The sequence below is a fragment of the Flavobacteriales bacterium genome, assembly GCA_016124845.1.
Taxonomy (GTDB): Bacteria; Bacteroidota; Bacteroidia; order UBA10329; family UBA10329; genus UBA10329.
Genome location: WGMW01000035.1, coordinates 1 through 57,671 on the forward strand (window position 1 = coordinate 1; position 57,671 = coordinate 57,671).

Annotated in this window: 51 protein-coding genes (1 of these 51 running past the window's edge); 18 read left to right on the forward strand and 33 right to left on the reverse strand. The window is 48.4% G+C overall.

The features are described 5' to 3' along the window. From GC178_13105 to GC178_13115, 3 genes are all read right to left on the reverse strand, one after another. On the reverse strand, positions 1-569 hold a 569-nt coding region (locus GC178_13105; protein MBI1288502.1), incomplete at its 3' end, for a PKD domain-containing protein. Between the two features lie 72 nt (positions 570-641). Then, positions 642-1,328: a hypothetical protein gene (locus tag GC178_13110; protein MBI1288503.1), complete on the reverse strand. Its 687-nt coding sequence runs from the start codon at positions 1,326-1,328 to the stop codon at positions 642-644. A 33-nt stretch (positions 1,329-1,361) separates the two neighbouring features. Then, entirely contained in the window at positions 1,362-2,048 is a 687-nt protein-coding gene (locus GC178_13115; protein ID MBI1288504.1) for a hypothetical protein, read from the reverse strand. 118 nt (positions 2,049-2,166) lie between these two features. On the opposite strand from GC178_13115, the gene GC178_13120 reads away from it, so the two are divergent. After that, on the forward strand, positions 2,167-3,963 hold the full coding sequence (locus tag GC178_13120) for a tetratricopeptide repeat protein (protein ID MBI1288505.1): 1,797 nt from the start codon (positions 2,167-2,169) through the stop codon (positions 3,961-3,963). Between the two features lie 3 nt (positions 3,964-3,966). Here GC178_13120 and GC178_13125 read toward each other — a convergent pair whose 3' ends face one another. From GC178_13125 to GC178_13170, 10 genes are all read right to left on the reverse strand, one after another. Further along, a complete protein-coding gene (locus GC178_13125) occupies positions 3,967-6,330 on the reverse strand; it encodes a TonB-dependent receptor (GenBank protein ID MBI1288506.1) in 2,364 nt (787 codons plus the stop codon). A gap of 75 nt (positions 6,331-6,405) precedes the next feature. Then, the gene (locus tag GC178_13130; GenBank protein MBI1288507.1) at positions 6,406-6,969 is read right to left on the reverse strand and encodes a type 1 periplasmic binding fold superfamily protein; all 564 of its coding nucleotides are present in this window, start codon (positions 6,967-6,969) and stop codon (positions 6,406-6,408) included. 80 nt (positions 6,970-7,049) lie between these two features. Next, complete coding sequence (locus tag GC178_13135) at positions 7,050-7,454, reverse strand: hypothetical protein (protein ID MBI1288508.1); 405 nt, start codon at positions 7,452-7,454, stop codon at positions 7,050-7,052. A gap of 33 nt (positions 7,455-7,487) precedes the next feature. Then, a complete protein-coding gene (locus GC178_13140) occupies positions 7,488-8,174 on the reverse strand; it encodes a DUF3943 domain-containing protein (protein ID MBI1288509.1) in 687 nt (228 codons plus the stop codon). 193 nt (positions 8,175-8,367) lie between these two features. Continuing rightward, positions 8,368-10,032: a T9SS type A sorting domain-containing protein gene (locus GC178_13145; protein ID MBI1288510.1), complete on the reverse strand. Its 1,665-nt coding sequence runs from the start codon at positions 10,030-10,032 to the stop codon at positions 8,368-8,370. Between the two features lie 119 nt (positions 10,033-10,151). Continuing rightward, positions 10,152-10,532 (reverse strand): hypothetical protein, encoded by a 381-nt coding sequence (locus GC178_13150; protein ID MBI1288511.1) that lies wholly within the window; start codon positions 10,530-10,532, stop codon positions 10,152-10,154. A gap of 86 nt (positions 10,533-10,618) precedes the next feature. After that, positions 10,619-11,362 carry a hypothetical protein gene (locus GC178_13155; protein MBI1288512.1) on the reverse strand — a complete coding sequence of 248 codons (744 nt, stop codon included), beginning with the start codon at positions 11,360-11,362 and terminating at the stop codon, positions 10,619-10,621. A gap of 6 nt (positions 11,363-11,368) precedes the next feature. Further along, positions 11,369-12,220, reverse strand: a complete 852-nt coding sequence (locus GC178_13160) for a transglutaminase domain-containing protein (GenBank protein ID MBI1288513.1) — start codon at positions 12,218-12,220, stop codon at positions 11,369-11,371. 3 nt (positions 12,221-12,223) lie between these two features. After that, on the reverse strand, positions 12,224-12,454 hold the full coding sequence (locus GC178_13165) for a DUF350 domain-containing protein (GenBank protein MBI1288514.1): 231 nt from the start codon (positions 12,452-12,454) through the stop codon (positions 12,224-12,226). A 29-nt stretch (positions 12,455-12,483) separates the two neighbouring features. Beyond that, the gene (locus tag GC178_13170; protein MBI1288515.1) at positions 12,484-13,137 is read right to left on the reverse strand and encodes a DUF1361 domain-containing protein; all 654 of its coding nucleotides are present in this window, start codon (positions 13,135-13,137) and stop codon (positions 12,484-12,486) included. A gap of 231 nt (positions 13,138-13,368) precedes the next feature. Here GC178_13170 and GC178_13175 point away from each other — a divergent pair, with 231 nt between their 5' ends. The 3 genes from GC178_13175 (at position 13,369) to GC178_13185 (ending at position 17,591) form a co-directional block, all read left to right on the forward strand. Continuing rightward, positions 13,369-13,980, forward strand: coding sequence for a hypothetical protein (locus tag GC178_13175; protein ID MBI1288516.1), 612 nt, complete (start codon positions 13,369-13,371; stop codon positions 13,978-13,980). A 430-nt stretch (positions 13,981-14,410) separates the two neighbouring features. After that, a complete protein-coding gene (locus GC178_13180) occupies positions 14,411-15,043 on the forward strand; it encodes a hypothetical protein (protein ID MBI1288517.1) in 633 nt (210 codons plus the stop codon). 139 nt (positions 15,044-15,182) lie between these two features. Beyond that, positions 15,183-17,591 (forward strand): T9SS type A sorting domain-containing protein, encoded by a 2,409-nt coding sequence (locus tag GC178_13185; protein ID MBI1288518.1) that lies wholly within the window; start codon positions 15,183-15,185, stop codon positions 17,589-17,591. 2 nt (positions 17,592-17,593) lie between these two features. On the opposite strand, the gene GC178_13190 is transcribed toward GC178_13185, so the two are convergent. Both GC178_13190 and GC178_13195 read right to left on the reverse strand, forming a co-directional pair. Continuing rightward, positions 17,594-18,862, reverse strand: coding sequence for an NAD(P)-binding protein (locus GC178_13190; protein MBI1288519.1), 1,269 nt, complete (start codon positions 18,860-18,862; stop codon positions 17,594-17,596). Positions 18,863-18,865: 3 nt separating this feature from the next. Beyond that, complete coding sequence (locus GC178_13195) at positions 18,866-19,069, reverse strand: (4Fe-4S)-binding protein (GenBank protein ID MBI1288520.1); 204 nt, start codon at positions 19,067-19,069, stop codon at positions 18,866-18,868. 429 nt (positions 19,070-19,498) lie between these two features. Here GC178_13195 and purT point away from each other — a divergent pair, with 429 nt between their 5' ends. Together purT and GC178_13205 are read left to right on the forward strand one after the other, a co-directional pair. Then, entirely contained in the window at positions 19,499-20,671 is a 1,173-nt protein-coding gene (gene purT, locus GC178_13200) for a formate-dependent phosphoribosylglycinamide formyltransferase (protein ID MBI1288521.1), read from the forward strand. Positions 20,672-20,676: 5 nt separating this feature from the next. Beyond that, entirely contained in the window at positions 20,677-21,468 is a 792-nt protein-coding gene (locus GC178_13205; protein ID MBI1288522.1) for a methyltransferase domain-containing protein, read from the forward strand. A 74-nt stretch (positions 21,469-21,542) separates the two neighbouring features. Here GC178_13205 and GC178_13210 read toward each other — a convergent pair whose 3' ends face one another. Together GC178_13210 and GC178_13215 are read right to left on the reverse strand one after the other, a co-directional pair. Then, entirely contained in the window at positions 21,543-22,631 is a 1,089-nt protein-coding gene (locus GC178_13210) for a GNAT family N-acetyltransferase (protein MBI1288523.1), read from the reverse strand. After that, positions 22,600-23,451 (reverse strand): DUF3473 domain-containing protein, encoded by an 852-nt coding sequence (locus GC178_13215; GenBank protein ID MBI1288524.1) that lies wholly within the window; start codon positions 23,449-23,451, stop codon positions 22,600-22,602. Before GC178_13215 ends, GC178_13210 begins: the two co-directional genes overlap by 32 nt. 190 nt (positions 23,452-23,641) lie before the next feature. Here GC178_13215 and GC178_13220 point away from each other — a divergent pair, with 190 nt between their 5' ends. Continuing rightward, positions 23,642-25,057, forward strand: a complete 1,416-nt coding sequence (locus GC178_13220) for a hypothetical protein (GenBank protein ID MBI1288525.1) — start codon at positions 23,642-23,644, stop codon at positions 25,055-25,057. A gap of 44 nt (positions 25,058-25,101) precedes the next feature. After that, complete coding sequence (locus GC178_13225) at positions 25,102-26,070, forward strand: putative sulfate exporter family transporter (protein MBI1288526.1); 969 nt, start codon at positions 25,102-25,104, stop codon at positions 26,068-26,070. Between the two features lie 14 nt (positions 26,071-26,084). Here GC178_13225 and GC178_13230 read toward each other — a convergent pair whose 3' ends face one another. The 4 genes from GC178_13230 to GC178_13245 all read right to left on the reverse strand — a co-directional run bounded on the left by GC178_13230 (position 26,085) and on the right by GC178_13245 (position 29,502). Continuing rightward, positions 26,085-26,747, reverse strand: coding sequence for a hypothetical protein (locus tag GC178_13230; protein MBI1288527.1), 663 nt, complete (start codon positions 26,745-26,747; stop codon positions 26,085-26,087). Positions 26,748-26,752: 5 nt separating this feature from the next. Next, entirely contained in the window at positions 26,753-27,451 is a 699-nt protein-coding gene (locus GC178_13235) for a response regulator (protein ID MBI1288528.1), read from the reverse strand. Further along, positions 27,448-28,713, reverse strand: a complete 1,266-nt coding sequence (locus tag GC178_13240; protein ID MBI1288529.1) for a GHKL domain-containing protein — start codon at positions 28,711-28,713, stop codon at positions 27,448-27,450. Before GC178_13240 ends, GC178_13235 begins: the two co-directional genes overlap by 4 nt. Before the next feature lie 66 nt (positions 28,714-28,779). Then, positions 28,780-29,502: a hypothetical protein gene (locus tag GC178_13245; protein MBI1288530.1), complete on the reverse strand. Its 723-nt coding sequence runs from the start codon at positions 29,500-29,502 to the stop codon at positions 28,780-28,782. 168 nt (positions 29,503-29,670) lie between these two features. On the opposite strand from GC178_13245, the gene GC178_13250 reads away from it, so the two are divergent. After that, entirely contained in the window at positions 29,671-32,547 is a 2,877-nt protein-coding gene (locus GC178_13250) for a T9SS type A sorting domain-containing protein (protein ID MBI1288531.1), read from the forward strand. A gap of 70 nt (positions 32,548-32,617) precedes the next feature. On the opposite strand, the gene GC178_13255 is transcribed toward GC178_13250, so the two are convergent. Genes GC178_13255 through GC178_13265 form a run of 3 tightly spaced genes read right to left on the reverse strand, consistent with a single transcriptional unit; the run spans position 32,618 to position 37,095 of the window. Next, positions 32,618-33,319 carry a DUF1003 domain-containing protein gene (locus tag GC178_13255; protein ID MBI1288532.1) on the reverse strand — a complete coding sequence of 234 codons (702 nt, stop codon included), beginning with the start codon at positions 33,317-33,319 and terminating at the stop codon, positions 32,618-32,620. Positions 33,320-33,330: 11 nt separating this feature from the next. Beyond that, on the reverse strand, positions 33,331-33,609 hold the full coding sequence (locus GC178_13260; protein ID MBI1288533.1) for a hypothetical protein: 279 nt from the start codon (positions 33,607-33,609) through the stop codon (positions 33,331-33,333). Positions 33,610-33,621: 12 nt separating this feature from the next. Then, on the reverse strand, positions 33,622-37,095 hold the full coding sequence (locus GC178_13265) for a hypothetical protein (protein MBI1288534.1): 3,474 nt from the start codon (positions 37,093-37,095) through the stop codon (positions 33,622-33,624). A 90-nt stretch (positions 37,096-37,185) separates the two neighbouring features. Here GC178_13265 and GC178_13270 point away from each other — a divergent pair, with 90 nt between their 5' ends. Both GC178_13270 and GC178_13275 read left to right on the forward strand, forming a co-directional pair. Beyond that, a complete protein-coding gene (locus tag GC178_13270; GenBank protein ID MBI1288535.1) occupies positions 37,186-37,947 on the forward strand; it encodes an MBL fold metallo-hydrolase in 762 nt (253 codons plus the stop codon). Between the two features lie 66 nt (positions 37,948-38,013). Beyond that, positions 38,014-39,594: a peptide chain release factor 3 gene (locus tag GC178_13275; GenBank protein MBI1288536.1), complete on the forward strand. Its 1,581-nt coding sequence runs from the start codon at positions 38,014-38,016 to the stop codon at positions 39,592-39,594. On the opposite strand, the gene GC178_13280 is transcribed toward GC178_13275, so the two are convergent. Then, positions 39,595-40,146 (reverse strand): hypothetical protein, encoded by a 552-nt coding sequence (locus GC178_13280; protein MBI1288537.1) that lies wholly within the window; start codon positions 40,144-40,146, stop codon positions 39,595-39,597. 126 nt (positions 40,147-40,272) lie between these two features. On the opposite strand from GC178_13280, the gene GC178_13285 reads away from it, so the two are divergent. Further along, a complete protein-coding gene (locus tag GC178_13285) occupies positions 40,273-40,878 on the forward strand; it encodes an SCO family protein (protein ID MBI1288538.1) in 606 nt (201 codons plus the stop codon). Positions 40,879-40,914: 36 nt separating this feature from the next. On the opposite strand, the gene GC178_13290 is transcribed toward GC178_13285, so the two are convergent. The 5 genes from GC178_13290 to GC178_13310 are packed head-to-tail and all read right to left on the reverse strand — an operon-like array spanning position 40,915 to position 48,262. Then, positions 40,915-42,930, reverse strand: a complete 2,016-nt coding sequence (locus GC178_13290) for a hypothetical protein (GenBank protein MBI1288539.1) — start codon at positions 42,928-42,930, stop codon at positions 40,915-40,917. Positions 42,931-42,978: 48 nt separating this feature from the next. Then, entirely contained in the window at positions 42,979-43,854 is an 876-nt protein-coding gene (locus GC178_13295; protein MBI1288540.1) for a hypothetical protein, read from the reverse strand. An 8-nt stretch (positions 43,855-43,862) separates the two neighbouring features. After that, positions 43,863-44,051 carry a hypothetical protein gene (locus GC178_13300; GenBank protein MBI1288541.1) on the reverse strand — a complete coding sequence of 63 codons (189 nt, stop codon included), beginning with the start codon at positions 44,049-44,051 and terminating at the stop codon, positions 43,863-43,865. A 7-nt stretch (positions 44,052-44,058) separates the two neighbouring features. Beyond that, entirely contained in the window at positions 44,059-45,693 is a 1,635-nt protein-coding gene (locus tag GC178_13305; GenBank protein ID MBI1288542.1) for a T9SS type A sorting domain-containing protein, read from the reverse strand. 25 nt (positions 45,694-45,718) lie between these two features. Then, positions 45,719-48,262: a hypothetical protein gene (locus tag GC178_13310; GenBank protein ID MBI1288543.1), complete on the reverse strand. Its 2,544-nt coding sequence runs from the start codon at positions 48,260-48,262 to the stop codon at positions 45,719-45,721. A 196-nt stretch (positions 48,263-48,458) separates the two neighbouring features. Here GC178_13310 and GC178_13315 point away from each other — a divergent pair, with 196 nt between their 5' ends. From GC178_13315 to GC178_13335, 5 genes are all read left to right on the forward strand, one after another. After that, complete coding sequence (locus GC178_13315) at positions 48,459-51,419, forward strand: T9SS type A sorting domain-containing protein (protein MBI1288544.1); 2,961 nt, start codon at positions 48,459-48,461, stop codon at positions 51,417-51,419. 34 nt (positions 51,420-51,453) lie between these two features. Then, complete coding sequence (locus tag GC178_13320) at positions 51,454-52,170, forward strand: hypothetical protein (GenBank protein MBI1288545.1); 717 nt, start codon at positions 51,454-51,456, stop codon at positions 52,168-52,170. A 152-nt stretch (positions 52,171-52,322) separates the two neighbouring features. Then, positions 52,323-54,236, forward strand: a complete 1,914-nt coding sequence (locus GC178_13325; protein MBI1288546.1) for a tetratricopeptide repeat protein — start codon at positions 52,323-52,325, stop codon at positions 54,234-54,236. Positions 54,237-54,591: 355 nt separating this feature from the next. Further along, positions 54,592-55,134, forward strand: a complete 543-nt coding sequence (locus tag GC178_13330; GenBank protein ID MBI1288547.1) for a hypothetical protein — start codon at positions 54,592-54,594, stop codon at positions 55,132-55,134. 133 nt (positions 55,135-55,267) lie between these two features. Beyond that, positions 55,268-55,924 (forward strand): fatty acid hydroxylase, encoded by a 657-nt coding sequence (locus GC178_13335; protein MBI1288548.1) that lies wholly within the window; start codon positions 55,268-55,270, stop codon positions 55,922-55,924. On the opposite strand, the gene GC178_13340 is transcribed toward GC178_13335, so the two are convergent. Beyond that, positions 55,921-56,181 (reverse strand): hypothetical protein, encoded by a 261-nt coding sequence (locus GC178_13340; protein MBI1288549.1) that lies wholly within the window; start codon positions 56,179-56,181, stop codon positions 55,921-55,923. The genes GC178_13335 and GC178_13340 overlap by 4 nt on opposite strands. A 131-nt stretch (positions 56,182-56,312) precedes the next feature. Between GC178_13340 and GC178_13345 the strand changes: the two genes are divergently transcribed. After that, entirely contained in the window at positions 56,313-56,783 is a 471-nt protein-coding gene (locus tag GC178_13345) for a redoxin domain-containing protein (GenBank protein MBI1288550.1), read from the forward strand. Here GC178_13345 and GC178_13350 read toward each other — a convergent pair. Together GC178_13350 and GC178_13355 are read right to left on the reverse strand one after the other, a co-directional pair. After that, complete coding sequence (locus GC178_13350; GenBank protein ID MBI1288551.1) at positions 56,763-57,386, reverse strand: DUF975 family protein; 624 nt, start codon at positions 57,384-57,386, stop codon at positions 56,763-56,765. The two genes, GC178_13345 and GC178_13350, sit on opposite strands and share 21 nt — an antisense overlap. A 69-nt stretch (positions 57,387-57,455) precedes the next feature. Further along, positions 57,456-57,671, reverse strand: the 3' portion of a protein-coding gene (locus GC178_13355) for a fatty acid desaturase (GenBank protein ID MBI1288552.1). It continues 744 nt past the right edge of the window; 216 of the gene's 960 nt are visible here — the last part of the coding sequence; the start codon falls outside the window, past its right edge — the gene reads right to left on this strand; the stop codon is at positions 57,456-57,458.

Here is a 57,671-nt window from a genome sequence, read left to right on the forward strand (position 1 = left end):
CAGACGATGTTCACGTGGTGGCAAGTGGAATCGGTGCTGCAACTGTTGGTGACCGTCTGGCAGACGGTGTAGTTGCCCGTAGCCACATACGTGTGCTGCGGTTCGGCCTGCGTACTGATGTTCCCATCTCCGAAATCCCAAAGCGTGCTTGTGGAAGTGGGCGAGACGGTCGCATCCGTGAAATCGACCGTGTAATCGGTGATGGAGGTTGAGAAATCAGGTAGCGGGTCGGTGCAGGTGACGGTGATCGTCCCGGTCATGCCCAACCCAGCATGTGGATCACATTGGTAATTGTAGAACCCCGAGGTGTTGAAGGTGTGGGAGTACGTCCATGTTGCAGGAGCAACGCTATTACCGAAAGACTCTGGGTTTGAGGGAAAAACAGTTTGCGTTCCATCAACGTTGTGCGAACCCTGCGTGCAGTTCCATTCTACAATGTCGCCAATCTCGATCGTCAGATCGGCAGGCGTAAAAACATTACTTGTAACCGAAACCTGATGGGTTGTCTGAGCCTGAAGTAGAGCTCCCGAACTAAGGACGGAAGCGATGATGGTAAAGAGCTTTTTCATGTTCCGAAGTTACATTTTGAAAGCATCTTCAGAACAGGTTTCCGATTGACCGAATGTTCGAACAGTCGTGTTCTACTTGGGATCTACCAGATAATTGCCAGAGTCTCCACAATCTGTGGGGCAGGGAAGTTGGCTTTTCAGGTAATCGGTTTCCAATTCAGTTATCTTGCCATTTTCCAGTTTCGCGGCCATGATCATCATGGTACTGCCACCTGAGATCTGTCCCGGAATAATGGTAATCCCCGTTGCTCCGCTCACTTTCAATTGATTCTGAAGAACAGATTTACTGAAGAACACCTTTTGGTAGTTGAGTTTTGAATTGGCAACGTTGGATACACAGCCTGTGGCCTTGCTTTTGGATATTTTTTTGGCGCTGCATGAATTGTTCTCATCGTATGATTCTGCATGCAGGTACTTATTGGTCAGTGCCGGGCCGATCTCTTTGCCGTTGGCATCTACGGCAACGGTAATGATGTCGCAATTTGCCTGGTCTGAACTTTCCTTTGCGTTGTAGATACGAACCCCTACCGCAGCTGAAGGGGAAAGAAGGTTGGTCAGATCGTCTGATGAGATAAACGCACGATTATAACCGCAGGCATCACTTACCGATTCGGCCTCGGCTATTGCATCCGCCTTTTTAACGCTAATGGGTTCTGAGCCTCTCGGTTCGGGAGACGAATACATGGTCTGCGAAAATCCGTTCGAAGCGCATAACAGCATTAGTCCGAACGCAACGGAATGAAACAATTTTGTTTTCATAAGGGGGGTGGTTTTGGTGGATATCAAAGTCAATTAACGATTCCAAAGCAGGTTAGTGTCCCCTCCACAATCAACAGGACAGGGCAGCTGGCTTTGCAGATATTTGCCACCGAGATCTTTTATCTCGTTGTTCTGATCGACCACTGCACCGAACGACATGGTCCGCAGCTGACCTTTATCCGATTCGTACCCAGATGAAAAGATCCGGATTCCGGTTGCATTTGCAGTATTGAGCAGCGCATTCAGACTTTCATTTCCCAGAAACGTGGCATAGGGTTTATAACCTGCAACACCATCTCTTAGGTTATACACACATTTTTTGGCAGTTGAGAGGTTCATTTTCTCAAACTCATCGGGATAGTGAGCATCCAACGCTCTGGCCAAATGATATTTGCGCTCGAGAAAATCCCCGATCTCTTTTCCGTCAGCGTTTATCGCCACCGCTATCACATCGGAAAACCGTTGTTTGGGGTCTTCCATAGCGATATAAAACCGGATGCCCACACAATTTTTTACACTCATCAGGTCTCTGATGTCGCTTGTTTGAATGTAAACACTGCTGAATCCGCAGGACGGAATGAGTGCCTTGGCCAGTTCCTCAACCTTTACCAGGTCCATTTTTATCGGGTTGTCCTTCGACTGAAACGTCTGAGAAAATGAGTAATTGATCGAGAAAAGGAGGCAGAAAAGGAAAGCTCCCAAGTTGGTCGGTCGGGTCATAGTTGGTTGTTGGTTTCCGAAATGTAACAATTGTTTTCTTGGTATCGTTGAATTTGTCTTTGATGTCGATGAAACTTTCATTTCGTCAGATTAAAAGAATGTCAACCTTTGTCGCATTATGACCTCCAACCGCAACTCCGCCTGGTTCTCCGCAGTCGTGATCCTTCTGATGCTGACCAGCGATTTGTTCCTTGGTCTTGGAATGGTCCATGCTCAGCATAGTGTTGCAAAAGAAAATGCCGGTGTGCAGGTGGAGGCGCTTCTTCAAAAGGCCAAAGACCAAAAGAAATGCGGAGAATATGATAAGGCATTCGAGACCATTTCCCAAGCATTGGAGTTAAGTAAACGTTCAGACGATCAAAATTTGATTGCCCGTTCAATGAGCGACCTTGGCGTGATAAGAATGTACCAGGGACGTTATTCAGACGCCTTGGAGATGTTTCACGAAGCCGTAAGTATCTGCGAAGAACTGAAAGATTCTGTTTGCATGGCCGAAAACTACAACTACTTCGCTTCTGTGCATCATGCCCAAAAGGACTATGGCATTGCCATCAAATATTACCTCAAAAGCCTTGAACTCAGGAAAGGGTTGGATGATTCTGTGGCGCTTGGCGTACTCTACAATAACCTCGGAACCTTGTATGCAGACCAGAACGATCTGAAACATGCGCTCGATTATCATGGTAGGAGCATGGCCATTTGGGAATCGTTGCACGATACTTCCTGGATCGCGGTTTCGCTTCGACATATCGGTTACTGCAGAGAGTTGCAAGGCAAAGTGGATGAGGCATTGGGCTCTTATTTGAAAAGCTACGAGCTGAGCATGAGAAAAGGTACCCGAATGAACGTGATCCGTGCTTCCATGCCAGTAGGCAACCTCTACCTGAAAATGGGGGACCCGAAAAATGCCCTTGAATGGTGTAAACGCGCCTATCTGCTTTCCATGGAAGAGAGCAACCTGTACGGCATTCAGGAAAGTTGTTTGTGTCTGTCGCAGGTGTATGATGGGTTGCACCGTTCTGCAGAGGCGTTGGATTTCTACAGGCGCTCCATCAAAGCACGCGATTCCATTTACGGACACGAACGGACCAAGGAACTGACCCGCCTGGAGATGAATTTCGTGTTTGAGCGGCAGCAGTTGGCCGATAGCCTGAAGTTCGTGAAGGCGCAAATCGTCAAAGAGAAGCAGATACAGAATGAACGTATCGGTTGGGCCTCAACAGGAATTGTCCTTCTTATGATCGGAGCTATGGCGTTGGTTATCTACCGCGGAAAGAGGAAGTCAGACCACCTGTTGCTCAATATCTTACCCAAAGAAATTGCGGAGGAATTGAAAGCCGAAGGCTCGGCCAAGCCCAAGCAATTGGACAATGTAACGGTCATCTTCACGGATTTCTGCGGTTTCACAGCGCTCTCGGAAAATATGACCCCGGAACAATTGGTGACCGAGATCGATGAATGCTTCAGCCATTTCGATCGCATTATGGATGAGTTTGGAGTTGAAAAGATCAAGACCATTGGAGATGCGTACATGGCGGCTTCAGGCATTCCATCTCCCAAAGCAACCCATGCATTAGATGCGGTAAAGGCCGCCTTGAAGATGCAGGATTTCATGGTAAAAAGGGAAGCCGAACTACAGGAAGAGAATCGGCCTTTTTTCAAAATGCGTGTCGGAATACACACAGGTTCGGTAGTGGCCGGAATTGTAGGCGAGAAGAAGTTTCAGTATGACATTTGGGGAGATGCCGTGAACACGGCCGCTCGCATGGAGCAGAATGGCGAACCAAGTCGCATCAATGTTTCAAAAGAGACCTACGAATTGGTGAAGGATGAATTTGCGTTTACCTACCGCGGCAAGATAAAGGCCAAGGGAAAAGGCGAGATAGACATGTATTTCGTGGATGGATTGAAGTAGCGATCAGAACGTAACACCGATCTGCGCACTTACATTCCAACCAAGATCATCCGAGAAATAACGCTGGCGGTTCAAGTAATCGCGGTAGCGTGTGTTCAGCAGATTCTCACCCCGCAAGGAACAGCGCAACGTGGCCTTTTTCAGCTTGAACGAGGTTCCCAGATTCGCGCCAAGCAGGAAATAACCATTGGGAACAGGCATAATATCCTGATCGGCATTCAGGTGATTCTGCTTGAAAACGTACCGTCCGTTGATGGAAACCGAAGAGTTCTTCATCTTCTTCCCATCCTTGAACGTGTAAGCGAACGACCCGAAAAGATTATTGCTTGGCATGTACACCAACGGCTTGTGGTTGCGCACATCATCACCTTGCAGAAACGAATATTTCACCATTAGGCGGATGCTTTCTATCGGTTCATACGAGGCCAGCACGTCCGTTCCGATCAGCGTGGCATCGGTCTGATGGTAAGAATAGAGCGGAAACGCTCCGCGGATGGTCAGTCTGAACTCAGATTCGGGTTGCAGGTAGATGAAATCCTGCACATACTGGTAGTAGCCGAGCACCTGCACGAACAGTTTCTTGCGAACGTTCCAGTCGGCTGTCAGCACCACTTTGCTCGAACGTTCGCTCTTGAGGTTGGGATTGCCGAGTTCAATTCCGCTCACACCTTGGTGCAGTCCGTTGCTGTAAAGTTCATTCACCTGCGGTGATCGTAGCACATGGCCCATGTCCAGGTTCAGTTTGAGTTGCGGAAGCACTTGCCATCGCATTCCAGCCGACAGACTGTAATTATTGAAGACGTGATAGTGCCGTTCTATCTCTCGCGGAAGCGAGGAAGAAATGGCCACCACTTGCAGGTCGGTGAGGTCGTAGCGCGCGCCAAGTTCATACAGTACATGCCCTTTCTGTTCCTGAAAGATGGCAAATGCGCCTGCGCGATACGCGCGGTAATCGGGAATGAGCGGCAGAATGCCCGTTTCGGGATTGTTCGTGTTGTCGGTTATCCGAAGTTGAATTCCTGTTTTCAGTTTACGGTCATGTTCAAAAAAGTGGTCATAAACACTTTCCAAAAACTGATCCCACAGCAAAAGACTCAACGCAGGCGTATTGCTTCGGTCGCCCCTGCGGATGTCAAACTCCTTACGGTTGTTCACCTGGGCCGCGTAGGTCAATCGCAGGGTCTGATGCTCGTTGAAGATGTGGCGGCTCTGCAACTTGGCCAAATGATGCTGCACCGTTTGGTGTGGCGCATTGATCTTGTACGAGAAGGTGTCTTTGGTAAAGAACGGAACATCTCTTCCGATGGCTTCCTGCAGGTCGGTGAGGTTGCCGATGTGCGAACCACGCAGAATGCCTATTTCCGTATTGAAAAGGCTGTAGTAGAACTTCATCTCCCACTTGGAGCTGATGTGTTTTTCGAGTTGCGCGGCCACGTCATACTCGCGTTTGCCTGTGTTGGTGAGGTAATAATCGGGTGCGCTACGGTCGCCAAAAACCTTGGCCGTGGCCGAAACCCGCCAAGCAGCCCACTTGGCGTATTTCTCCAATCGCGCGTTGAGCGTATGTCCCAATCCGTTGGTCTGAAATACGTAGTTCACGTTTCCGTGCAGGTGCGGGTCGTTGGCAATTTCGCTTGGCTCGATCAGCACCACGCTACCCAGCGAATTGCCTGGATAGGCGAGGGCAGAGGCACCTTTTACCACAGAGATGTGCTCGGCCACGTACGGATCGATCTCGGGCGCATGGTCGTTTCCCCATTGCTGGCCGCTTTGGGCCACACCGTTGTTCAGAACCGCCACACGGTTGCCAGTAAGTCCGTGTACCACAGGTTTCGAAACCCCCGCTCCCGTGCGCAGACTGCTGACACCCGTCATCTGTTGCAGCATTTCCGAAAGATCCTTGTTCGCTTCTTCCGTTATCGTTTCCTGGTTGATGGTGGTGCTGGCAGCCGTTTCCTGCTGCGAGTGATGGTCGTGTACCACCACCTCATCCACCAATTCGTTGTGGTGATGCATGCTGATGGCGATGGTCGTATCCTTCTTCAGGTCGATGAAAACCGTATGCGTTTCGCAACCGATATGATTGAAGCGCAAATGGTAGGAGCCTTTGCACAGGTTTGTGAGTCTGAAGTTACCGCTGCTGTCTGCCGCCACGCCCGATTGCAGTTCCTCCACGTAAACCGTTCCGTACGCCATGGGAATTCCCGTGCCTTCATCGGCCAGACTTCCCGAAATGGAAAGGGAACAGTTCTGCCCAAACCCTGAAAAGGGGAAAAGGAAAACGGAAAAAAGAAACCACCCCGTCCCTTTGGGACACCCCTCCTTAGTGAAGGAGGGGAGCATCCCGCTGATCCAACGTTGGATCAACGTGACAGTTCTCCCCCAGGAAAGGGGGAGTGTCTGCCGTAGGCGGACGAGGGGGTTTCTTCTATTCACGTTTGCTTATTGAATGGTCACATCAAACGTCACTTCAATATCGGTTTCACCACCCACGTTGGTGATGTCGCCAGAAGAAGCACCTGTTGCAAACTTGTCAGGTTGATGGCGCAACGTAATGGTCAGCGTTCCGCTAGAAGCTGCACCTGTTGCCATGGTGGATGCCAATCCGATCGGGTTTCCATTGGCATCTGCATCATCGTATGCAAACGTGGCGTTGATGCCAGATGGCTGGAAAAAGAACTGGTGATCCACGGCCTCATTGGCCACTTCATTGCTCGTGGTATCGACCGGATTTGTGGTCTCATTCAGCAGCAAAAGTGAACCCGAATAGGTGGTGTTGGATGCCAAATTTCCATTTGTGATGACGGGTGCGTTGCCGCCATCTCCGTCCACATCTTGGAACTGAAATATGACAGCCGAACCACCGCCATCAGGCGTCAGCGTGTATCTGAGGGTGGTAATAATTTCTTCCTGATTCGGAATGACGGGATCGTTCTTCTCGCAGGATGTGAGTAATGCGATTGCAAATAGGGGCAAAGCCCACAAAAGTTTCTTTGTGTTTTTCATGATTCTTGAATTAAATGTGATCGGTCGGTGACTACAGCCATCGACAGTTCATGACCGAAAGGTCATTTATGAATGGGAGATCATGAAAAAGCGGGCGGACCGCGGGGAGCGCAGAGCAGCGAGAAATCGTGACCTACAACCTTGACGCAGGCAGCTTCATTGAAAACGGAATGCGAAGGCTTGGTATTGGTCTCTACGCTTGCTGAAGCAAAGTGAAAGCGAGAAACCGTGACCTTGCACAGGTCGCAATGCGTCAGTTGCTTGGTAAGGTGGGTCTTATGATGACAGTCGTGCGAGAAATCGCCATGGTAAATGGCACGGTGACATGAATCGGCCTCTGCTTCTGCCGTGTGCAGTTCAGCGTCTTGGTGCTGATGAACGAACTGGTGGAAACTCTCGAACGAAACGACATTCAGCAGGTAACTCAGCAGAAAGAGTACCGCCAACACATTCCACGATCGGTTATTTCTGTGCTTGTTTGTCACGTTCGCAAAATTGCTGATTTATCAGTTCCGTGCCTAATTTCCTGAATAACGTTTCAAACGGTAACCATTGTTCAAAATGAACATGGGGTTGATGATGGTAACGGCTGCAGCCTCATACCACTTAAAACCATTGCGCGCCATTTTCATGGTGCCGAAGTGGACGAGTTCGCCAAGCGCAATACCCGCAATGGGCGTGACGATGAGGTCCTGAATACTCGGCTGTTCCAATCCCGCCTCTATCACATATTCCCACACGAAAACCTGACCTACACAAAAAAGGGCCGATTGCCAGCGATTGGCGTTCTGCGAACGGACGGCATTGTAAAACAGCGTTCCTTGGTAAGGATGACCAACGTAATTGATGTACCATTTGTCGTGGTCGAAAACAGGCGGCTGCGTCCAAGCGCGTTTCATGTTGCTGCCATAATAATTGAAAACACCGGGTTTCCAACCGCTGATGTCTGAAGGAAGCGCGGCCAGCGTTCCATATCCGATCGCTTCAAAACCATGGACGAAAAGTCCGCCCCGCCACATTTTACGGGCAAAAGGTGCGTTTGTGTTCCTTGGGATGAATTCTCCGCTTGGTAGCAAATATGGCCGCAACGAGTCTTTGGGAAGTGATTGCGCGTGAGCGGAAATGGTCGCAAGTACAATTGTTAACGACAGCAAGAGACACATCTTGGGTCTATTGCCAAAATACGTTGAAATGGAGATTGACATGAACGTTAAACTGCTGCCTGAATTAGTTCCATCTTTAATAAAGGCTTCCCATTTTTCATAATGCCTCGAAAAAACATATCACTTCAAACACAGACTTTCACGTTGCAAAGCTGCCTATTTTGTACCGGTATAACGTGATATCGGTCGCTTTATACGATGGTTATTGTCAGATTCCGAAATGGGATGTGCATGGTCAGTTTAGGATGAACTTGTTGATAGAGAACGTTTCACAACCTTGCAGCAACTGCACATAATAGATTCCCTTTGGTACGTCATGAAGGTCGAAGTTCAGTTCGGTTTGTCCTTTTGGGAGATTACAACTTCTGGTTTCAACGAGTTGTCCGAGGTTGCTGTAGACCTTTAGTGTGACCAAAAGATTTTCAGGTGCAGATACCTGAAGATTGAATTGACCGCTGTTCGGGTTAGGATACAAAGTGGTGTTCATAACCATGGATGTTTCTTCCTTCTTCTCACAAACATCCTGGTTGACAAGTTTCGAAATTCCATCGAGATTTGATTGCAAACTGCTATCGGCCAATGCTTTATGCAAAAAGATTGCAGTTGAATCATCCTCAAGTTTTGAGATGTTCTGTGTCAACGCGAACGAGTAAATATCATCCGATCCGAGACCACCGGAACGGTTGGAAGTGAAATATCCTGAGATCGAATCCAGAAAAATGATTCCGAAATCATCACCTTTTGAATTTAGGGGGAAGCCCAGGTTTGTTGGCTTTACCCAGCCGAGAATGCGTGGATCATTGGAAGGCACCACTTTGAATATGTCCAATCCTCCAAGCCCAGCTCTACCTGAAGATGAGAAATAGAGGTCACCGTTGGGTTGAATACTTGGAAACATTTCGTCACCCTCTGAATTGACAAATTGTCCCAGATTCTGCGGAGCATTCCATGAGTCGGTTTTTTCAGAATAATAGGAAACGTAGATGTCCTTGCCACCGAACCCACCTGGCATATCAGATACAAAGAACAATGCTTTTAGGCTGTCAGAATAGGATGGATGTCCGAATGTAGCTCCAAATTCGGCCTGGTCGGCAAATCGGATAGGAAAGGATTCTCCGGCCATCTCTCCTTTCAGGAACGCATACCAAAGTCCGCATTTGTGGTGGTCGCATCGTGTAAAGAAGATGACGTTTCTGTGGTGATCAAAACTCACGGCTCCTTCAGCGCCATTCCTGTTCACAGAAGTGTCAAGTCTGGTCGGTGCGGTCCAATCGGCACCATTCTTTTTCGTTAGATAGACAGCGGTGCGGGAGGCAGCATCGGTTTCTCCATTTACAACATGACGGTTTGAACTGAACATCAGCACCCGATGTGTCTTATCCACGAACATGGGGGCGAATTCCATGGACGAAGAACTTAGCTGTCTATTGACACTCACGCTGAACGGTTCGGGATTTGCCAGCCAGGCTTCACTCATTTTCATGCCTGTAAGCAGAGCCTGTCCTTTCCCTCTCATTGGATGTTCCTTTGACTTTCTGATGTATCGTTTCACTGTGCGGGTGGCCTCCTTTATTCTATCAGATTCGCGGAGCATAATGGCCAACTCATAAATCGCCTCGAGATCGTAGCGGTCTTTGGCGATCGAACGTTTCAAATACTCCGTGGCAGATTCCAGATTATTCATGGATCGGAAGCAATACGCCATACGGTAGTAGATGCGCGAGTCATCCCAACGGTCTTTGGAGTAGGAAAGAGATGTTGTGTATAGTTCCAAGGCCTTCTGATAGTTGGCATTATTGGCCTGCGTCTGTGCAAGGTCAATAAGAGAATCAACTTGATTTTGACCTTGGACAAGGCCTGAACAGAAGAGGAGGGAAATTAAGGTAAAGGTTCTAAGCATGAGGTTGAATTTATTCTGCAACGAAAAAGATAAACGGAAATTACTTGGATGAATCAGCTAATCAGGAAATAATGTTAGACATGTTGATCAGTAGTAGATTCATCTGATCGATTTCGGTGTCACTCTATTCGTTTTAGGATTATTTGCAAAGTGCCGCTGTTGTTGTCGAAGAAGCCTTTGGCATCGTTGGGGAAAAGGAACAGTTCGCCACTTCGTTTCATGGTTACGATTGTGGAGGTTCCGATCGGAAATTTCCAATTTCCCACCTTTCCGCAAAGCTTCATGTAAAATTGACCCGGCATGGGTTTCAGTAGCATCCCGAAGAACATGGGAGCCGTAAAACCCTTGAAGCCGTTGGCATCGGTTGCAGGGAAATTGGCATCTTGCCATTGGCCATCAACCGTTATCTCATAGCTTTCTCCTTTATGCACAATGATGGTCGTGGGTTGAAACAGCTTATCGGCAACCACATTAACGTTGTGCTGTGGTGTTTGTCCCATCACCCAGCTTGGTAGTAGAAAAACAACGCAAGTGATAAGGTGAACCGGAAAACAAATCTCATCCCACTTCAATTCAATCTCCATCCTCACTCCGCAAAAAGCTCTTCCAACACATCCACCTCAATGGCAATGATGATGTCGAAGATGCGCAACTGATCGTCCGCAGAGAGTTCGTCAAAGAGCATATTGCCCTCCACAAGCATGTTCAGCCCCACTTCCAGCCCCGCAATTTCAGTAGCTGAATATCGGCCTCTCGATTTTTTCATTCTGGCAATGAGCTCTTGCGTGATCTGGATGACCTCTCTTACCAACGGCCGGTCGTAAAGCACCTCAAGCAGATCGCGCACGTTCTCAATAAAAGCATCAATATCCTTTCTTCTAAGCGCTTTGATGAACGAGTTGATATCGTCATTGGAGTAGGGAGGCAGTTTGCCGCTCTTCTTGGCCTTCCACACCAGTTTTGCTTCAAAATCGGTGGCCTGGCGGAAGGATTTGAAACCCTTTATCCCGGCTCCCATCAGTTTGGGAATGCTCCTGCCATGTCGCAGAACAATGGCTGCCGAATCAAACAGAATACGAAGCAGTTTGTCGGGGTGAGTGAGGTAATTGTCCAAACTGTTGAAGGCCTCATTGAGTAAAGCCCTCTTTTCGGGGAGCGGGTACATCTGCTCCAGAAAAAAATCGCGGTAGCGTATCATTCTATCCTCATCGAACGATGCTGGAATGTCGTACTTGCTGCTGATCTTATCGTATTGATAACGGTCCTTTACCAGATTGCGGAACCCGATGATCACCCCGTCCAATATTTCTTCGTCACTTGCTTTGCTCATATTCCATTATCCGTTTGCCCCACCATTTCTGACGTACTTGGACGACACCTTCCACCTGTCTTTGTGGTGACTGCGCTCGCCTTCTATCTTCGGTACGTAAAAATACGTTCCATCAAACATGAAATCGGGATGATACCGTGGTTGAAGGATGGCCAGCGGATAATGCCCGTTTTTGGAAAGATTGCTCTTCTGTGTGGCTTCCAATATGTATTCCTTTCCATTCATGTAAAGCACTACCCAAGCATGTCCTTCCGTATCGTAGGTTCCGCAGGCAACCCGCGTTTCGTAACCTAAGGAATTCAGCCAGTCGCAAAGGATGATGCTATGGTCTTCGCAATCGCCCCGTGTGTTGGCGTATGCCTCAACGGAGTATTGCCATACATCCATCTGCCCATCATATTGTTTCTCATCCAGCATGTACTGCTTGCGCATGGCCAATGTTTTGAGCGGAATGCCGAGAAACTTGGTGGCAAAGGGCTGGTAGTTGCTCAAATAGCCCTGCACAAAATGTTGTCTAAGGTCGGTGCCCTTTGCGCTGGCTACATTACTGCCATCAACATTTGTCCAGTAAAGCACGTACCTGTCTGTTTTACCGTACATGGATGCCGTGGCCTTCGCAAACTCCTCGGCACTGAAGGAGTAGAGGCCGTCTGCCGAAGTGATACTACCACCGTTCTTTCCCCAATAGCTGCTGTCATTGAGTGTAACGGGAGGTAGTTCAGGAATATCCAACACGATCCTCCTCTTGCTTTTTTCCTTCACCGTTGGTGGTTCCGGTTCGTTCAGAAGACCTGAAAGCACGAAAACCAACAGCACAATGATGCCGCACAGTCTCCAAAGTATCTTCCAAGAGTTCACTGACTATCCTTTCAGTCCGAATGAGATGATGAGCGCCACAAACAATAGAATGGCCGATGCGGCAATGGCCACCGACACGTTATTGTTCTTCAGTTCTTCTTGAATGTCCACCTTGGTCAGCAGCACGCGGTCCACAAAACCGAGCGCCAGAATGGCCACCACCAGCGAAATGAAGGCGTAAACGATATTGATGGACAGGTTGAAGAGCGTGGCTTCGAAGAATTCCCAGTTCATAGGTTACAGATTGATGCGAGCCTAAGTTACTATCCGTTTTCGATTTCATGGCCACGGAGAGAATGCAGAGACGCATACAGCAGACTCAAGAACAATCCGAAAACGATGGTCATGCCCCACGAACGGGGATGAGTGAACGGGTCGAGCACATGTGAGGAAACCTCCATGAACAGCCCGGTGGGGTCGGTCAGCACATCCCAACTGTTGAAGCGCATGTAGCGGCCAATGTAAACTCCGAAGGCACTGACGAACAGCATCAGGTACACAGACAATCTCGCGCTGAATGCTCCCATCATGGAACGCAATTTCTGTTCAATTCTTGCCAACCCCATATAACCGAAAAGGATGCCTGTCCAAGCCAAGGTAAGGATCAGAAAAGTGTCGTACCAGATAATGCTGGAGCGTGAGAACTGCAGATGGAACAGGTCGGTGAAAATGTACGGTGCGTTCGGAAAGAAGAGAATCCACAAACCAATAACGGCCACGTTGTAGAAGCGATGCGGCCATGTTCGTTTGTCAGACAGTCCGAGGGCAAGCAGATAGGGAATGGCCGCCAGAAACAGATTCCAAGTAAGGAACAGATACGTGATGCTATCGGTGTAAAAGATGCGTGCAGAGATAAGTGCCACACTTAGCGTGGAAAAGCTGATAAGCAGTCGGAGTTCGTTGGTGATGACTTTCATGGTAACGGGTTCATTTTCCTAACGATTCCGGTGGCTTGGCATTATATGAGTTTTGTTAAAAATCCTGAAATGGATGTTTTTCTACATTCTTGTTACGTGTTGTAGGTACCATGCTCTCGTTTGGTGCTGATGTGTTTCAAGACATGGACTTAATTGATGGATTAATTGTTCATAATGTTGTAGGTTGTATTTGTTTTGCTATAATTGCAGAAAAATAAACTTAAAATTATTATGAAAAAGAAAAACTGGTTACTGATGATCGGAGTAATTTCTGTAGTTGGATTCTCAACTTCATGTAACAATGATAGTGAGGTTCCTCAAGACCCTACTCCGGCCAATGTGCTATGCGATGGAAACGGTTCCACTTCCTTCTTTCCACTTGCGGCAGACAATGTTTGGACCTATAGCGGTGTCACAACGACCACCAAGACCGTTACCAACGTTGAAACGGTTGGCGGAGAGCAGCAGTTTACGGTTAACGTTCATGGGTTGAATACGTACACCGAGGTTTATAACGTAGGTGCAAATGGCGATGTATTTTTTCATTCGCCCGGAGATTCTGGACTTGATTCCACTTATCTTTATGTACCTGCCAACCCAACACTGAATCAGGAGTGGAGCTACACCATCAGTTTTGATGGGCATATCAGAAGAAAGATCACCTCGCTAACGGCTACGATAACTACCTCTCATTGTACTTATGAAAACTGTGTCGAGGTGAAGTCTTATGATGGAACAGGAGATTACCTCTATGCTCATTACTACAAAGAGGGAGTTGGCCTCGTAAAGATTGATTATGGGCTGACGACAGATAATGTATTGACCTCAGTTACACTCAATTGATCGGTATCTGACCGTCATTTGCAACGGGTTTCACCATGCGGTGAAACCCGTTGTTCATTAATAGCGGTTATTTCGGTTTCTGCATCCTCAAAACCCCGTTTCACACCTTCAAACCCCCGTTTCACACGCTCAAAACCCGGTTTCACAGAATTGCGCGTTTTTGTAAGCATTGATTTTTGCAGCTTTGATAAGCGTTATACAACGTCAAGCAGACATTAAAGTATGTGTAATTGACGTTATGATAAGTAGAATGCTTTTTGAACGTTGTAACTGGTGCGTTAGACGATGTCAAACGCTTGATTGACGTAGAAACTTGGCCATAAGGGCATGTAAAGTCTCCGTTTGACGGTGTTTAACGCAGCTTGAACAATGCAGAATGTCCGTTACATGATGTGTAACGGAGGATTAACAGACCAACCTGAAATGGAACATGAAAACAGCTAAGCTGAAAATGGGGCTGAGAGGGCTCAGCGTCTCCAAATTCAACACCCGATGTGCGACCATTACAGATGCGGTGGAAGCAAACGCTGCCACGTTTCAAACGCCCCGCCCCACGATAGCCGTATTGCGTGATGCCATCCAATTGTTGGACGTCCGCCAGCAGGCGGTAGACCAGAAATCGGGCAAAACTGCCACCTACCTGCGCAATGAGGCCAAAACCACGTTGCACAACCACATGCGTACCTTGGCCATCTATGTGGACGGTGTGGCCAAAGGCGATGGCAAGATCATCCTGCTTTCAGGGTTCGACCTGATGAAGGATTCGGAAACGGTAGGGTTGTTGCCCCCGCCCGGTACGATCACGCCAGAGGCTGATAGGCTTGGGCTGGGCGTTATCCGCCTGTTCTGGAAAGGGGTGAACCCCAGTAAAGGCTACCTTGCAAGCATTGCACCCGTAAATGATGACGGGAGCATGGGCGAATGGTACACCACCAAGGCCAAACGGCTCAGTCACCTGTTCACCGGGTTGGAAAGCGGAAAGCTGTATGCCATGCGCGTGGCCACTCTCAGTGCCGCAGGCCAAGGAACTTGGAGCCACATAGTGACCTACAGACCGCAATAGGGCACGGCTACCATTCATTCTCCATTTCCGCCATTCATCAACTCAAACCCACCATTTATCAATTGGGGAAAGAAGGTTGTTGGATTATTGGTATGTTTGAGAGGCTGGAAATGGATAGCAATAAATTCAGAGTTTGAATATGGGAAAGAGTAAGATAATATTCTTATCGCTCCTACTTTCGGTGGTGTGCTGTTTGCGTGTTAACGGCCAAACTCCGATTATTCTTACCGTTGGTGGAAATAATCCTGATTTTCAAACCATTACTGATGCCATTAACTCCATTGCCGATAATCCTACTTCTCCCTATGTAATTAATGTCCGAGATGGGATTTACAATGAATCTATTGTTTTTAGCATTGCGGGTACATCAACAGTTAATACAGTTACAGTTCAATCCGAATCTCAAGATTCGACAGCTGTCATTATTTCCCCAGTAACCCCTTCCGACCCGGCAGTTCAAATGGGGGCTCACAATATTATTCAACGTCTGAGCATCAATGGTTCCATTGAGTCCAATTGGCCACTTGATGTTAAATTTTTGAATAATGTGATTACTGGAAATATTAACTCAAGCGGACCAGAGGATTTAACATTTAGCGGGAATCTGATTATAGGAAATCTTGAGTTGATTGGACCTGCCACCGTAGTCAATAATGATATTACGGGTAACATTGAACTAAGTGGGTTTTCCACGATAATTAATAATCACATAACCGGAAGTATTGATGCGGGCGGAGCCACAGCGATGAATAACGTAGTATTACAAGACTTGAATTTGGCATATGGTGAGCATTCTACGATTATTGGCAATCAAGTTTTAGGATATCTTGACATTAGCTACGCTTCATATTCTACCGTTGCTGACAATCAGGTTTCTTTAGACTCACGTATTCTATTTTCAACAAACACAGTAGTTTCTGGTAACCAGACAATTGGAAAGCTTACGTTAGTCTATAGTGATTCTTCTGTAGTGGTTGGCAATGAATTTCATGGTAATGTACAATTGTCGGAATCCCCTTATTTATCGGTAACAGAAAATAGGTTCTATGGGAAATTGTCGATCTCACATGGTGATTACTATTCAATAAGCAATAATTCGGCTTTTCAGTCTACAGATTTCTTTGATGCTGAGTTCAGTTATTTGGATAGTTCATCATGGGTTGGGAATGCCTTTCACGGCAATACTGATATTTCATATTGTTCAAATGGGTTGGTTTGCAACAACAAATTTTATAAATGGGTCCATGTGAGTTCCTGTCCTGAAAGTATGTTGAAGTTCAATAACTTCTCAATTGACGGTTCTAATTCATCTTTAGGCATCGGTTACGATCCAGTAACCATAAGTTGCAATAATCTTCCAGCAGTTTTTTCGTTGATTAATCCAGGTCAGGTCACTTTACTTGGGAACAACTACGCCTCAGGCAATCCTTATAACGACCCAGCCCCGTTGTTCATAAATCCGATGTATGATTCGGATTTGCGTTCCACAAACCCTCAGCTGATAGGAACTGGACAAACAGATACATTGGTGATTTACGACATAGATAGCGTTTGGCGGTCAAACCCGCCAACCGTAGGTGCTAATGAGGTATGTATATCGAATGATACGGTGAACATTTTTTGCGGTGATACTGTAGTTCTAGGTCTTTGTGCGTTGCCTGCTAATGGCGCTTATGCTTGGACTCCCGCTACAGGATTAGACTCGACATCGGTTCAGCGTCCAAAGGTTTCCACAATACAAAGTAGATGGTACAAAGTACATGATATGGTTTCGGGATTCAATGATTCTGTGTTTGTGAATGCGGTTCCGTTAATCGTTTCACCGATTTCGTCCCTTGATAGTTTGCTATGTGGTCAGCAAACCAGTCTGGTGGCGGGTTATCATGCGAATGCTACATACGGTTGGTATCCGCAATCAGGGCTTTCATCCACGACAACTCAAACGGTTATGGCATCACCTGAAGTAACCACGACCTATTACGTTACTGCCCATGTTCCAGGCTGTGATACGTATATGGATTCCGTGACCATAGATGTCAATCCACTACCCACTGCCTATGTTTACATCGATTCATCATCCCAGAATTTTTTTCAGTTTCTAAACGGTTCATATTGCGCAGACAGTTACTACTGGGAATTCGGGGACTCGACCTTTTCCTCAGATATAAATCCGGAACATTTCTTCCCTGATACGGGAGGTGTGTTTGGTATAACCTTGGTGGCATGTAACTCGTTTGGTTGTGACACATTTCAAGGTGCTATCAGTTTTGCGCCAGTTATTGGTGTTATCGAAAACCTTGAAAAGCGAGACTCTTTTATCATCTACCCGAATCCGACCAATGACGATGTGACTATTTCGTTTGATGGACAACCTCGCAAGGTTGAAATACGCCTATTTGATGTTTTGGGCAACTGTCTTCAGTCCGAGAACAGAATGACAAATGAAAAGATTTTAATTGACCTTCCAGTCTTGCCTAATGGCCAATATTTCCTCAGCATTTTTGATGGAGAGTTGCATGAAGCTCAGAAACTGATTATTTACCGTTAGCTCTAAGTTCTCAAACCTGCGCTCAACTCCCGTAACCGCCCGCTCTCCGGCCAAATACGTTTGCAGGCCTCCACAGCCGATTCGATGGCGTTCTCGTGCGAACCGATGTCGCGGGTATAATCGCCTCCGAAGTAGATGTTCTGCGTACCCTGCACCTTTTCCAGTTCCTTCTGTGCGCGGAAGAAATCGGGCGTTTCGCACGGTAGCCACCATTGCGATGTGTAATGCACATGCTTCGGGTCATCGCCCTCGTTGATGTAACTGTCAAACACATCCTGATCGGTGTTCCAGCCGTCCCAGATGGTGGCATCGGCATGCTTGCCCTTGTGCAATACGTTCACCACACTCCAATCTTTTCGGTTGGGCGGCATAAAGCGCGTATCGCTGTGGGTGCATACCGTGGCCAAGTAATACTCGAACCGTGATAGCACCTTTTTCATCTCATCGATGTGCTGCGTGTCCTTCAAAATCAGCTGTGCATCGCGCGCGCCAGCGGTAATAATGAGTTTGTCGAACTCAAACGTCTTTCCACTCTCAGAGGTCACCGACACCTTTCCCGTTTCGGGGTTGGGTTGCACATGCTTTACGCCATCGTTCACCAGTATCTGCGTGTTCTTCAGGCTGTCGGCCATCAGTTGGATGTAATTCCGCGTGCCGCCTTTCATCACCTTCCACTCAAAGCCGCTCAGTCCGCTGGGTTTGTGGTACACGAGGTACTTCATCAGCGGGTAGATGGCGAAATCCTCCGTCTGGTCGAACGGACTTCCCCAAACGCCCGACAACAGCGGCTTCAGAAACCCGTTGCGTTGCTTTTCGCTCAGGTTCAGTTTGTCCATGAACTCGCCCAAGGTCATATCGGTCTCGTGGTTCTCCACGATCTTGGTGGAAGCATTGATGGCCTTGTTCATCAGCAGCAGTTCGGGCAGCCGATGTGCTTTCGTGAACATCTGCATGAAACGTCTGGGCGTGGAAGGAGGCATGCAGTTCACCTGTCCGGTCAGCGTGTTGTAGTAGGTCATGTTCATCGGCACCCACTCAAACGGTATCTGCTGCAGTTCAAGCAGGCGATTAAAGAGCGGGTAGATCTTTGGCGAGAACCAGTTGGCACCGTCATCCACGTAGTGCATGATGCCGTTTACTTCCACCTCAACAGTGTGGGTGTTGCCGCCCAAGTAGTCCTTCTTCTCAAACAGGGTCAGTTCGTGACCTTCGTCCAGCAGCCAAGCGGTGCACATGCCCGCGCCTCCCGAGCCAATGATTCCTATCTTCAAATCTTAATCTTTGAGAGAGAGTGCGCCTGACGGACACTTGTTTACCTGTGCTGCAATGGCCTCTGAACTGGCGTTCTCCATTTGGATCCAAGGTTTTTCGCGTGGTTTGAAAACTTCGGGCAGCCCTTTGGCGCAGTTGCCGCAATGGATGCATTTCTCGGATTGCCACACAACTGTGATCTCTCCGTTGGTGTATTCTTTCTTCATGCCACCAAAATAAACCTTTTAGATCTTCAAGGTTTCCCTCCCGGCTCCAGACCTTCAAGGTTTTAAAACAAGGGTGTCCGAAAAGACAATACTGTCTTGGTTTAAGTTCAATGTTCCATTGATGATGGTTGCGGTCGAAATTTCTGATAGACCAAGATCAACGTATTTATAACTCACCCCCGTTCAGCAAGCTGAACTACCCCCTCTCTTTTTTGAAGAGAGGGGGTGTCCCGACTTGTCGGGGCGGGGGTGAGTTGAACATAAAAATTCGTGAAAAATGACATTTTGGACACCCCTGTCTTCAAAACCGTTAAAACGGTTGGTGGCCTGCCGTCAATCAAAGCCCACGATTTAAATCGTGGGCCATGAAGGCCTTACGTAATGCGAAGGTCTGTTCCAACGAACGTATATTCGCCTCAAATTATCGGGATGAGAAAGAAGATTCTGCTCCTCGGAAGCGGGGAATTGGGTAAGGAACTGGTCATTGCGTTGCAGCGTTACGGACAGTACGTGGTGGCGGTGGACAGCTACGCGGGAGCTCCCGCCATGCAGGTGGCGCACGAGTTTGAGGTCATCAACATGTTGGATGGTACGGCATTGGATGCACTGGTGGAGAAGCACCGACCCGATCTGGTCGTACCTGAAATTGAGGCCATCCGCACCGAGCGTTTCTACGATTACGAGCAGCAGGGAATTCAGGTGGTACCAAGTGCGAAAGCGGCCAATTTCACCATGAACCGCAAGGCCATCCGCGACCTTGCCGCCAAGGAATTGGGGCTGAAAACGGCCAATTACCGCTACGCCACATCATCAGGAGAATTGAAAGCAGCAGTTGCCGAAGTAGGAATTCCCTGTGTGGTGAAACCGTTGATGTCGTCTTCCGGAAAAGGACAGTCTTCCATCAAAAGCGAGAAGGAGATTCTGAAGGCATGGGAATATGCCGTTTCGGGTTCACGGGGCGATCTGGTGGAGGTGATCGTGGAAGAGTTCATTCCGTTCGAGTCGGAGATCACGCTGCTGACCGTTTCGCAGAAGAACGGACCGACACTTTTCTGTCCGCCCATTGGCCACCGACAGGAGCGGGGCGATTATCAGGAAAGTTGGCAGCCCGCCACATTGAGCGATGTGGCTTTGAAAACCGCTCAGGACATGGCCGATAAGGTCACGGCCGCATTGACAGGTGCTGGCATTTGGGGTGTGGAGTTCTTTATTTCGGGAGATACCGTCTGGTTCTCCGAACTGTCGCCACGTCCGCACGATACTGGAATGGTAACGCTTGCCGGCTCACAGAACTTCACGGAATTTGAGTTGCATGCACGCGCCATTCTTGGTCTGCCTATTCCAGAGATCACATTGGAGCGTGTGGCCGCGAGTGCGGTTGTGTTGGCTGAATCTGAGGGTTCGGATTACCCAAGTATCACCGGACTGGATGAGGCATCGGCCATTGCTCAAACCAATTTCCGAGTGTTCGGGAAGCCCACTACGCGCAAGTACAGAAGAATGGCCGTTGGTCTGGCGTATGAACCGTTGGGAAGTTCAACCGATTCGGTGCGGAAAGTGGCCAAGCAGGTGGCCGATCTCATTCAAGTGAATCAAGCGTAGTTTCGGTGAACTACAAACTCATCTTTCCTACGTTCCGCAGGCGGTTTCATTTCGTTCGGGATGAACTGCAAAAAATCGGTACCGTCAACGGAACGGCCATCAATATCGGCACAGGCGAAGGTGATTACGACCATGTCATTGCGCAGCACGTTACGGAGTTGGTTTCCACGGACATCAACGAGGATGATATTGCCTTTGCCAAGTTCTCCAATGCCGATGTTTCGAATGTGCGCTACGAGATTCAGGACGCCACGGCACTGACCTATGCTGACAATTCCTTTGACCTTGCGGTCTGTTTGGAGGTCATTGAGCATGTGGATGATTCCGAAAAACTGTTGGCCGAATGCGCCCGCGTGCTGAAACCAGGTGGAATGGCCATTTTCACATTCCCTTCCCTCAATTTCCCTTTCACCTACGATCCCATCAACTGGTTGCTGAAACCGTTCGGGAAGCATGTTCCGATCGGAGCGTATGGTTACGGCCACTTCAAACTCATCGACCCGAAGAAGTTTGTTTCTTGGGCAGAAAGTGCTGGTTTTGAGGTGGTTGAAGAGGCTTTTCTCACGCAACATTTCACCGCCATTTTTGAGTTGTACTACCCAAGCATCATCCAATCCATCCTGAAACCGAATTCGGGCAATACCGAATCGGGTAAGAAGAAGCGGTTTCAAGTGCGGCCTTCACGCGAGGATTCCGTTTTCGGTAAGATCACGGATGTATTGATGTGGATTGACCGAAAGCTGTTCGGGTGGAGCCGCGTTTCCTTCAACGGAGGCTACGTGCTTCGGAAAAAGTGATTTGCACAGAGGAATGATTGAGAAAAAGAGACTCACAGAGTTTCGATTCTCTGTGTAATTGTTTCTTCCGACAATCAGAAAACGTCCCAATCGCCAAGGGTCAGCAGCCAGTTGCTTTCCTGTAGCAGCGGTTTTTCGTCCAAGTTGCTTGAGGTGCGGGCAAGAAGGTTCAGAATACGTGGATTGATCTTGGCTGGAATCTGGTAGAACCCGATTTTGGACAAAGCGGGTAGGAGAGGAGTGATGGCGGAGATGAAGAGCAGATTGAACTCAAATCCTGTCAGTTTTGAATCCTTTCGAACCTGATCGATCAAGAAAAGCAATGAATTTTCATTTCCGTTCAGAAAGACGAAATCCATGATGAGCAGCGCAGGGTTTCCGAGCATTTCGTCTTCCTTCACCACCAGTACAGCCGTCAGTTTTCCCGCTTCGCGCAGCCCAAGAATGTGATGCTTGCCACGCACTGATTTCAAGTAGCGCCAATTGAGCCACACTTTATCGCGTACCAGATGATTTCTGAAAGAGGTGCCATATTCTGTGAAAACGGCCTCCACTTCATCTGTGATCTCTGTGATCCGTTCAACGTTGGCATCGGAGATCTTCTCGCTCTTCGAGAACAGATTCACGAAACCATCGGCAAAGAATCCGATCAGTTTTTCGATTCCAAGCAGATTGATCTTGCTGCGCAGGATCTTTCCTGAGTTTACTGGCCGCAAGTAGGTTGGAACGGCACTCACGGTGCTGAACTTGTTGTATTTCAAGAACGTTCGGATGCTTTTGTCGTTCGGGAATGTGTAGATAAGATCGACCTCGGTCTTGTCAATATCCGCGTTGGCAAACTCGGCCAGTTTTCGGAACAGACCCGCGCCTCGGTAATTCGGGTTCACGGCTACATCCTGAATGTTACCAATGAACTTTTCCTCGCCAGCAATAATGCAGCGGTAAACAGGAATGTGGTAGTAACCGATGATCCTATCACCATCCCAAGCGGCATACACATAACTTTTGCCCGTTGGCAATTGCTTGTACTGCCAATCCCAATACGTCTGATTGTAAATATCAACGTTATGCGCCCCGACCTCGGTCAGAATATTGTGGATCTCCTCAAGCAGCTGCGACTGCTGTTCGGGCTCAATCCTTGAGAATCTCAATGCTGTACTCATTGACGGCTCGTTCTGCTTTGTACTGCTTTACCACGTTGCTCACCGTATCGAATTTGAACTGACCGAGGAGTTTGTCTGTGAACGGAATGGTCTTGTTCAACCGCGTGTAGTGCGTGATCTTGGCCTTGCGCTCCATCTCCACCACAGGGTGATGCGGATCGTATTCCCACGGGTGGATGTAGAACATGTTCACCTTGCCCTCCTTGGCGCGTTGCTTCAGTCCGTTGCTTGTAAGCATGTATGGGAACAGGCGGAAATACGCACCACCGATACCCAAATTCTTGGTCAGCAGTTTGAACGTGGAAACGGGAAATTCGGTCAGTCCGTTCTCCTTGATGGTGAAGATCTCATCGGGCGTGGTGGAAATCCCATAGCGCCACGTTTTCACGGGTGAAATGGAACAATCGATGGTGTAGCCTTCTTCTTTCAGAATATCCAACGCCCACAGGCTCTTATTCGTTACCGAAAAGAACGGAGCACGGAAAGCGACCACAGGCGTTCCCGAAATGTCCTCCAAGACCTTCTTGGTACGGCTTATTTCCTCTCGGAATGCGTCTGGAGAAAGATCGTACACCTTCTCATGCGAATAACCATGGCTTGCCATTTCATGCCCAGCATCGGTTATCTGTTTGATCAGATCGGGGTATTTCTCACCGATCCATCCCAAGGTGAAAAAGGTGGCTTTGGTGTTGTGTTTGGCCAACAGTTCGAGCAATGGGTCCAAGCCTTTTCGGATGCGCTCGGTGTGCTTGGTCCACGATTCGAATGGAAGCTCAATGCCTTGGTACCAGTCTTCCAGATCTACGCTGAATGCATTCATGTGGGAAAGTTATGCAATTAGCCGACTTTGAAGAACGTTGAGTAGATTGTCAACGTCAATGTTCAGGTTTCGAAATAAGGAATTCATAGAGCGCGCCAAAAGAGATAAGATACTCTTGGCGCAGTCCATACTGATCTTTCTGATAACAAGTCTGTCCTTCTATTTTTTCCTCTGGTGTTTTAGAGAGATCATGCGTTTCGGTTCCTATTGGTGGGTTGACCTGACGCCACGCGAATCGTACCTGTACAATTGGCTTTTCGCTTCTATTTCTTCTGTTTGGGGCTTGCAGTCAGGTTTGACCCATTGGTTGCAACATGTGAGTTCAGTTTTTCATGACCCTTCCAAGAGAAGGTTGAGGCGTTCCATTAATGAACAGCGCATCGGCATTTGGTACTTCTTGCATTGGTTTGGAAAACTTGGCTCTTTGATATTGGTGCTTTTTACCTTTTCACAGTTTGGCTTTTACTATTCCCTTGCTAACGATCATTTGTATCTGATTTTTCTCATTCCACTGGTCTTATACCTGGGTTTATGGCCTCTGTTGAATGCTGCGCTTGGAAAATGGTCACAGCGATTGATGCTTGCAGGCTTGGTATTTGTGTTTGGTTTCAGTTCTGTTCTGGCTTCTTTTAACCTTGTTCAAACAGGAAGTTTTGCTGAGAACATGAGAATGCGGAATATTCATTACAAGTATGAGCTAACTGTTCCAGTTAGTAAGACCCACTCTCGTTTAGCTGAAAGATATGCTGAGGATGTCTATATATGCTTTAGGAAAGGAGACACTCTACGATTACCAAGAATTGTAATAGGACCACCGTATGACATTGCGAGGGAATATTCTCTAAGCGAGTTTCAAACTTATCTGAGAAGGATTCAAGATGGATGCAACCCAACTGGGAGATTTCAGCCTCACCCGATAATTTGCCTTCATATCGATAATGATGTTGACATGCGAAAATTGCGAGAGATTAAGGAGAAAATATCCTTATCGGATCTCTTAGAAGTGTTTTACAACACAAATCCTACAGAGTTGAACTTGCATTCTGAAGATCCAGAGATGGCATACTACGGTATCCATTCTGTAATTCCACCGACCTACGAATTTGCCTTTTCAATTGACAGTATCTCTAAAATGAACTTTTCAAGTCCATCGTCCCGTCCGTTGCCCCCACCACCTCCTGCACCAGGGTTTTTGTGTGGTTTTGATGAACCCTGTTTTTCCAGAGCATCAAAAAACATCATGGCCATAACGTTGAAAGGAGATGATCTGCTTCTTAATGGTGAAAAGACGGATGTGACCTCATTTTCAGACGCTGTTCGAAAGCATTTTCTTTCAATGCCTGACAGTGCCATTTTTTGGCTTGACCTGCCTGATGATCGAACGTACGCTGAGTATATCAAATTGAAGGATATGATCTATTCCACGTTTTTGGAAATGAGGTCTGCATATTCGTTAAGAACATACGGCTATCGGTTTGATTCGCCAGAATTAACGGAGGATGAAAAACGGAAAGTGAGAAAGAAGTTCTCCATGCGGGTTTGGGAAACTACGGCTGGTGAGAATCGATTGCGTGCATATAAACGCGAACGGTTTGGGGTAGAGTGAATTGTAGAAGTTCTAAGGCGTTCACTTAGATTTGCCTTCCCCTGATGCAAGCCCTTAAAGCCAAGATCCCTGGATTTGTTGCTGCTGCGTTGATCGCTGGCATTGCTGCGGTCGCTTCCAGTTACATTCCCATGCTGGGAACCATTCTCTTGGCGCTCATTCTTGGGATCCTTCTCGGAAACATGGAATTTGAAACACAAGCACTCAATCCTGGATTGAAATTCACGGAGAAGAAGGTGCTGGAGTTGGCCATTGTCTTGATCGGTTTCGGGTTTGATGGGCAACATCTTTCCAATCTGAGTATGGAATTGGCCGGATCCATTGTGGTCATGGTGGCCGTTACGGTACTGCTGTCAGCCGCCTTCGGTAAGCTCTTCGGTATGGAAGGAAACCTGAGTCTGCTACTTGGCGTTGGCAATGCCATCTGTGGCTCGGCCGCTATCGCTGCTACTGCGCCTGCACTGAATGCAGAAGAGAAGGAAGTGGGGCTTTCCTTGGGCGTGATCAACCTGTTGGGCATTGTCGGTCTGGTGACGTTGCCTGCGCTGTCATATCTGCTTGGGCTGTCCGATTACGATACGGGTTTCCTTATTGGCGGAACATTGCAGTCGGTTGGGCATGTGGCCGCTTCTTCCTTTGCCATGAACGAACGGATAGGAGAGTGGGCCATGGTGGTGAAGATGGGGCGTGTATTCCTGCTGATTCCCATGTTGGTGGTTATGCACTTCATTGGCCGCAAACGGAATCCTGACACGGTCGGACGGTTTCCTTGGTTCATTCTGTTCTTTGCCGCTGCCGTGTATCTCGCTCAGACCGATGTTCTTTCACCATCGGTGATCGGAACACTCGATTCTGCGGGAGAATTCATGTTGGCCATTGCCATGGCGGCCATTGGAATGGGCATCAAGATCAAACCGCTACTCAAACTCAGCGGAAAAGGACTGGCGTTGGGAGCCGTTCTTTTTGTGATTCAGATCTCCATGACGGTTGGTTTCATTCTGGTTCTTCTTTAAGAAGAATGAATCAATCAATAGAAACAATGCAGTTCCAAGGTGTCATCAAGGGCAACCGTAACCGTGGTATCTCCATACATGGTGTAGTTCCACGGACTTGAGTTTTCCGAAAGAGGGATCGATATCTGTCCCGATGATATGGTGCCCAAGATCGTGTACCATCTCACTCTGCTGGGTCTGTTCGGATAGACATACCAATAGCGCGTGGTATCTGCCAATCTGCTATCAAAGGTGCCAAGCAACCTGTTGTACGGATAATCATAGTATTCCATACAATGATGCGTTACCCCAGTAGTGTCGAGAAACACAAGTTTGACAACACTTGACTTAATGAAAGGAACTTCCACTGAAATGGTATCATTCTCGATCAAGGTGTTGCGATCAATGGTCTGCCGTGCAAAATATCTACCTGACCGACTGTGAATGACGGGATCCGACTCATACGGATAGATGCTGTCACATTCTCCAGAGTTGAATGACAGTACATAGTATGATGTGTCATTGCTGAAATCATGCTCGGTTAGCGGCATATTCGGTAATCGTTCCCCCGAGATCGAGTCATACGTAAATCCTTCGATGGCCGCATAGCATCTTGTCGGCATCGGAACATCATACGGATTCTGATTGCACGAAATAATGCCTGTCCCAAGGATCAGTAGTGTAATTGCTCGATTCATACACACTAAGATACCTTCAACCTAAAACCAACCCCATGCACATTCTCTATATGAATGCGTTCATCGGCTTTCAGGTATTTGCGGAGTTTGGAGATGAATACGTCCAAACTTCTGCCTGTGAAATAATCCGTGTTGCCCCATACAATGCTGAGGATGAGGTCGCGCTTCACGGTCTCGCCCACGTTCTGGCAGAGCAGTTTCAGTACATCCGATTCCTTATTGGTAAGCTGCTTTTCTTCTGAACCGTTCTTCAGCAACAAGTTGTACGGGTCGAATAGGAATTTGCCGATCTCATACTCATTCTTCGCCTGACTGTCTGTGTTCGGGTAGCAACGGGCAAGCACAGCCTTGACGCGAAGCAGAAATTCCTGATTGCTGAACGGTTTGGTGATGTAGTCGTCTGCTCCCGTTTGGAAACCTTTGATGCGGTCTGATTCCATGCCGCGTGCCGTAAGGAACATGATGGGCGACTGCGGAACGAGTTCCTTGATCTCCTCGCCAAGCGCATAACCGTCCTTTTTAGGTAGCATGATGTCCAAGATGCTCAGGTGCGGGTCGAACTCCTTGAAGGTCTGAAGTGCAGTAAGGCCATCTTTGCACCAACGTACGGTGTAGCCTTCCATTTCCAAGAGGTCGTTCACCACAAAGCCGAGATTCGCATCGTCCTCGACCAATAAGATTCTATAAACTGATTCGTTCTTCATTTCAAGTAGGGTAGAAAGATAGTAAACGTGCTTCCGCTGCTGTCACTATCAACCTTTACCGTACCGTGGTGCGCTTCTACCAACGATTTGACGTAGTAGAGCCCAAGACCGAATCCTTTTACGTTGTGCACGTTTCCGGTCGGAACGCGGTAGAACTTCTCGAACACTTGGTTCTTCTGCGTGCTACTGATCCCGATGCCGTTGTCTTTCACGGTAATGAAATTGCCGTGTTTTCCGGTAGAGGTTGAAATAGTTATGAGTGGATCTTTTTGGCTGTATTTGATGGCGTTGTCGAGCAGGTTGCGGATAATGTTTGTGAAATGGAGTTCATCCACCTTCATTTCCGGTTTTGTTGCTTCCAGATGATACTCGATCCTTCCGTTTCGGTCATCAAGCAATATCTGCACGCTCGTTGCGGCCTTCTGTATCAGTTCGTGAATGTTGCAGTTGGTCAGGTTCAGGTTGATGTCATTCGTATCGAACTGCGCCATCTGCAACACCTTTTCCACCTGTAGTTTCAGCCGGTTGCTCTCATCCGCTATCATCTGATAATACCGACTGCGTTTCTCCTTGTCGGCATCCAGGTTCCCGGTCCGCAGAAGTTCGGCCGAGGCCGTGATGGTAGAGATCGGTGTTTTGAACTCGTGCGTCATATTATTGATAAAATCGTTCTTGATCTCGGAGAGTTTCTTCTGTTTGAGGATGACCCAGAGCGTGTAAGCAAAGAAGACGATCACCACCAGTAGAATGCCCGAACTGAACAGCCAAATGCTCATCTGACTGATGAGGTAACTGTCCTTATCGGGAAAGTAGATGGCGAAGTAATGGCTGTCGCGGTCCCACTTGGGGCGTATGGGGCGTTCGGTGGCCTTGGTCGGTTCTTCAGACAGGATGACCATGCCGCCATACACCAGACTATCGGTAAAGCAGTCGTAAATGCTGTATTCGAAATTGGTCTTGATGTTGCGGCTTCTGAACTCATCGTCCAGCAGTCGTTCAAGCAGAAACGGATGTAGCGTATCGTTGGTGCTTACAATGAAATAGTTGGAGGCCAACTGCCGTACGGGCGGAACATCGGACGAATCCTTGTTCAGAACCATGATCTCCTTGGCCACGTTGCGCAGTGCCAGACTCACGTGGTCGTTGAATTCGCGCTCGCGCAGATCGAACGCCTTTTCCATCCAAAACAGTTGCGTGGCAAACAACCCGATAATGGAGATGGTTGCCAGCGTAATGACGGTCCGTATGGTTCTTCTGGTCACGCTAAATTCACGTTTGTTTCACGCTTGGTTCTCAGGATGAAAGCACCAATGCAAATCCGACCTGCTCTATTCAAACAGCAGCATCTTTGTGTCCGTGGGACGATATTTCCCAACGCGCTCGCCACCTACGCTCGTAGCTTCCTGCATCTCGGGGCTGTATCGTTTCACCAAGATGGCATCGATCAGGTGTTGGGTCGTATCAATTTTGATCTTGGAAAGATCCAGCGAATCGATGGTGATGGTGGTGGCCAGCAGCGAATCGACCGAAAAATCTCGTCTGTCGGTGTTGCCCGTACCATCAAGGGTCAGTTTTACCGCTTCGAAGGAATCCAACGGCAGTCCTCCTGCCCACATGAAATAGGTGACGGAATCAGAATAGTGCAGCGTATCCAATACCGCTGGGAAATCCACATCATGTATCTCCACGGTATTGGCAAACATGTTCCCATTCAGATCCACCCATGTGAATTCTCCCGAAGGCACAAAGCCGGTCAATTCCATCTGATAGAACGCAGAGTCGGCCAGCCAGTCTATCTCAGTTCCATCAAGCATCACGGTGCTTGGGTCGGAGAGTTCAAGCAACGTTCCTTTTCCGGTATTGAAACGGAATTTGGCCGTGGCGATGGTCTTGTCGGTGTTCTGATCGTACGATAATGCGAAGGATGCCCAGATCTTATCCTGATCGATGTTCTTGGTCACTTCTTTCTTGCAGGAGCTGAACGTCAGAACTACAGCAGAAATAAAAAGAATACTGAGAAGCCTGTTAATTGGAAATACGGTATTGTTCATCTTACCACAAAAGTGCCATTTTTTGGGTTTCAATCTCACCAAACGCATCATTCTGTTACTGTGGCCTTTGTAAGTTTCAATACCATTTGTCTGTTTATTGGGCAATTGAAAGGTGGCGAGATCGTGCCGAAACGCTATTTTCATCACCTCTTACCTGAAATCCATAGCATGAAAAGAAACGTATACCTCCTCACATTTATGTCCCTGATCATTTCGTCAGGAACAACCTTTGCCCAAATTTCCTTTACCAACCACGCTTCTGACCTTACAGGCACGTACCATAGTGGCGTGGCCGTTACGGTGAATGATGCCGACCGGGACGGACTGGACGACATTGTGATCTTGGACAACGCCAAGGACCTGAAGATCGAGTTTCAGAAAATGGATGGCGTCTGGGTCGGATTCGATTCGGGACAGGAAATGGACAATGGCGAAGCGTGGGGCATGGCCGTGGGCGATGCCTCCAACAATGGCCACAGCGATGTGTTCTCCGGCCTTTTTGGAGGATTGCCCGATTATGCGAAGTCGAACGCGGCCGGAACGGCCTACACCATTTCAGAACTTCCAACCTACGGATTGGCCACGCAGTGCGTCAACTTGGCGGATATGGATACCGATGGCGACCTCGATTTCTTCTCCTGTGGCGATACCGGGCCGAGCGGCATCTGGGAGAACGATGGCAGCGGCAACTTCACCTATTCCGGAGACAACATCATCCCAATGACCCCCACGGATAACCCTGGCTGGGGATCTTGGGACGGCTCTGGGAATTACGGCTCTACATTTACGGATTACGACCTTGACGGTGACCTTGACCTCTACATCACGCATTGCCGCCAAGGAGTAGGGAATTCCAGCGACCCGAGACGCATCAACCAGATGTTCATCAACGATGGCAACGGAAACTATGCAGAGGATTTTACCAATGCCAACCAGTTGCGTATCGGTGCTCAATCTTGGACAACCGATTTTCAGGATTTTGACAACGATGGCGATTTCGATGCCTTCATTACCAACCACGATGTGAACAACATGCTGCTGAGAAACGACAATGGCGTATTCAACGATATTTTCTCAGGAAGCGGATTGGACATGACTGTTGGGACACCGATAGAAGGGCTGATGCGCGATTTCGACAACGACATGTATGTTGATATCATCGTTACAGGATCGGACAATATGGAAACCTATGCCCTTTACCACAACAATGGAGACAACACTTTTACCAAGGTCAATGGAGCGTTGGGCGGGTCGGGTCTATACAGTTTGGCCGTTGGCGATCTGAACCATGATGGCTTTCTCGATATCTACGGGAGTTACGCCACCATCTATACAAGCCCATCAAGCACACCGGATGCTGTTTGGATCAACGATGGCAACGATAACAATTGGCTTGCGGTCGATCTGGAAGGAACCATTTCCAACCGAAGTGCCGTGGGTTCTGTGGTAAAGATGTATGGACCTTGGGGCATGCAGGTGCGCGAGGTGAGAAGCGGTGAGAGCTATGGCATCTGCAATTCGCTCATCTCTTATTTCGGGTTGGCGCAGAACACGCAGATAGACAGTGTGGTGGTCGATTGGCCGTCATCAGGAATTCATCAAGTGGTGGAAAATCCTTCTCCGAACCAGTTCCTTAAAATTGTGGAGAATGAATGCGTTGCACCCGAAGCGTTTATCACCACACAAGGCGAAACAGTTCTGTGCCAAGGTCAGACCTTGGATCTGATGGCACCGACCGGAATGAACCTTGGCTACGAATGGTCAACAGGGGAAACAGGGCAGTCGATCACCATAAGTAGTGCCGGCACATACATGGTACGGATCACCGATCTGGATGCCAGCAACAGCGGCTGTTCATCCGTTTCGGCAGCAGTTACGGTAGAGGTTTCTCCAGATGAGACACCGGAGGTTTCCGTGTCCGGAGAACTGACCTTCTGTGAGGGCGGAAGTGTGACGCTCACCTCCACATCGGCTGCTGCCTATCAGTGGTCCAACGGGCTGGGCACCACGCAGAGCGTAGAAGTTACCGAGGCCGGAAACTATTCGGTCACCATTACCGGGGTCTGCGATGACTTTACTTCCGATGCCGTATCCGTGGAGGTTTTGGCAGCACCTGCACCGACAGCCAACGACACCATGATCCCTGTTGCCGGAACCGTTGATCTTACAGCAAGCGGAATTGGCAGCGATTTCAACTGGTATGATCAGCAGACAAGTGGCAATCTGTTGGGTTCAGGAGCAAGCTTCACTACGCCAGTTGTCAGTTCCACCACATCCTTTTGGGTAGAAGAAGTGGTCGATTATCCGGGACAGACCTACTACGGTGCCAAAACGGACAGGACCATGACAGGCGGCCAATACCATAATTCAACGGGTTTCTATCTGATCTTCGATGTGTTGGAGAACATGACCTTGGAGTCGGTGAAAGTTTACACGGATTCCGAAGGAGATAGGACGGTTCTTGTTGAAGACGCAAACGGAAGTACCATCTATTCTCAGACCTTCACCGTGCCTTCCGGTGAGTCGAGGATCAATTTTACCAATTGGGATTTCACTCCCGGAACGGGCTATCGATTCAGGGTTCAAGGAGCAAACCACGGGTTTTGGCGGGACAATAGCGCATCGGGTGTCAATTATCCGTACAATGCTGGAGGATTGGCGGTGGTCACAGGCACCAATGCCAATCCGCCACAGTACTACTATTACTACTACGATTGGGAAGTAAAGGCGCAGGATTTCCAATGTGTGAGCGAAAGGACCGAAGTGGTCGTTTCCATTGGAACCGTTGGAATTGAAGAAGGCGAACTGGCGAATGTTGAAGTTTATCCGAATCCGGCATCGAATTACCTCACCGTAAAGGTTCCAGCGGAAATAGACGGGACGATCGATCTGCAGCTCTTGGATGTGGCTGGAAATCTGGTTGAGAGCCGCACCATTGCAGCCGGCATCACCTCCTTGAACGTCTCATCACTTTCAAGTGGAGTTTATGTGCTGCAGATGCGTTCTGAGAAAGGCATTTACAACCGCAGATTGGTGGTGGAGTAGCACTTTCCAAGAAACATTCAAAGCCCCGTTTGATCGTTCAGACGGGGCTTTTTTCGTTTCAGCATCAGAGCTATTTCCGCTTGTTGTTGTACTCCACCAGTTGGTTGAGGTAATCCAACTGCAGGTCCTGAATTTCAAGCAATCGTTTGTTCTGATGAATGATCATGTGATCGATCTTCTCGTTCAGCAAACGAATTTCGAGTTCTGCTTTCAGGTTCACTTTGAAGTCGTGTTCGCTGCGCATGCGGTCTTTCTGTTCCTGCCGGTTCTGGCTCATCATAATAATAGGCGCCTGTATGGCCGCAAGGCACGAAAGGATGAGGTTGAGCAGAATGAACGGATATGGGTCGAACGCCTTGGAGGCGAGGAATAACACATTGATTATCATCCAAAGGATGAGGAAACTGAAAAACGTGATGATGAACGTCCAACTTCCACCGAACTCAGCGATCCTGTCGGCAATCCGCTGCCCCAGCGTCAGTTCGCTCTCCAGTTCCGGTTCTATGTTCTCAGAAAGGATCTGATTTTCGTTGATGGCCTTCACCACCTGATTCTCCAATTTGTTCAGTTCCCGTTTCTCTTTGGTAATGATGAGTGCCAAATAGCGTTTCCGGTAGTTGTTCAGTTCAGAATTTGAGATGAAATGACCGGATTCGAAATCGGGATGGTCTTTCCGGATAAGCGCGATGATCGGCTTTTTGATCATATCGAATGCCGTGACATCTTCCACCGGAAGTGCCTTCTTAGAAACGTGGCAGGTTTCTTTTTCCATGAGCTGGATGATTACGTGAGTGCGATGATAACGCCAACGGTGATAAGCAGAAGGGTCACGATAGCAATGATCAGATTCTTCAGCCTATCTTTCTTTGCCTTTTGCCGGATCTCCTGTTTTATCTGTTGGAGTTCCTCTTCAGACACTTCTTTGAACTTCAATGGTCCGTGTTCGTGAATGAAGGTTTCCTGATGTTCTTTAAACCGTCCTTGGTGGGATTTTCGGAGCGAGCGGTTCGATTTGCTCCTGTTCATGGCATCTCTCGAAAATCCTCCTCCTCCTCCTGCCATTGTGCGGTCCGTTCAGCTTATCAGTTCCAGTAATGCGCCATTCGGTGTCATTCCGTCTCCACCTTCCGAGAATTCGGGTTTGATGGCGTTGACGAAATACATGTCAACGGCACCTTTGCCTTTGGCATCGCGCTTACCACGGTATTCGCAGTCAAAGTACTTCTTTATCATTTCGTGCGTAGTGCCGGATACGTTTACGCGTCCGGGTTCTGACGATGATTCCATGCGGCTTGCGGTATTCACCGTATCGCCCCAAATATCGTAGGCGAATTTCTTCATACCCACCACACCGGCCGTGAGTGGCCCCGTGTGAATGCCGATGCGTATCTCCAAAAACTCCTCATTGCGCGATTGTTTTTCCGCAGCCACCTGCTTCATGTACTCACGGATCTCCAATGCGGCCAGCGTAATGGCAATGGCATTGCTGTTGTTGCGGATGGGAACGCCACCTGCACACATGTAGGCATCGCCAATGGTCTTTATCTTCTCCAGATAGTATTTACCGATGATCTCATCGAACTTTACGAAATAGCGGTGCAGTTCGCTTACAAGATCCTCGGGTTTGGTCTTCTCTGCAAAGGCAGTAAATCCTTTAAAATCGGTGAACAGCACCGAAACCTGATTGTAATGCCGTGCTGTTGCCTTGCCGTTCTTCTGTAGTTCATCGGCCGTGTCCTTCGGTAGAATGTTCAGCAGCAACTCCTCGGTCTTCACTTTTTCCTCTTCCAGTTCAGCGGTGCGTTCGGCCACCTTTGCTTCCAGAATGCGCTGCGTTTCTTTCAGGCTGCGCTCGCGTATTTTGATGATGGTGAAAATGAGCAGCGTGAGAATGGCCACGTACAACACCAGAAAGTACCAGCGCAAGTACAGCGGCCTCGGTACTTTAAAGGCCAGCGTTTTTATCTCACTCATTTCTCCCAGAATGTTCCTTGCCCGAACTTCAAGGACATAATCTCCCGGTGGAATAATACCCGGATGGATCTCAGGGTCTTCAAGCCATTGACTCCAATTGTTGTACGGTCCCTTTATTCGGAACTGATATTTGGTCCCTTCCTTTTTAAGGTAAAAAGGGGCAGAAACATTGAAAACGAGTGCGTTGCCGTCCGTTTCGATCTTTGTGCTTTCCAACGAGAATGACTGGCCATTGGCATCCACCACCTGACGGATGTAAATGTTGAACTTATAGGCTGATGAGATGTTGGAGTTCTCTACGGAATAAATATCCGAGCTCTTATCGATAACGTAGATGTTACCGTCCTTGTCGGTACTGAGGTTGCGGATGTCTTCAAACAGTTCGAGGTAGGGCAGAAGCGGAATGAATCTTTCTCCATTGAGCACATGCCAACCCAAATTGGAGCGCACCCAAATGATGTCATGGTCGCCCAGAAGATATTCCAATCGGTCCGCCTGTGGAATTTCCGGTAGCGTGGCCGGAAGCACCGTGTCTGCATCGGACACATAATGGAACAGGGCAGAGGGCAACAGGAAATGGATCTTGCCATACGCATTGGTCACAAGTACCCGCTCGTTCAGTACATCAGGAAGTTTGACAAGTTTGGTTTCATTCGGTAGGTAATGATAGGCCCCGTTGTCTGTTCCTGCCCAAACAGAGCCTTCGGTATCTTCAATTACATTGTAGGCCACAAACCGAACAGAATCATTCAGCGCGTGCGATACCCACTTTCCACCTTCATTCTGTTTCAGCTCGTACACCCCGTTCAGCGAAGCGATCAATAGCCGCTTTTCGTCTGCTGATGCTGTGACGTAATTGATGTACATGCCCGGGGCCAGGTTGCTCGAACTCTCTCCTGTAATGTGATACAGCCCATTATTGGTGGCGGCAAATACCTGATCCTGAATGCTGATGAGCTGACGGCACTTGACATCAATGCCTTTCACTTTCTTGAAGAGATAGGAATTGCGCAACGTTTTCAGTTTCTGCTCCTGTGCGGCCACTTTCTTTGCCTGCGATTCCTGTTGCAGCACCTGCGGTTTGTTCCGCTGTCCGCCCGCACTACCCGGAGGCGCGGTCATGCCGCTTCCGGCCGGGCCTGTGGTCGGATTGGGGATCAATGACCTCATCGGATCCGGGCCGCTCTGTTTCTTCGGTTCAGGTTCGGAATCACTGCCGTTCGTGAAAATGTCTTCAATGATCTCTCCGGGAGTCATGTTCTTGCGCTCTTCCCTGCGCTGTTTCCGAATCTCTCGCTTCAGTTCACGGATCTCCTTACGGCTCAGTTCTTCCTTCACTTCAGAAGGATTTTCTTTGAAACGCTCAATGAGTTCGGCCGCTTCTTTCTCTTCGGTGTTCGAAACCTGAGATTCAGGTGGTACATAATTGGAAGCCTGATCCTCTTTCGCCTCCTGCTTCTTGCGCATCATTTCCTCCATCATGCGCTCTATTTCGGCTTGGCTTGTGGCCTGCTTCAGCACAAACACCCCATTTCCCGTGCCTACGTGCAAATGTCCGTTCACAAACAGGCTTGCTGTCAGGTTTCCTTCCAGTCCGGGATAGCCGCTGAAATTCTTTACGGGTTGCGCCAGGTCCACACGGCTCAGACCCGCTTCGTATGCCATCCAAAGTCCTTCATCCCGGTCTTTGCCAAGGCAGAAGATCTCATTGTCACGTGCGCCTGTGGTATAGTCGAACCGATACTTGATGTCGTTGGTGTTGATGTTGGCCACTATTGCGCCTCCCGCAAGCGTGGATATCGCCATCAGCGAATCGTTCAGCAGAAGCCCATCAGAAAGGAAATTATCTGAAACATATTTCCTCAAATGTTCCTTTACCGCGTGGAAAACTCCATCGGAGAAACGGTAGATCACATCACTGTCAAAACCGACATACGTTCCAACTGACGCTTCGAAACTGAAGAGCATCTGATCTTCCGCAACGCGTGTGTAATCACCGATCGGGTTGAGTTTCCCATCCTGCCATTCAAAAAGACCTTCCTGAAAGAAAAGGATGTACAGCTTGCTGTTGCTGATGAAGGCGCCACTGATCAGCTTTTCGGCAAACACGTACGTTTTGGCATTCTCCTTCTGTAGCGGACTGTACTGGTGTATCTCACTTTCTCCTACAAAGTAGATGTCATTGTCGGTGGCAATAATGTGCTGGATGGGCTGCTTTGAATTCAGTCCTTGGATGGACCTGACCTCATACGTTCCCGAATCCGAACGGATGATCTCCATGGCCCCGCTCTTGAGGCCAACGAAGGTCCGGTTGGAAAGCTCGTGCTGGAATATGCGGAGAACGGGCGAGGGTGTGGCGATGCGTTCCCACGTGGCACCATCATAACGCAGCACACCACGCGAAGTGGAGAAGAACATGGCCTCTTCGCTTTCCTGAATGATGCTACCGATCCGTGAATCGCTGTACTGCCGAGAAAGTTCCACTTCGGTCATGAAGGGAAGTCCATCCTGCCCGAAAGCAGTTTGTACAATTGCGAAAAACACAATACACAGAAGGGAAGCTGACCCGCGCATCGCCTCAAAAATAGCCAATGCTTTTGCATGGCCTGCGAATGTGCCAACTAATATCCTTCGGGCTATATTTGGGACGCGATGAAGCAAACGGTGCGTTTGGAATTCTTAGGAACAGGAACATCTCAAGGTGTGCCTGTGCTGGGCTGTCAATGTCCCGTCTGTACATCAGACGACCCGCGCGACCAACGGTTACGGTCGTCCGTCATTGTTTCGATAAACGGAATCAAGATTGTGATCGATACCGGACCGGATTTCCGTCAGCAGATGTTGCGTTCGGGCAATGTGGATTGCGATGCCGTGCTTTTTACCCACGAACACATGGACCATGTGGCAGGTTTGGACGACATCCGCGCCATCAATTTTCTGCAACGAAAGAACATGCCCTTGTATGGTTCCGAAGGCGTGGAAGAGGCGTTGCATCGCATCTATCATTACGCATTTGCCACCAATCCATATCCGGGTGCGCCCATCATACAGTTCAATCGAATTGGAGATGAGCCGTTTGACGTGCTTGGTGTGAATGTGATCCCCATTCGGGTGAAGCACGGGAAAATGCCAGTTTACGGTTTCCGTTTAGGTGATCTCACTTACATCACCGATGCCAAGTTTATAGATGAGGAGGAACGGGAAAAGATCCGTGGTTCGAAGATCGTGGTGGTGAATGCGCTGCGCATCAAGGAACATCATTCGCACATGAACTTGGAACAGGCCTTGGAGTTCATGGAAGACCTGAAACCCGAACACGGTTACTTCACGCACATCAGTCATCTGTTGGGAAATCATGCAATCATTGAGCAGGAATTGCCCGATAACATCCGTTTGGCCTACGATGGTCTGATCGTTGAGACCTGAAGAAACGGTTCCTCACTTCATCTGTTCACGACCTCACAACCATTCTTCTATCTTCGCGGCCTCGTTATGACGCACAAGCAGGAAGTAGAAAGAAGGCGCACATTCGCCATTATCAGTCACCCGGATGCGGGTAAGACCACATTGACCGAAAAGTTGCTGTTGTTCGGTGGTGCCATTCAGGTGGCGGGAGCCGTAAAGAGCAACAAGATCAAGAAAACCGCTACGTCCGACTTCTTGGAGATAGAGAAGCAGCGGGGTATCTCGGTGGCCACATCTGTTATGGGTTTCGAGTACAGAGACAAGAAGGTCAATATTCTTGATACGCCCGGACACCAGGATTTTGCAGAGGACACGTACCGCACGCTCACGGCTGTTGACAGCGTTATTGTGGTTATTGATGTGGCGAAAGGAGTTGAGGCACAGACGGAGAAATTGGCCGAGGTGTGCCGTATGCGAAATACGCCAGTCATCGTGTTCATCAACAAACTCGATAGAGAAGGAAAAGATGCTTTTGAGCTGCTTGATGAGGTGGAAGACAAGCTACAGATAAAGGTGCGCCCGATGAGTTGGCCTATTGGCATGGGGCAGCGTTTCAAAGGCGTGTACAACCTGTACGAGAACAATCTTTCGCTTTTCAGCGGAACGGACAAGCAGCGCAAAGAGGACACCGTTGATATCAAAGACCTTGATGATCCGTTGGTAGATAAGATGGTCGGGGAGGACGCGGCCAACACGCTTCGCGATGAGGTTGAACTGGTAGAAGGCGTTTACGAACCGCTCAATCTTCAAGATTACTTGGATGCAAAAGTTGCTCCTGTGTTCTTCGGTAGCGCGTTGAACATGTTCGGGGTGCGCGAGATGTTGGACTGCTTCATCGATATTGCGCCATCGCCACGCGGCATGGAAACCGAAGAACGTCATATCGACCCGTTGGATGAGAAGTTCACAGGCTTCGTGTTCAAGATCCATGCGAACATCGATCCGAATCACCGCAACCGAATTGCTTTCTTGCGTATTACATCAGGAACATTCGAACGCAACAAACCTTACACGCATGTGCGTTTGGGCAAGCCGTTGCGTTTCAGCAACCCGACCTCGTTCATGGCGCAGAAGAAAGAAGTGATCGATGAGGCATTTCCTGGTGATATTGTCGGTCTTCACGATCCAGGAAACTTCAAAATCGGAGATGCGCTTTCAGAAGGCGAGCCATTGCATTTCCTTGGTATTCCGAGCTTCTCGCCAGAGATGTTCCGCTACGTGGAGAATGCCGATCCGATGAAAACCAAGCAGTTTGCCAAAGGACTGGACATGCTGATGGACGAAGGCGTGGCGCAGCTGTTCACGCGCAAAACCAACAATCGTAAGATCATCGGTTGCGTGGGTGCGCTTCAGTTTGAGGTTATTGAGCATCGTTTGGAACACGAATACGGAGCCAAGTGCCGTTATGAGGCCGTCAGTCTGTACAAAGCCTGTTGGATCAGTTCTGATGATGAAAAGGAACTTGATAAATTCATTGACATGAAGATGAACGCGTTGGCCGAGGACAAGGACGGAAAACTGGTTTTCTTGGCAGACAGTGCTTGGGCATTGCAGATGGCGCAGGAGCAATATCCCAATATCGAGTTTCACTTCAAGAGCGAGTTTTGATCATTCCAACTCTTTGGCTTTGATGGTCTTGTAACCAAAAACGCCATCGCAGAGCGTGAGTTTCAGAACTGCGGTACGTCTTCTTACGGGCGAACCTTCCAAATTTCGAATTCGCCAGAAGTCTTTGTAAGCATCATCTTTCAGGCGAACCGTGTAGCCCTTTCCTTCAGCAGTAAATCCGATCACTTCATGGGTTTCCGTGTAACTATCGGTGCAGGTAGATGAATTGATGACGAAGAACAGCGCGGTAATGATCGGAGCCACCATGAAAACGTTGTAGTATAGGCCATCCAGCACGCTTAGCCCAAACCGTTGGCGTATAAGATAGGTGATCAAAAAACCGATCAGCCCGAACTCGATAAACAACTGACTGGCCTTCAGTAATGAGATTAACGTTATCTGAATGTAGAATACGATGGCAAATGCCGAAATGAAGAACAGCACCACCATCAGCATGTGCTGCGCCTCCGAAACCACATGAAACTGGAACGCATCCATCTTTTTGATGGAAACAGGCTTATTCTGTTTTTCGGTTGAGGGGAGGTTGGCCATTCGAATTTCCAACGCCTAAAGTAATGTGATATTGAACTCATTCGTTCTGTTTAAAAGTGCCAAATTTGCGGCATGACCAAGTACAAGTGGATATTGCTGGCTTTTGCTGCCATCTGGATAGGTGGGATGGTGGTGGTGTATCCGATGCTGAAAAAACAGCAGCGGCTCAAGGTGTTCCAACCAGCGGATGTCAATCCAAATTTGGTTGATACCGATATGCAGCGCACGGCAAGAGCGCACCGTATTGGCGAATTCAAGTTGATAGATCAAACGGGAGACACCGTTACCAATGCTGACTTTGATGGTCATATTTACGTAGCTGATTTCTTCTTTACCACGTGTCCGAGCATCTGTCCGAAGATGACGGCCAACCTCACCGAACTGGCCGAATTCTATAAAAATGACACGGACATCATGTTCCTGTCACATTCGGTAACGCCTCAAATTGATAGCGTGCCTGTGTTGGCAGCTTATGGAGAGGAACATGGTGCCGACCCCGCCAAGTGGAAGCTGACAACAGGCCTTAAAAAGCATATTTATGAGTTGGCGCGCAGAAGCTATTTTGCTGTGACCACTGAAGGCGATGGAGGCGAGGACGATTTCATCCACACGGAGAACTTCATTCTGGTGGATAAGGAGAGGAAGATCCGTGGATTTTATGATGGAACCTCCAAAGACGACATGGAACGCCTTAAAAAGGACGTGGAAATTCTGCGCTACGAATACGAGTAAACTGTAGACCAACAGCTGAAAACCCGGATCAGCTGCTCAATTGACTTTCTTGTTGTCTTTAAAGACTCCGGTTTCCTTCAAGGAACCATCGGGATTGTAAACCTTCACCGTGCCATTCAACATGTCATTGGTCCACGTTGCTTCCAGCCATGAACCATCTGGATTGGTGAGTTTCCCAGGGCCATTTCGCTTATCGTTCTTCCACTCACCTTCAAATACCTGTTTGTTCGGCCATGTGAACTTACCGAAACCGTTACGTTGGTTATTCTCCCAAGCACCTTCGTACATCATGCCATTGGTCCATTTGTAAGTTCCCTGTCCGTGTTTCTTCTCATCCTTCCATTCGCCTGTGTAGCCCATGTCGTAATGGAACTCCATGATGTAGGTATCAGGGTTCTTCAATTGCTGAATGACCTTGAATTTGCCAGGATATTTTTTGATGGCAGGGTAGAGGTAGCGCGAAGTGGAGGCGTAGCCCAATTGGTCAAGCACCACGTGTGTTACTTCTTTCTCTCGCAGATTCTCTATCAGTTCTTCCTTGTCCAACGTGTTCTTGAAACCGGTCACCCAACGGTCGGCATAGAGGTAGAACAACTGCCCTTTACGGCAAGATACCACAGCATCTCTCGGAATGTTCTTATTGGCCCACGTGGCAATATCAAAGTAGTTTTTGAACTTGCTGATATAGACGCCTTTGGCCCGATTTTCAAGTTCCACCACACGTTTTTCGTACGAACTGTGCAGCCAGAAAAAGACCAGGTAGGGTAGAATGACGGATAGGATCCAGATCGGTTTTTTCTTCAGTCTGTCAGTGATCACGATCGGTATCTGAACAAGTCCGTTCAATGCCAGCATAATGAGTATCGGCACCAATGGCAGCATGAACCGGATACCGAACCACGCTTCGGGCCACAGGAACAGAATACCAAAGGTTCCGGCCAGGTAGAGGCCGATCAATATCCAATAGCCTTTGAGGCGTGCCAAGCCAAAGGCCATCAACAATAGGAGCAAGATGGTATAGATGTAGTCTTGCGTGGTTATTTCCACTTTCGAACACGCCATGCCTCTTTGCGCAGCCGACTTTTCCTTTTCCTCCAATGTCAGTTCGCTGAACTGCTTGGCGGTCTTGGTAGTATCCGTCTGCAAGGTTCCGGCCTCCATTTTCAATTGGGCCACGCATTGCTTGTAATCGATATTCTCAAACGGAAGCACGCCATTGTATATCTCCAAAGCGAAATAGCGCTTGGCATTCATAATAAAACGTTCTGGCCAGTCTTTCACTTCCATCGGTCCCATTTCTGGCCGATACGGGTTTTTCATCAGAAGCTGGTTCACGTATGAATTTCCTCCCAAGGAGTGGCTTCTGATCTGCCAAGGCGATACCAGCAGTATGAATCCGAGAACCAGCGCAGCCGCAAATTTCCAATGCTTCTGAAAAAGAAAGATGAGCGTAAAGGAGATGACCAGCGAGATGCCCATTGTGCGGATGTAAAAGGCGAACACCAACAATAGCACGAAGAGTATGAATTTCCAGTTCTTATAGAATGGAACCTCAAAATCGGTGTGAATGAACAGCAAGAGGCTGAGCGCGGAGAACAGCACGAACGGAATCTCACTCATCATAATGGTGCTGTACTCCAGCATATGGAAATTGAAGGATGCCAGCAGACAGGCAATGAACGAAAGGTGGATGTTTCTGGTAAGCGCCTTGAACAGGAAGAACAGCACGATCAGCGCAGCCCACATATAAAACCCGTTGGCCGATTTGATGGTGGTGATCTTTCCTGAAAAGGTTTTCATCACCACCGCTATGAGTGCAGGATAACCGGGAGGAAAGTGGTTGGCCTTTACACGGTTCTTGGTATGAATGGCCCGATAACCTTCTCCCTTGGCGATGGATTTTCCGTAGATGTAATAGCCGGCATTGTCGCCTCCCAGATGCACCTTCTTATCGAAGATGCGATCGTATGTGCCATGAAAAACAACGGTGAGAATGATCAGGTAAAGAAATACCACCGCGCGGTGGTTCAGATACTCCTTCAGTTTTTCCATCGGACGCTAAGATACATTCTCAAAGAATACCTGTTCAGCCGAGGCGATCTACCAAATTGGTTTTATTGGCACCTGAAGCCAGAAGCGCGAAGCAATGAGCAACAAGAGCAAAATGGCCAATGCAGTTCTGTTGATAGGTCGAAGACCTCCTTTGACAATGGTAATATGCTTTGATTTGAACAGGGAAAGCCCAAGAACCATGACGATGAAGATGGGTAGAAAGGAGAACATTCTGATCAACTGGTAACCCAGAGCCATCGGGAAGGTGGTAAGACCGACCAACAAACAACCGATAAAGAATGGTACTGCCACAACATTCAAAAAAATGACCGACTTTCCATTTGGCTTGGTTGCAAGCATTCTGGAGTAGTTCTGTTTCAGAACGGGCTTGGAATAGATCAGCCCAAATGGCATGGAGACGATCAACTGCATTACAAGAAGAAGGTAGATAGGTCCTTTCTCAAGATCCAACCAACTGTAGAAACCGACAAATCCGGTGAACAGGATGGAGCCATAATCCTGCCCAGAGAAAATGCCTGTCATTATGTAAGAAAAGTAGAGGAGGAAACCGTTCAATGACAGCCAAAATAGAAAAGTACGAAGATGGGTCTGCTTGGAGTCCACGAGCCTGAAAGCCGAAATCGCTACAATGGCTACCAGCAATCCCCAAAGCGGAGGGGCAAGGTAAACCCAGCCGATCCGTGCGGTTGTCCATCCTCCAGAACCCGCAAGGCTCTCCATGCAATCGTAGCTGAAAGTTGGTCGATACCCTAAGGTCCAGGCGTTATTCGTACTCCAAAAGTGGCCGGTATAAGAAACCAGAATAAAGGCTATGGCAAAATAGATGCCTGATAGTAACAGCTTGGCAAGATGCTCATTCCGATTCTCTACGCCCGTAAAGAATCTCGGAAACGAGTTGAACATGAAACGACTTATTTAGATGCGCTGTTCTTAAAGCGAACCCCTCCGTATATAACGCCTGCCGTAAGTAGAAGCCCAGCAAGAATATCCAATGGAGCTTCAGAAGCAGGGCTACTTGGTGGCGGTGTCTGTGCAAAGATCGGACTGACCCAAAAAGACAGGAGAACAATAATGATGGTAAGTTTGACGACTGTGCGCATGTGCTTCTTATTTCCAGATCTTTTGGTTTACATAACCATTTGATGTAAGTACCCTCACGAGATATACTCCGGTTACAAGGCCGTCCAAAGGTACGGTAGAAGTTCCATTGAACATGGACAACCTTGCATCTTGGTAAACTTTTCTTCCTTCAACATCAAAGATCTCAAGTCCTACATGATCGGCTGTAAGGTCCTGATCGCGCACGTAGAGCATGCCTTCACTGGCATAGATGGACATCTCCTGATTGCTTACCCTTGGCACATCGACCGAACTGCTCGGATAGAAATTAAGGTAGAATCGGTTCTCGTAGAGCCCCTGGTTCAGGTTGATGGGAATTTCCGTTCCTTCTTCCAACTGAACACTTAATGAGGAAGCGGCATCTACAAAATAGACGTTATCATAATCGAAATTCTCCATTACCTGCGCCTTGAAAGTATGAACACCACCTTCTGCTACAAGGACCGTCAATGGAATCGACTTTTCTGCGGATGGCGGAGGAAAGGCCAGAATGGCGTACTCGCGCCCATTGTCCTGTGCCGCCAATGTGATATTGGTATTGCCGCGGATCTTTACCGCATCATACAGACGATCTTCATTATCGGTAGCATCTTCAAGCACTCCAATGAGTATCTGGTTGAACTGATCATTCCCTTCAATGCTGAACCACAGTCTTGAGTCATCGCCATTGGCCTTAAAAAACTGCGTGTTGTAGTGTCCTACCCGCATCGTGTTGTTGAAGTTCAGAACGGAGCTGCCGTTCAGGCTTCTGATCATAAATCCCTGTCCTGTAGAGATGTAGCCGTTCGGAACACCAGCTGAACCCGAACCCGTACCAAGGGACCCCGTTCCGTTCCAAACCGCATAGTCGCTGGAGGCATAGCCTGAACCACCACTGAGGTCATCATCCCAGAAGTAGATGGAACCGTTCACATCCGGATTGGCACTTACCAAAGCAGCACAGCTGATGGCGGATGGGTAAGGATTGCCGCAGAGGTTGAACGGAGTACCGGGTGAGGTATTCCCTGGAGCATAAGGATAGTATACCATTGGAAATGAGATGTTTCCGTTATTTACATCTCCATGAAAAGTGTAAAGACCAGCACCTCGACCAATGTACCCCTTTCCGGGAACCATGTTCCCTGAGAAGGATACCCAACCCGGATCGGCAGGTTGGTCATCCGTAAACGTCTGGGTACTTAGATCAGAGTCGTATTGGTAAGGATTATTACCTGGAACAGCCGCGTAACTGGTCATGGGCGAACTCCAATAATTATAGACCGAACTGTTGGTGCTGCCCTGTCTTCTTACATGGTAAGTTCCGCTTCCGGTGCCATCACTTCCTGTGCTTCCTCTCAGCAACGAAGCGCTGTTGTCGAAGGTCATACTTCCATTGTTCACCAAGGTGCCGTCTACATAGAGAAGGCCATCTTCACCCGTAGTGAAATTACCGGTAGAGGCATTGGTCATGTTCTCGTAAACATATACATCCGTTCCGGGACGGACATATACCTGAACCTCATTGGTTACCTGCGAAAAGCAATATTCTGAGAAGCCAATTGCTAAAAATGCGAGTAGGAGGAATCGTTGCATGATGGTGGTTCTTGGTCTGCGATTCAAATTTGAGTACCTAAAAGTAAGCATTGATTATCTTATGATAATTTTTTGCTCACTTGTTAGACTGTTGTTGATAGTTGGTCCATTGCTTCAGTTGCTCGATCTCTTTGGCCATGGCGTTGAACTCATTTACTGATGATCGGAGCTCTGAATTCTCATCCTGTAGTTTCTTGATCATTCGGTAGAGTTCCTGGGTGGCAGAAACATTGAGCATGGCAATGGCCTCATAGTCTACCGTATGGAAGTCATCCACTTCGCGTCCGTAAACGAAAACATCCTCGGTTATCTTTCGGTCAATAAAAAAGCCTTCCTCAGAAACTTTCGTGACAGTTACCATTTCGTTGCCCGACTCACGAATGAGCTTGATTCGGTCTCCCGCTTTTACATTGGCAGAAATATCTATGAAACCGTCATTGGCTGAAGCAACCGTGTATATATCAGGAATGACCTCCGTAATGGTTGACACGGCCTGTGGGTACACCTCTTCAACCTGTTGAGCGATTACCTTTTTAAATGGCTTTACGTCCTTCATCTTGTCTATCATGCGGTAATCGGTGATTTCAATGGATGCGAGTGTTTCAAGATCTTTCTTTGATTCAGAAATTCCGATCACATTTTTTATCCGGGCATCCGAGAAGGCATCGAATTCAGAGGCCATGACACGACCGCTTGCATGGATAGAGACCCCGTTAACTGTTCCACCGCAACAGGATCCAGTGCCGGCATTTGTCTCAAATGCATAGTAGGTGAAGTTGCCATAGCTGGGGTTTGCTTGCGATTCAACGTGAAGCGGAGCAATAGGTGAACTTGTTCCAATTCCCACTCTGCTTCCGGTAACGATCAATGCATCACCACCGGTAACCGTATTCAAGATCACATTATTGTTTCCAGTAAGCTTTGCGCCATCAAACGAACCGCCAATATAGGATAGGTAATGGTTACCATCCGAACCGCCTCTCAATCTCAATTGATTGTCATTCAATGCCCCAGTGCCATTAATGTCCAATTTGGCAGCAGGAGAAGTGGTTCCAATACCGATATTTCCAGCTGCTGTAATGCGAAGTCGTTCCGTTGCTGCCGAGCTGCCTGGAACGTTGTTTTTGGTAAGGAACAGAATGTTACCCCCTTTGTTGCTGTTTCCCTGTGTGCCCGATGCTGTTGACCGGATAACGGCTGCTGCATCCAATGTGGAAACCGTTGTATTGCTCGTGTTATCGAATAGGATTTCTCCCATCACTTCACCGTCAGTGGTGTTGGCATCACCTCGGGACAGCATGATACTGCTACCTGAGCTTTGCTGGATATGAAGTTTGGCCGATGGGGCAGACACACCGATACCAACATTGCCAGCCACGGTGGAATATTGATTGCTGCCATTGATGGTCCAATCTCCATCTGCAGATACCAGGCTATTGGGGTCGACCCATGTGGCCAATCCGTTGGCATCCGAGCGTAGAACTTTATCTATGCCTGGTGTTCCTCCGGTGATCTTCACCTGCCCTGCAACCTCAAGGTCAGTAGTAGGTGAGATGGTACCAATACCTACATTTCCACTTGAACTCAAATACATGTGGGTGGTATTGCCAATACTGAACAAGATAGGCTGTCCCGAAGCACTGTTCAGCGTGGTTTTGCCTACATTTGACTGTAGTAATGCAAAGTTGCTCTGCGCGGGCTGGGTGAGTGCCTGATTGCCGAAATAAGCAAAGTTTGAACCCCAGTGTCCTACCTCGGCCTTTCCGATTCTGGCAGATGCCTGAACATCCAGTTGGTACCCAGGTGCAATTGTACCTATTCCCACGTTTCCACTTGAATTCATATACATGTAAGGGGTATTGCCAATATTGAAAGAAATTGACTGTCCTGAAGCACCGTTCAGAGTAGTTTTACCTACGGAAGACTGCAATAATGCAAAGTTTGTCTGTCCGGGCTGGGTGAGTGCCTGGTTTCCGAAATAGGCAAAGTTGGAACCCCAGTCTCCCGTCTCGGCCTTTCCTATTCTGGCAGATGTCTGAACGTCCAGTTGGTATGTAGGTGAGATGACACCGATCCCCACATTGCCGCCTGGTTCCATATACATGTGGGGGGTGTTTCCAATACTGAAATAGATGGACTGTCCTGAAGCACTGTTCAGAATAGTTCTACCGGAAGAAGACTGCAACAGTGCAAAATTTGTCTGTGCGGGATGGGTGAGTGCCTGATTGCCGAAATAAGCAAAGTTGGATCCCCAGTCTCCCACTTCTGCCTTTCCAATTCTGGCAGATGTCTGAACGTCTAATTTATAGGCAGGCGAGGTCACACCAATTCCCACGTTACCTGTAACGGCCGAATATTGATTGACACCGCTTACCGTCCAATCAGCATCGGCTCCTCCTTGGCTGTCCAGATTCACCCACTGTGAGCCATCATAGCCCTGAAAGTTGGTGCCGTTCCAGCGGATCGTGCCGGCATTACTTGTGGATGTGGTGCCGATCTTGATCGCACCCGTTACATCAAGTTTTTCCTGAGGGTTGGTATTGCCAATACCCATTCCGGTCTGGCCGAAGACCGATGAGGAAAAAACTACGGCAAAAACAATAGTAAGTGTCTTTTTCATGGTAAGAATTTGTAACGCAATTTATAAATTTTCACATACCGATTACGTGAGTCGCGTAGTTGGATGTTTTCCATAGAAAACCATGCAACAGTAGGTCTCTGGCATCCATCCCGGTGAGGTGTTTCAGACAAGTGTTGCCTTAAGGACCATTTTCGCAAGGCCAGATCAGTTATTATTGTAGTCCAAACCAAATTATATGAAGCATATATTACCACTGTTTCTGGCAGTTTTTGCCGTGTCAACAGTTACCGCCAATGATGTACATGGCACCAAAGATCCGAATGAGGTGCGTCTTGTCACAGTTCAGAAACGCACCTTCAACGAGGCCTATCAGTACCAGCTGAGAAATCAGCCCAATTGGCGAAACTTTCTTCTCGATAATGGCACATGGTATGTACATTTCAACGAAACCAATGCCAAACCTCATAACGCGTTCGGTAAACCGATAACCGTTCCAGGTACTGACTTTACAGCCAAGGCGCAGTACTTCATCGAGCATCATTTGCAGGGTTTTGGCATTCCTGTGGATGAATTGGAGTTGGCCACCGAAACGGAGAATGCGCACCTTCATCAAGTGTTCTTTACCCAGCGCCACAATGGTAAGGATGTACTGCTTTCAAGACTCTCGGTCAAGTTCTCATTGGATGGCCGGGTGGTAGGTTTCTGTGCCGATGTGTTTGACCATATTGGACTGGATGAGGCGGTGCTTTCTCCAACAGAGGCCACCAATGCTGCCATGGCCGAACTGGCGGGTTCTGTTCAAAATGTACAGGCCGCTTCAGATGTGAAGATTCTTCCCGTGCCGAACTACGAAAGGAAGATGGCCACTTTTCGCCCGGTATATGTGGTCACGGTATATACAATGGATGAAAACCGCATTCCTGCCAATTATCTGACCTATGTTGATGCGGTGGACGGCAAGATCTGGATGAGGAAGGATCTGGTGGATCATTGCGTAGCGGAGCCGCCCGCAGTTGCTTCCGTAACAGTTACCGATGATGTAAGTCTCACACAACCTTATGACCCAGAGGTCAACTCCGTGTTGGCCAACATGGAGGTGAAACAAGGGGGAAATACCTTTTACACGGATGCCAATGGCGAAGTGGTCGGACTGAATGAGGGAACGGTCAACTTGGCGCTGCGCGGTCTTTGGTCAGAGGTGTTCACCAACGGAGTAACACCTACGGCTACAACAGTTTTGGGGACAGGTTCCAACGCCTTCGATTGGGGAACAGTGGCCAATTCAAAAGAATCTTCCGCTTACTATCATGTCAATATCATTCACGATTACATGAAGAGCAAGTTCCCAACGTTCACCGACATGGACAGTCCGCTTGCAACCAATATTGATGTGGCGGGAAGCTGCAATGCCTTCTATGATGGTACATCCATCAATTTCTATCAGTCCGGTGCCGGTTGCAATTCATTTGCGTTGGTAGGTGATGTGGTGTATCATGAATACGGCCATGGCATCAATAACACGTATTATGCATCGCTTAGCGGATGGTTTCAGAATGGGGCCATGGACGAAGGCTATGCAGATGTGTGGGCTCTTGGCGTTACTGACAACCCTGTTCTCGGTATTGGAAACAGCCAAAGCCTTCCGAACGATTATATCAGACGGTACGATATCGACCCGAAAGTTTATCCGCAGGATATTGTGGGCGAAGTGCACTCTGATGGGGAGATCATTGCCGGGGCATGGTGGGATCTGGGTCAGAACTTCGGAGACCTACAACAAATGATGGACCTTTACTCAGCCACCTTCGATGGGCTGGTGACCGGACCCGATGGTGACGAAGGTCAGGTATATGTGGATGTTCTTGTGGAAGCGCTTCTGATAGATGATTCCCCGGCCAATGGCGGTGACAATGACATCACCAATGGTACACCGAACGATCTCGACATCATCAATGCATTCGATATTCATGGAATCACCTTGCTTTCCAATGCCACACTTGCACACACACCTATCTTGGAACACGATGACCAAGGTATTGACATTACCATGACCGTGCAGGCCGATTATCCTTGGGCCTTGACAGATGCTATTGTAGCTTACCGTGTGAATGATGGTACCACTTGGTCAACCGTGAGTCTGTCCAATACAACCGGTAACAATTATGCGGGTACCATCCCAGCGCAGCCGATAGGTACAGTTGTGGCCTACTATGTGGCGCTTCAGAACCTGAACGGAACATTGGCAAATGTGCAGCCATTTGCGGCCGATCTTGATGATCCTAACGTTCCTTACTACATAATGGTCGGGTTCACACAGAACCGAATTGAGGACTTTGACAATTTTCAGGACGCTGGATGGGTTGAAGGACTACCGACAGATAACAACTCCACTGGTACATGGACCATTGATGCACCGGTTGGTTCTTTCTCTGATGCGGGGGTCATGGTGCAGACCGATCAGGACCATACACCGGGTGCTGGTAATATTGCTTGCGCGATAACGGGCAATTCTACCAGCGCAAGTGCTGGCATTGGTGATAATGACGTGGATGACGGTTCAACCACACTGCTCAGTCCCATCTTCGATGTTTCGGAGTTTACCAACCCGGCCATCTCATACTGGAGATATTATACGAACAGCCCTCCTACAGGTGCCAATCCCGGAGCCGACTGGTGGCAGGTTCTGGTAACGGATAATGGAACGGACTGGGTGTTTGTGGAGAACTCAAAAGTTTCCGATCCAAGTTTCAGAAGGGTGGCATTCCGCGTGGCCGATTATGTGCAACTGACCGATCAGGTGCGTGTAAAGTTCATTGCTTCAGACAGTACCCATCTTGGTCAGAATCTGGATGGTGGAAGTCTGGTGGAAGGTGCCATGGATGACCTTCAACTTTGGGAAGAGGAAGGTGGTGCCATGAGCGGTATCAATGAGTCGGAGATCACAACGTTGAGCGTGTATCCCAATCCTACTTCTGGTGTGGTCAGTCTGAACATGCAGTTGGAGTCAGCTTCATCCGTCAGCGTTGAGTTGTTCAATGTGGTCGGTGCCATGGTTGCCAAGCGAACCTTGGGAGAACTTCCGGCCGGCAAATTCACCAAGCAATTGGATCTTAGCGAGGTTCATTCCGGCATCTACCAGCTACGCATCTCATCCAAGAAAGGACAAGTGGTGAAGCGGTTGGAGATCATGCGATAGGGAATTTCAAATGATCGGTTGGTCGTATAAATAGTTGAAGGTTCTGACCGTAATCCTGATTTTATTTTTCTGTTCATGTCAGCAGCAACAAATGCTGTCGGATGATGAGGGATTGCAAGAAATCTTTACAAAACGGGAAATTGCTGAATTACAAGCAGTTCTTGCTGAGTTTGACACTTTAGTACTAACCAATACTAAATCACTTGATATCTCCGAGGGTTATCGGAGATTGTCTGAGCAATTGACTTACGATCCCGATAACACAAGTTGGAAAAGTCTTGATAATGCGATTACGGAATTTGCTCAGGAGACAATAAATGATCTGCGAAGTGATTCTCTCTTCGATGAGCTATGGGAATCTCATCCGTTGATCAACCTCCAAACGCAAGACTCTCTTATTCTTGCGGGGCCTAAGACTTTCGACAGTAAGTTTTCAAGCTTTATGGCCTATTGTGTGCGTAAAGATGAGAGATTGAAACCCTACGAAGAAAGCATACAGGCCTGTGGAGGAATTGGGCCAACGCTGTTTTACGGGTTTCCTCGTTTTATCACCAAATTGGACATGGCCGATCCGTGCATTCGTTTGTTCGCGGCCATTCATTTTATTAACGCCAGAAACGAGCAGAAGTACAACCCAAGAGTCCATGGGGCAGGGGTTGAATTTCCGAAGATCGAGAAAAGCAACAGCTCAGGCATTTATGACCAGCTATTCAATGACTCCACGATAATTGAGGCGATTGAGGAATATTAAACTCGAAAGTCACCAAAACGGGATAGATGATCAAGATTCCAATTTGAGTCAGACGCTTTCTGTTATTCATTACATATCATCAGAACTAATTGACCCAATCGGCAACGTTACCGCTTTGATAGCCATACCTTAGCCGAACCATTCTGCCTGATTTGAAACGACTTCTTTCGCTCTACATATTCGTTGCGGTTCCGTTTTGGGTGCTGTCGCAAACGCAGGGCAATTTCACCAGTCAAGGGCGGTTTGAACTGAGCAAAGGCCGTTACGCTTCAGCCATCGACCTCTTCAACAAGGCCATTCAAATAAGCCGTTTCAACTCAGAGGCTTATTTCCTGCGAGGTGTGGCCAAGTACGAGTTGGAGGACAACATCGGGGCGGAGCGCGACTTCGGCAAGGCGCTGGAACTCAATCCCAAGAACCATGAGGCCTATCTCTACCGGGGCGTGGTGCGCAGTCAGTTGTTGCGTTACCGCGATGCATTTGAGGATTTCAATCAGGCGTTGCGGATCAATAATGACGATTGGCGCATCTATTCCAACCGTGCGTTGGCCAACCTGCGGCTGGACCGCTACGTGGATGCCATTGCCGACTGCAACCGCATCATCGACCTGAAAAAGGACAACAGCGAAACCTATCTGCTGCGTGGCGAGGCCAAGGCCGGACTGGAAATGTACAAGGTGGCCGTGGCCGATTTTGAAATGGCCATGAAGAAGGATTCCACCAGCATGCAGCCCGTGCTACGCAGAGGAATTGCCCGCACCAAGCTGGAAGAATATGATGGCGCCATCGAAGACCTGAACCGCGCCATGGAGCTTGATACGGCCAGCGCGCTGCCCATCTTTTACCGTGGCGTGGTGTATGCCGAAATGAACAAGCAGCAACTGGCGTTGGACGATTTCAACCGTGTGTTGAAGCTGCATCCTGAGAACGCGGTGGTGCTCTTCAATCGCGCCATGGTCTATTCAGATATGGGAAAGACCAAGGAGGCCATGGCCGATTATGACATGGTCACGCGGCTCAACCCGAACAACATTCTGGGCTATTACAATCGCGCCATTCTCAATTTCAACTCCAAGCATTACACCGATGCGCTTGCCGATCTGAACAAGGCCATTGAACTGTTCCCCGAATTCTTGGAAGCGCATGAGAACAGGCTGGAAGCCTTGAGGCACGTAGGTACCAAACAACAGTACGACAAAGCCGTTGAGGAACTGGAAAAGGTACGCGCCACGCTGATGATGAGCGATGAGGATGCCAAGTACGATCAGCAGGTGAAACTGATGAAGGCCACCGACCTGAAAGGAGATTTTGAACCCGTTAGGAAGGAAGTGGGGAAGGTGCAGTACAAGCGCGTGGATGTAAAGCTGTTGCCATTTTACCGTATCTCACCATTCCCTGAAACGGACAAGGACATTACGGCCTACGATGGCTTTAACCGACCATACTACAACACAGGCGTTATTGCCCTCATTTCTTCGGATGATGCCGTGAGGAAGGACGCGTTGGAGAAATTGAGTACCCAGAGGCGGTCGGAACATGGCAATACCATGAACCCGATCCGGATCTCTGTTGCGGAGGCGTTTTTGGGAAGGTTCAAAGATGCCTATGCCTTGGTGAACAGATGTGTGGAAGACAATGACAAGCACGCGGCCTGTCTGTTTGCGCGTGCCGTTATCCGTCAGATGGAATTGGAGGCGCACTTGGCGGCCTATGACAGCATCTATGGCGAACTGAATGTGCAGGATACGGTCTTCCAGGCGAAGACGGAGCAATTGATAAGCCTGGCGGAAAAGGATTACCGTCAAGTGCTGGAACTGGACAAAGAGATGCGCTTCGCGTATTTCAACCTCGGTTATCTGCTTGCCACGGCCGAACGCTACGAAGAGGCGGAGATCCAGTTCGGGTTGGCTGCTTCATCCGGTGGCAATTTCATTGAGGCCAACTACAATCGTGGCCTTATCCGCATACTTCTTGGAAAGTTGGATAAAGGCTGCGAGGACATGAGCCTTGCCGGAGAACTCGGTCTGCTCGATTCGTACAGCATCATCAAGCGATTCTGTGAATAGGTGACCAGTTAATTCGTTGAATAGTTAAAATGATACTCCGCAAAGTTATCTTGAGTGAGTATTCCTGTTGTCAATTGCCAACTCACCCCCGTCCCGACAGGTCGGGACACCCCCTCTCCTGCAAGAGAGGGGGAAGCTCCGCTTGCGGAGCAGGGGGTGAGTTCGATATGGTTTGGGGGCGAATTGCGGATAATCTTTTAGTTAATCAGATGATCAGTTGGATGATGGGCGAATCATCTGTAATGGTTTGATTTCCAGTTATCTGATCAGCTGATATCCTGATTTCCCGATTACTCAAAAAAAGACTGGCACACCCTTTGGGTTTAGGCCATCCAACACCTAAAAATCAAAGATCATGAAAAGCCATTTGACCTCATTCATTGTCCTTTTGATAGGATTGTCAATTTCACTTTCGAGCTGTGTATTTGTAGTGGACCCCGTGCCCGGACCGGACGGTCCTCCGGGAAACGCCTACTTCGGTGTGGATTACGATTATGCCATGCCATACAGCTATTGGGACAACAACAGCAGCATACCCACCAATCCGATTCTCGGTCAGTATTACCCTTCCGGAACAGGCGTGTTCGACTTTGAATACTTCATCAACCGCTATGAGTACTGGTATGGGACCTACCGCATTTTCCGAAATGCAGGCGGACCCGGTGGTACCAACGGCCAGCCCGGTGCGCCCGGTGCAGACACGTACCTGCTGCTTATCTGCAACCCAGATGGATTTTACGAAGAACGTGGCAACTACAAGATGAGCGCGGAGATGGGAGATACCATCCGCATAGAACAGCAGTTGGGCAATGACCGCATCGAGATCGTGATGACCAAAACGACCACGGACCTGCGACCTTCCACCAACGAACCGAAGTTCCTTAACGAACAGTTTTAGCCTCGATTATATATTCCCTGTGAGTGCGCCCTTGCCAAGAGATTGGCGGGGCGTTTTTGTTTGCAAACCATGTACTTATCAACTAATCACAGGTTCAACCGTTGTCTCTACAGCGATCTATTACCTTTGCCGCATGGCCGATAAGCGTCTGTTCGTATCCAACCGGAATGAGTCTCCCAAGATGTTCGAGAATCCGATTCTCGATTTCTTCTCAAGGATCCATGTCTCTTCAGTACCTATTCTGTTCGTTCCTATTTCCAGTTACTTCATGTATCGGGCCGTGGCCGATTTTGGCGTGAACTGGATGGTGGCAGCAGGGCTGTTCTTTGCAGGCTATGCGTTCTGGACACTGATGGAATACTGCATCCATCGGTTCTTCTTCCATCGTGAGTTCACCGGTAAAATAGGGAAGAGGATCCATTACATCGCCCATGGCATCCATCACGATTTCCCGAACGATTCGCTGCGGTTGGTGATGCCACCGGCCATCAATCTTTCGCTGGCGGTCATCTTTTATTGGAGTTTCTATCTGGTAATTGGAGATAAAGGCTTGACGGCTGCCTATTTCTCAGGCTTCACATTTGGCTACATGGTGTATGACCTGATGCATTTTGCAACGCACTTCTTCAATTTCAAATGGAAGCCGTTCCAATTCCTCAAGCGCAGTCATCTGTTGCATCATTACCGCGAGCCGAACAGTGGTTTCGGGTTGAGCACCGTTTTCTGGGACCGTGTCTTTGGCACCTTGCATCCACCGGAGGTGATGAAAAAGGTGAAAATGGACAGCTAAGCGAAGGCTTTGAACTCATGGGACGGGGCCAAGGTGCGGTCAATTACTTTGACGTCTTTCATGCCTCCCAATATCGTTTTCAGTTGTTCGATGCTTGCATGTACCTGAAGCGTGACGATGACATCCGTACCTGAATCGGACCATCTCCTAAAATCAGCATCGAAGAGCAGTAGGTCGGGGATGTGCGCTAAAAAGCGCTCCGCCTGTTTGTGACTCCAAGCCCTGAACTTGAACTCATTTGGTACAGCATTTTCCATGATACAGTTCCTTAATTCCACTATGAAGATACGACCGAGGATGATCGGCCTTGCCAACTTTTGGACGAATCGATGAACGATGCTTACCATTGCGCAACTTTCACCTATCAGGTGTGTTTGTGTTTACTGAGATGAGAAAGCTACTTTGGTTTTTGGCAATAATGGCGTTTGTCGGCTGTGGCGGCACGAATTCCACGGCACCTGATTTTGAGACCCGGTTGATCGATGGAACCCCGTTCAAACTTTCTGAATTGAAGGGGCAGTATATTGTGATCGATTTCTGGGCATCGTGGTGCGGGCCGTGCATCCATGAAATGCCGCAACTTATTGCTTTGCACAACAAGTATGGAGACAAGGTGGCCTTTGTGACCATTGCACTGGAGAAAAATGACCGTACTTGGAGAAAAGTGACCGAACGGTTCGGGTTCTCGTGGAAGTATCAGGTCGTGGAGGAGGTTCCCTTTGTACTCTCCTCATCCATTGCGCGTGCGTTTGGCGTAACGGAAATCCCCACCAAGTTCATCATCACTCCCGAAGGAAAACTCATCTCAGGAATGGACTACCAACAGATGGATGAGTTCTTAGGCCATTCCGCCCTCTAAGAAATCTCCCGAAGTATTGCTGCCTTCGTAATCGGCTTTCACATCTTGGTAAAACTTTACCATGGTAACTTGGGCGAACGGAACGAACCACAACAAGGCAATGCCAAGGGTAAGCATGCAAAGAAGCGCCAACCCGAAGAACATGAGTCCCAATCCAAGCAGTTTCATTTTGTAACCCTTCATCATTTGCCAACTCTTCTGTAGCGCATCGTAAGCACCGATCTCGTTGTCATCTGAAATAATATACATGCTCAGTGCAAGGCCAAGGGAAATAATGATCCCCGGTATGATCAAGAGGATGAAACCGACCATTCCTGCAACCGCAGCAAGCAAGTAGGTGGCCAATGAAGTACCGAAATGTTTGAACCCATCAAATATCTGTTCAAGTTTCGGGTCGGTGTCGTTGGCAATGTTCTTAGCAAAGATGATGAGACCCAGCGCAAAAGGACCTCCAATGAACAGCCCGACAATTGTTCCCAGATACGGAATGACCTGAAGCACAAGGGTAAGCAGCATGTAAACAAGGAAGGTTCCAATGGCAAGACCCCACTTTCCGCGCAGGGAATCGGTAGCTTGGCTCATCAACTCAGTATTCGGTGTCATAGTAGGTTGGTTAAAGGTTTACCGAATATACATTTTTCCAATACTCCCAACGGGGAGCGGTAAAAAAACCTATTGAACAGCCCCCATCGCGCTACGGGTTTCTTCACTGTTGTCGAGGTCTTCAACCCAATCGGCCGTTGGTCGGTCTTCAGGTAGCACAACGGGGTTGCCGAGGTAATCGACCCGTTTGCCGGGCCAGATGAGCGTTTGCCACAGGTAAACGGAAAGGTGTTTCCGGTTGAGGTTGGGGTGTACGAAAGGTGCCAGATTCTCCTCATGGTATTT

Bases quoted from the DNA above. Each gene is read 5' to 3' on its own strand.
- GC178_13195 (MBI1288520.1), bottom strand. From the start codon at position 19,069: ATGAAGAAAGAATACACCAACGGAGAGATCACAGTTGTGTGGCAATCC.
- purT (MBI1288521.1), top strand. From the start codon at position 19,499: ATGAGAAAGAAGATTCTGCTCCTCGGAAGCGGGGAATTGGGTAAGGAA.
- GC178_13130 (MBI1288507.1), bottom strand. From the start codon at position 6,969: ATGAAAAACACAAAGAAACTTTTGTGGGCTTTGCCCCTATTTGCAATC.
- GC178_13180 (MBI1288517.1), top strand. From the start codon at position 14,411: ATGAAAACAGCTAAGCTGAAAATGGGGCTGAGAGGGCTCAGCGTCTCC.
- GC178_13305 (MBI1288542.1), bottom strand. From the start codon at position 45,693: ATGCTTACTTTTAGGTACTCAAATTTGAATCGCAGACCAAGAACCACC.
- GC178_13300 (MBI1288541.1), bottom strand. From the start codon at position 44,051: ATGCGCACAGTCGTCAAACTTACCATCATTATTGTTCTCCTGTCTTTT.
- GC178_13340 (MBI1288549.1), bottom strand. From the start codon at position 56,181: ATGGAAAATGCTGTACCAAATGAGTTCAAGTTCAGGGCTTGGAGTCAC.
- GC178_13280 (MBI1288537.1), bottom strand. From the start codon at position 40,146: ATGGCCAACCTCCCCTCAACCGAAAAACAGAATAAGCCTGTTTCCATC.
- GC178_13175 (MBI1288516.1), top strand. From the start codon at position 13,369: ATGAAAAAGAAAAACTGGTTACTGATGATCGGAGTAATTTCTGTAGTT.
- GC178_13315 (MBI1288544.1), top strand. From the start codon at position 48,459: ATGAAGCATATATTACCACTGTTTCTGGCAGTTTTTGCCGTGTCAACA.
- GC178_13145 (MBI1288510.1), bottom strand. From the start codon at position 10,032: ATGCTTAGAACCTTTACCTTAATTTCCCTCCTCTTCTGTTCAGGCCTT.
- GC178_13170 (MBI1288515.1), bottom strand. From the start codon at position 13,137: ATGAAAGTCATCACCAACGAACTCCGACTGCTTATCAGCTTTTCCACG.
- GC178_13345 (MBI1288550.1), top strand. From the start codon at position 56,313: ATGAGAAAGCTACTTTGGTTTTTGGCAATAATGGCGTTTGTCGGCTGT.
- GC178_13275 (MBI1288536.1), top strand. From the start codon at position 38,014: ATGACGCACAAGCAGGAAGTAGAAAGAAGGCGCACATTCGCCATTATC.
- GC178_13265 (MBI1288534.1), bottom strand. From the start codon at position 37,095: ATGCGCGGGTCAGCTTCCCTTCTGTGTATTGTGTTTTTCGCAATTGTA.
- GC178_13295 (MBI1288540.1), bottom strand. From the start codon at position 43,854: ATGTTCAACTCGTTTCCGAGATTCTTTACGGGCGTAGAGAATCGGAAT.
- GC178_13210 (MBI1288523.1), bottom strand. From the start codon at position 22,631: ATGAGTACAGCATTGAGATTCTCAAGGATTGAGCCCGAACAGCAGTCG.
- GC178_13110 (MBI1288503.1), bottom strand. From the start codon at position 1,328: ATGAAAACAAAATTGTTTCATTCCGTTGCGTTCGGACTAATGCTGTTA.
- GC178_13150 (MBI1288511.1), bottom strand. From the start codon at position 10,532: ATGGGACAAACACCACAGCACAACGTTAATGTGGTTGCCGATAAGCTG.
- GC178_13120 (MBI1288505.1), top strand. From the start codon at position 2,167: ATGACCTCCAACCGCAACTCCGCCTGGTTCTCCGCAGTCGTGATCCTT.
- GC178_13335 (MBI1288548.1), top strand. From the start codon at position 55,268: ATGGCCGATAAGCGTCTGTTCGTATCCAACCGGAATGAGTCTCCCAAG.
- GC178_13185 (MBI1288518.1), top strand. From the start codon at position 15,183: ATGGGAAAGAGTAAGATAATATTCTTATCGCTCCTACTTTCGGTGGTG.
- GC178_13310 (MBI1288543.1), bottom strand. From the start codon at position 48,262: ATGAAAAAGACACTTACTATTGTTTTTGCCGTAGTTTTTTCCTCATCG.
- GC178_13250 (MBI1288531.1), top strand. From the start codon at position 29,671: ATGAAAAGAAACGTATACCTCCTCACATTTATGTCCCTGATCATTTCG.
- GC178_13255 (MBI1288532.1), bottom strand. From the start codon at position 33,319: ATGGAAAAAGAAACCTGCCACGTTTCTAAGAAGGCACTTCCGGTGGAA.
- GC178_13260 (MBI1288533.1), bottom strand. From the start codon at position 33,609: ATGGCAGGAGGAGGAGGAGGATTTTCGAGAGATGCCATGAACAGGAGC.
- GC178_13230 (MBI1288527.1), bottom strand. From the start codon at position 26,747: ATGAATCGAGCAATTACACTACTGATCCTTGGGACAGGCATTATTTCG.
- GC178_13285 (MBI1288538.1), top strand. From the start codon at position 40,273: ATGGTGGTGGTGTATCCGATGCTGAAAAAACAGCAGCGGCTCAAGGTG.
- GC178_13140 (MBI1288509.1), bottom strand. From the start codon at position 8,174: ATGTCAATCTCCATTTCAACGTATTTTGGCAATAGACCCAAGATGTGT.
- GC178_13235 (MBI1288528.1), bottom strand. From the start codon at position 27,451: ATGAAGAACGAATCAGTTTATAGAATCTTATTGGTCGAGGACGATGCG.
- GC178_13290 (MBI1288539.1), bottom strand. From the start codon at position 42,930: ATGGAAAAACTGAAGGAGTATCTGAACCACCGCGCGGTGGTATTTCTT.
- GC178_13330 (MBI1288547.1), top strand. From the start codon at position 54,592: ATGAAAAGCCATTTGACCTCATTCATTGTCCTTTTGATAGGATTGTCA.
- GC178_13165 (MBI1288514.1), bottom strand. From the start codon at position 12,454: ATGAACTGGGAATTCTTCGAAGCCACGCTCTTCAACCTGTCCATCAAT.
- GC178_13225 (MBI1288526.1), top strand. From the start codon at position 25,102: ATGCAAGCCCTTAAAGCCAAGATCCCTGGATTTGTTGCTGCTGCGTTG.
- GC178_13245 (MBI1288530.1), bottom strand. From the start codon at position 29,502: ATGAACAATACCGTATTTCCAATTAACAGGCTTCTCAGTATTCTTTTT.
- GC178_13115 (MBI1288504.1), bottom strand. From the start codon at position 2,048: ATGACCCGACCGACCAACTTGGGAGCTTTCCTTTTCTGCCTCCTTTTC.
- GC178_13155 (MBI1288512.1), bottom strand. From the start codon at position 11,362: ATGAGCAAAGCAAGTGACGAAGAAATATTGGACGGGGTGATCATCGGG.
- GC178_13350 (MBI1288551.1), bottom strand. From the start codon at position 57,386: ATGACACCGAATACTGAGTTGATGAGCCAAGCTACCGATTCCCTGCGC.
- GC178_13220 (MBI1288525.1), top strand. From the start codon at position 23,642: ATGCGTTTCGGTTCCTATTGGTGGGTTGACCTGACGCCACGCGAATCG.
- GC178_13215 (MBI1288524.1), bottom strand. From the start codon at position 23,451: ATGAATGCATTCAGCGTAGATCTGGAAGACTGGTACCAAGGCATTGAG.